General features: G+C 74.9%; 55 protein-coding genes, 2 tRNA genes and 2 pseudogenes (2 of these 59 only partly in view). 32 read left to right on the top strand and 27 right to left on the bottom strand.

Annotation, left to right across the window (positions count from 1 at the left end; genetic code table 11):
- Window positions 1–317 carry the 3' portion of a WhiB family transcriptional regulator gene (locus ACVMYR_RS11560; RefSeq protein ID WP_043965842.1) on the top strand. The gene continues 49 nt to the left of window position 1, outside the view, so the window shows 317 of its 366 coding nt (coding positions 50–366); its start codon lies off the left edge, out of view; the stop codon is at window positions 315–317.
- Between the two features lie 350 nt (window positions 318–667).
- Here the strand turns inward: ACVMYR_RS11560 and ACVMYR_RS11555 are convergent, their stop codons facing one another.
- The 3 genes from ACVMYR_RS11555 to ACVMYR_RS11545 all read right to left on the bottom strand — a co-directional run bounded on the left by ACVMYR_RS11555 (window position 668) and on the right by ACVMYR_RS11545 (window position 3,697).
- Window positions 668–1,999, bottom strand: coding sequence for an ABC1 kinase family protein (locus ACVMYR_RS11555; protein WP_457121801.1), 1,332 nt, complete (start codon window positions 1,997–1,999; stop codon window positions 668–670).
- A gap of 272 nt (window positions 2,000–2,271) precedes the next feature.
- On the bottom strand, window positions 2,272–3,324 hold the full coding sequence (locus ACVMYR_RS11550; protein WP_457121800.1) for a hypothetical protein: 1,053 nt from the start codon (window positions 3,322–3,324) through the stop codon (window positions 2,272–2,274).
- Between the two features lie 205 nt (window positions 3,325–3,529).
- Complete coding sequence (locus tag ACVMYR_RS11545) at window positions 3,530–3,697, bottom strand: DUF5679 domain-containing protein (protein ID WP_007464795.1); 168 nt, start codon at window positions 3,695–3,697, stop codon at window positions 3,530–3,532.
- A gap of 514 nt (window positions 3,698–4,211) precedes the next feature.
- Here ACVMYR_RS11545 and ACVMYR_RS11540 point away from each other — a divergent pair.
- Entirely contained in the window at window positions 4,212–4,742 is a 531-nt protein-coding gene (locus tag ACVMYR_RS11540; RefSeq protein WP_043965850.1) for a M48 metallopeptidase family protein, read from the top strand.
- A 257-nt stretch (window positions 4,743–4,999) separates the two neighbouring features.
- The gene (locus ACVMYR_RS11535; RefSeq protein WP_091276992.1) at window positions 5,000–5,608 is read left to right on the top strand and encodes a hypothetical protein; all 609 of its coding nucleotides are present in this window, start codon (window positions 5,000–5,002) and stop codon (window positions 5,606–5,608) included.
- Window positions 5,609–5,758: 150 nt separating this feature from the next.
- Here ACVMYR_RS11535 and ACVMYR_RS11530 read toward each other — a convergent pair whose 3' ends face one another.
- Complete coding sequence (locus ACVMYR_RS11530; RefSeq protein ID WP_052503872.1) at window positions 5,759–6,994, bottom strand: zinc-dependent metalloprotease; 1,236 nt, start codon at window positions 6,992–6,994, stop codon at window positions 5,759–5,761.
- 181 nt (window positions 6,995–7,175) lie between these two features.
- Between ACVMYR_RS11530 and ACVMYR_RS11525 the strand changes: the two genes are divergently transcribed.
- From ACVMYR_RS11525 to ACVMYR_RS11505, 5 genes are all read left to right on the top strand, one after another.
- On the top strand, window positions 7,176–8,189 hold the full coding sequence (locus tag ACVMYR_RS11525; RefSeq protein ID WP_176734128.1) for a YlbL family protein: 1,014 nt from the start codon (window positions 7,176–7,178) through the stop codon (window positions 8,187–8,189).
- A gap of 122 nt (window positions 8,190–8,311) precedes the next feature.
- Window positions 8,312–11,302 (top strand): UPF0182 family membrane protein, encoded by a 2,991-nt coding sequence (locus ACVMYR_RS11520; RefSeq protein WP_396789121.1) that lies wholly within the window; start codon window positions 8,312–8,314, stop codon window positions 11,300–11,302.
- Between the two features lie 72 nt (window positions 11,303–11,374).
- Window positions 11,375–11,448, top strand: a tRNA-Met gene (locus ACVMYR_RS11515).
- A gap of 215 nt (window positions 11,449–11,663) precedes the next feature.
- Window positions 11,664–11,737: transfer RNA gene (locus tag ACVMYR_RS11510), tRNA-Met, on the top strand.
- A gap of 209 nt (window positions 11,738–11,946) precedes the next feature.
- Window positions 11,947–12,198 (top strand): hypothetical protein, encoded by a 252-nt coding sequence (locus ACVMYR_RS11505; protein ID WP_043965858.1) that lies wholly within the window; start codon window positions 11,947–11,949, stop codon window positions 12,196–12,198.
- 43 nt (window positions 12,199–12,241) lie between these two features.
- On the opposite strand, the gene ACVMYR_RS11500 is transcribed toward ACVMYR_RS11505, so the two are convergent.
- Window positions 12,242–13,573, bottom strand: a complete 1,332-nt coding sequence (locus ACVMYR_RS11500; RefSeq protein ID WP_077938439.1) for an ABC transporter substrate-binding protein — start codon at window positions 13,571–13,573, stop codon at window positions 12,242–12,244.
- 129 nt (window positions 13,574–13,702) lie between these two features.
- Here ACVMYR_RS11500 and ACVMYR_RS11495 point away from each other — a divergent pair, with 129 nt between their 5' ends.
- Entirely contained in the window at window positions 13,703–14,536 is an 834-nt protein-coding gene (locus ACVMYR_RS11495; RefSeq protein ID WP_077938440.1) for a phosphoribosylaminoimidazolesuccinocarboxamide synthase, read from the top strand.
- Between the two features lie 48 nt (window positions 14,537–14,584).
- Here the strand turns inward: ACVMYR_RS11495 and glpK are convergent, their stop codons facing one another.
- Window positions 14,585–16,072, bottom strand: a complete 1,488-nt coding sequence (gene glpK, locus ACVMYR_RS11490) for a glycerol kinase GlpK (RefSeq protein ID WP_457121799.1) — start codon at window positions 16,070–16,072, stop codon at window positions 14,585–14,587.
- 65 nt (window positions 16,073–16,137) lie between these two features.
- The gene (locus tag ACVMYR_RS11485; RefSeq protein WP_077938442.1) at window positions 16,138–16,596 is read right to left on the bottom strand and encodes an ATP-binding protein; all 459 of its coding nucleotides are present in this window, start codon (window positions 16,594–16,596) and stop codon (window positions 16,138–16,140) included.
- 80 nt (window positions 16,597–16,676) lie between these two features.
- Here ACVMYR_RS11485 and macS point away from each other — a divergent pair, with 80 nt between their 5' ends.
- Both macS and ACVMYR_RS11475 read left to right on the top strand, forming a co-directional pair.
- On the top strand, window positions 16,677–17,828 hold the full coding sequence (macS, locus tag ACVMYR_RS11480) for a MacS family sensor histidine kinase (RefSeq protein WP_396789120.1): 1,152 nt from the start codon (window positions 16,677–16,679) through the stop codon (window positions 17,826–17,828).
- 95 nt (window positions 17,829–17,923) lie between these two features.
- Window positions 17,924–18,589, top strand: coding sequence for a response regulator (locus ACVMYR_RS11475; RefSeq protein ID WP_077938462.1), 666 nt, complete (start codon window positions 17,924–17,926; stop codon window positions 18,587–18,589).
- A 67-nt stretch (window positions 18,590–18,656) separates the two neighbouring features.
- On the opposite strand, the gene ACVMYR_RS11470 is transcribed toward ACVMYR_RS11475, so the two are convergent.
- From ACVMYR_RS11470 to ACVMYR_RS11460, 3 genes are all read right to left on the bottom strand, one after another.
- Window positions 18,657–19,229 carry a DUF5709 domain-containing protein gene (locus ACVMYR_RS11470; protein ID WP_043965868.1) on the bottom strand — a complete coding sequence of 191 codons (573 nt, stop codon included), beginning with the start codon at window positions 19,227–19,229 and terminating at the stop codon, window positions 18,657–18,659.
- Window positions 19,230–19,324: 95 nt separating this feature from the next.
- Window positions 19,325–20,104 (bottom strand): ATP-binding protein, encoded by a 780-nt coding sequence (locus ACVMYR_RS11465; protein ID WP_091276978.1) that lies wholly within the window; start codon window positions 20,102–20,104, stop codon window positions 19,325–19,327.
- Window positions 20,104–21,102: an SDR family oxidoreductase gene (locus tag ACVMYR_RS11460; protein WP_457121798.1), complete on the bottom strand. Its 999-nt coding sequence runs from the start codon at window positions 21,100–21,102 to the stop codon at window positions 20,104–20,106. Before ACVMYR_RS11460 ends, ACVMYR_RS11465 begins: the two co-directional genes overlap by 1 nt.
- Before the next feature lie 175 nt (window positions 21,103–21,277).
- Here ACVMYR_RS11460 and ACVMYR_RS11455 point away from each other — a divergent pair, with 175 nt between their 5' ends.
- A complete protein-coding gene (locus tag ACVMYR_RS11455; RefSeq protein WP_077938446.1) occupies window positions 21,278–22,480 on the top strand; it encodes a glycosyltransferase in 1,203 nt (400 codons plus the stop codon).
- A gap of 59 nt (window positions 22,481–22,539) precedes the next feature.
- Here ACVMYR_RS11455 and ACVMYR_RS11450 read toward each other — a convergent pair whose 3' ends face one another.
- The 4 genes from ACVMYR_RS11450 to aroA form a co-directional block, all read right to left on the bottom strand.
- Window positions 22,540–23,409 carry a hypothetical protein gene (locus ACVMYR_RS11450; RefSeq protein ID WP_255704626.1) on the bottom strand — a complete coding sequence of 290 codons (870 nt, stop codon included), beginning with the start codon at window positions 23,407–23,409 and terminating at the stop codon, window positions 22,540–22,542.
- Window positions 23,410–23,468: 59 nt separating this feature from the next.
- Window positions 23,469–24,287, bottom strand: coding sequence for a histidinol-phosphatase (hisN, locus tag ACVMYR_RS11445; RefSeq protein ID WP_457121797.1), 819 nt, complete (start codon window positions 24,285–24,287; stop codon window positions 23,469–23,471).
- A gap of 51 nt (window positions 24,288–24,338) precedes the next feature.
- Window positions 24,339–25,277: a ribosome small subunit-dependent GTPase A gene (gene rsgA, locus ACVMYR_RS11440; protein WP_396789169.1), complete on the bottom strand. Its 939-nt coding sequence runs from the start codon at window positions 25,275–25,277 to the stop codon at window positions 24,339–24,341.
- A 163-nt stretch (window positions 25,278–25,440) separates the two neighbouring features.
- Entirely contained in the window at window positions 25,441–26,742 is a 1,302-nt protein-coding gene (gene aroA / locus ACVMYR_RS11435) for a 3-phosphoshikimate 1-carboxyvinyltransferase (RefSeq protein WP_077938449.1), read from the bottom strand.
- Between the two features lie 149 nt (window positions 26,743–26,891).
- Here aroA and ACVMYR_RS11430 point away from each other — a divergent pair, with 149 nt between their 5' ends.
- From ACVMYR_RS11430 to rsrA, 5 genes are all read left to right on the top strand, one after another.
- Window positions 26,892–27,599 carry an SOS response-associated peptidase gene (locus tag ACVMYR_RS11430; RefSeq protein WP_077938450.1) on the top strand — a complete coding sequence of 236 codons (708 nt, stop codon included), beginning with the start codon at window positions 26,892–26,894 and terminating at the stop codon, window positions 27,597–27,599.
- A 199-nt stretch (window positions 27,600–27,798) separates the two neighbouring features.
- The gene (locus ACVMYR_RS11425) at window positions 27,799–28,191 is read left to right on the top strand and encodes a WhiB family transcriptional regulator (protein ID WP_077938451.1); all 393 of its coding nucleotides are present in this window, start codon (window positions 27,799–27,801) and stop codon (window positions 28,189–28,191) included.
- A gap of 156 nt (window positions 28,192–28,347) precedes the next feature.
- A complete protein-coding gene (locus ACVMYR_RS11420; RefSeq protein WP_077938452.1) occupies window positions 28,348–28,965 on the top strand; it encodes an alpha/beta hydrolase family protein in 618 nt (205 codons plus the stop codon).
- Between the two features lie 229 nt (window positions 28,966–29,194).
- Window positions 29,195–30,028 (top strand): sigma-70 family RNA polymerase sigma factor, encoded by an 834-nt coding sequence (locus tag ACVMYR_RS11415; protein ID WP_077938453.1) that lies wholly within the window; start codon window positions 29,195–29,197, stop codon window positions 30,026–30,028.
- 1 nt (window position 30,029) lies between these two features.
- The gene (gene rsrA / locus ACVMYR_RS11410; RefSeq protein ID WP_074472685.1) at window positions 30,030–30,317 is read left to right on the top strand and encodes a mycothiol system anti-sigma-R factor; all 288 of its coding nucleotides are present in this window, start codon (window positions 30,030–30,032) and stop codon (window positions 30,315–30,317) included.
- 117 nt (window positions 30,318–30,434) lie between these two features.
- On the opposite strand, the gene ACVMYR_RS11405 is transcribed toward rsrA, so the two are convergent.
- Window positions 30,435–30,509, bottom strand: coding sequence for a 50S ribosomal protein bL37 (locus ACVMYR_RS11405; protein ID WP_369752275.1), 75 nt, complete (start codon window positions 30,507–30,509; stop codon window positions 30,435–30,437).
- 286 nt (window positions 30,510–30,795) lie between these two features.
- On the opposite strand from ACVMYR_RS11405, the gene ACVMYR_RS11400 reads away from it, so the two are divergent.
- Both ACVMYR_RS11400 and ACVMYR_RS11395 read left to right on the top strand, forming a co-directional pair.
- The gene (locus ACVMYR_RS11400) at window positions 30,796–31,011 is read left to right on the top strand and encodes a biotin/lipoyl-binding carrier protein (protein WP_077938454.1); all 216 of its coding nucleotides are present in this window, start codon (window positions 30,796–30,798) and stop codon (window positions 31,009–31,011) included.
- The gene (locus ACVMYR_RS11395; protein WP_431894149.1) at window positions 31,008–31,520 is read left to right on the top strand and encodes a GNAT family N-acetyltransferase; all 513 of its coding nucleotides are present in this window, start codon (window positions 31,008–31,010) and stop codon (window positions 31,518–31,520) included. Before ACVMYR_RS11400 ends, ACVMYR_RS11395 begins: the two co-directional genes overlap by 4 nt.
- Window positions 31,521–31,697: 177 nt before the next feature.
- Here ACVMYR_RS11395 and ACVMYR_RS11390 read toward each other — a convergent pair whose 3' ends face one another.
- Window positions 31,698–32,261: a TetR/AcrR family transcriptional regulator gene (locus ACVMYR_RS11390; protein WP_077938456.1), complete on the bottom strand. Its 564-nt coding sequence runs from the start codon at window positions 32,259–32,261 to the stop codon at window positions 31,698–31,700.
- A gap of 112 nt (window positions 32,262–32,373) precedes the next feature.
- On the opposite strand from ACVMYR_RS11390, the gene ACVMYR_RS11385 reads away from it, so the two are divergent.
- Window positions 32,374–33,963: an MDR family MFS transporter gene (locus ACVMYR_RS11385; protein WP_457121796.1), complete on the top strand. Its 1,590-nt coding sequence runs from the start codon at window positions 32,374–32,376 to the stop codon at window positions 33,961–33,963.
- Between the two features lie 67 nt (window positions 33,964–34,030).
- Here the strand turns inward: ACVMYR_RS11385 and ACVMYR_RS11380 are convergent, their stop codons facing one another.
- Window positions 34,031–35,860, bottom strand: coding sequence for a tetratricopeptide repeat protein (locus ACVMYR_RS11380; RefSeq protein WP_396789114.1), 1,830 nt, complete (start codon window positions 35,858–35,860; stop codon window positions 34,031–34,033).
- Window positions 35,861–36,085: 225 nt separating this feature from the next.
- Between ACVMYR_RS11380 and ACVMYR_RS11375 the strand changes: the two genes are divergently transcribed.
- The 3 genes and pseudogenes from ACVMYR_RS11375 to ACVMYR_RS11365 form a co-directional block, all read left to right on the top strand.
- Window positions 36,086–37,117 (top strand): SIS domain-containing protein, encoded by a 1,032-nt coding sequence (locus ACVMYR_RS11375; RefSeq protein ID WP_396789168.1) that lies wholly within the window; start codon window positions 36,086–36,088, stop codon window positions 37,115–37,117.
- Between the two features lie 155 nt (window positions 37,118–37,272).
- A pseudogene (locus tag ACVMYR_RS11370) lies at window positions 37,273–38,559 on the top strand (histidine kinase N-terminal domain-containing protein); the annotation flags it as partial.
- Between the two features lie 240 nt (window positions 38,560–38,799).
- A pseudogene (locus ACVMYR_RS11365) lies at window positions 38,800–39,027 on the top strand (ATP-binding protein); the annotation flags it as partial.
- A gap of 235 nt (window positions 39,028–39,262) precedes the next feature.
- On the opposite strand, the gene ACVMYR_RS11360 reads toward ACVMYR_RS11365, so the two are convergent.
- The gene (locus ACVMYR_RS11360) at window positions 39,263–40,936 is read right to left on the bottom strand and encodes a glycosyltransferase family 39 protein (protein WP_457121795.1); all 1,674 of its coding nucleotides are present in this window, start codon (window positions 40,934–40,936) and stop codon (window positions 39,263–39,265) included.
- A 454-nt stretch (window positions 40,937–41,390) separates the two neighbouring features.
- On the opposite strand from ACVMYR_RS11360, the gene ACVMYR_RS11355 reads away from it, so the two are divergent.
- From ACVMYR_RS11355 to ACVMYR_RS11340, 4 genes are read left to right on the top strand one after another with little or no spacing between them, the layout of a single operon-like run.
- On the top strand, window positions 41,391–43,103 hold the full coding sequence (locus ACVMYR_RS11355) for a nitrite/sulfite reductase (protein ID WP_457121794.1): 1,713 nt from the start codon (window positions 41,391–41,393) through the stop codon (window positions 43,101–43,103).
- Window positions 43,100–43,258, top strand: coding sequence for a hypothetical protein (locus ACVMYR_RS11350; RefSeq protein ID WP_176734126.1), 159 nt, complete (start codon window positions 43,100–43,102; stop codon window positions 43,256–43,258). The genes ACVMYR_RS11355 and ACVMYR_RS11350 overlap by 4 nt, the downstream gene beginning before the upstream one ends.
- Window positions 43,255–44,019 (top strand): phosphoadenylyl-sulfate reductase, encoded by a 765-nt coding sequence (locus ACVMYR_RS11345; RefSeq protein WP_043965904.1) that lies wholly within the window; start codon window positions 43,255–43,257, stop codon window positions 44,017–44,019. The genes ACVMYR_RS11350 and ACVMYR_RS11345 overlap by 4 nt, the downstream gene beginning before the upstream one ends.
- A 2-nt stretch (window positions 44,020–44,021) precedes the next feature.
- Window positions 44,022–44,783 carry a sirohydrochlorin chelatase gene (locus tag ACVMYR_RS11340; protein ID WP_077938466.1) on the top strand — a complete coding sequence of 254 codons (762 nt, stop codon included), beginning with the start codon at window positions 44,022–44,024 and terminating at the stop codon, window positions 44,781–44,783.
- Between the two features lie 135 nt (window positions 44,784–44,918).
- Here the strand turns inward: ACVMYR_RS11340 and ACVMYR_RS11335 are convergent, their stop codons facing one another.
- Together ACVMYR_RS11335 and ACVMYR_RS11330 are read right to left on the bottom strand one after the other, a co-directional pair.
- Window positions 44,919–45,176, bottom strand: a complete 258-nt coding sequence (locus ACVMYR_RS11335; RefSeq protein ID WP_007072794.1) for a WhiB family transcriptional regulator — start codon at window positions 45,174–45,176, stop codon at window positions 44,919–44,921.
- A 449-nt stretch (window positions 45,177–45,625) separates the two neighbouring features.
- Window positions 45,626–46,576 carry a diacylglycerol/lipid kinase family protein gene (locus ACVMYR_RS11330; protein WP_091277190.1) on the bottom strand — a complete coding sequence of 317 codons (951 nt, stop codon included), beginning with the start codon at window positions 46,574–46,576 and terminating at the stop codon, window positions 45,626–45,628.
- Here ACVMYR_RS11330 and ACVMYR_RS11325 point away from each other — a divergent pair.
- Entirely contained in the window at window positions 46,575–47,009 is a 435-nt protein-coding gene (locus ACVMYR_RS11325) for a hypothetical protein (protein WP_255704619.1), read from the top strand. The genes ACVMYR_RS11330 and ACVMYR_RS11325 overlap by 2 nt on opposite strands.
- Before the next feature lie 63 nt (window positions 47,010–47,072).
- Here ACVMYR_RS11325 and ACVMYR_RS11320 read toward each other — a convergent pair whose 3' ends face one another.
- From ACVMYR_RS11320 to sodN, 3 genes are read right to left on the bottom strand one after another with little or no spacing between them, the layout of a single operon-like run.
- Window positions 47,073–47,477 (bottom strand): ATP-binding protein, encoded by a 405-nt coding sequence (locus ACVMYR_RS11320; RefSeq protein WP_043965908.1) that lies wholly within the window; start codon window positions 47,475–47,477, stop codon window positions 47,073–47,075.
- 32 nt (window positions 47,478–47,509) lie between these two features.
- A complete protein-coding gene (locus tag ACVMYR_RS11315; RefSeq protein WP_077938468.1) occupies window positions 47,510–48,043 on the bottom strand; it encodes a GNAT family N-acetyltransferase in 534 nt (177 codons plus the stop codon).
- Window positions 48,040–48,444, bottom strand: a complete 405-nt coding sequence (gene sodN, locus ACVMYR_RS11310) for a superoxide dismutase, Ni (RefSeq protein ID WP_043965912.1) — start codon at window positions 48,442–48,444, stop codon at window positions 48,040–48,042. Before sodN ends, ACVMYR_RS11315 begins: the two co-directional genes overlap by 4 nt.
- A 53-nt stretch (window positions 48,445–48,497) precedes the next feature.
- Here sodN and ACVMYR_RS11305 point away from each other — a divergent pair, with 53 nt between their 5' ends.
- From ACVMYR_RS11305 to ACVMYR_RS11295, 3 genes are all read left to right on the top strand, one after another.
- Window positions 48,498–48,887, top strand: coding sequence for a S24/S26 family peptidase (locus ACVMYR_RS11305; RefSeq protein WP_457121793.1), 390 nt, complete (start codon window positions 48,498–48,500; stop codon window positions 48,885–48,887).
- A gap of 142 nt (window positions 48,888–49,029) precedes the next feature.
- Window positions 49,030–50,208 carry an NADP-dependent malic enzyme gene (locus tag ACVMYR_RS11300; protein ID WP_396789110.1) on the top strand — a complete coding sequence of 393 codons (1,179 nt, stop codon included), beginning with the start codon at window positions 49,030–49,032 and terminating at the stop codon, window positions 50,206–50,208.
- Window positions 50,209–50,284: 76 nt separating this feature from the next.
- Window positions 50,285–51,247 (top strand): zinc-binding dehydrogenase, encoded by a 963-nt coding sequence (locus ACVMYR_RS11295; protein ID WP_387105781.1) that lies wholly within the window; start codon window positions 50,285–50,287, stop codon window positions 51,245–51,247.
- A gap of 71 nt (window positions 51,248–51,318) precedes the next feature.
- Here the strand turns inward: ACVMYR_RS11295 and ACVMYR_RS11290 are convergent, their stop codons facing one another.
- From ACVMYR_RS11290 to ACVMYR_RS11280, 3 genes are all read right to left on the bottom strand, one after another.
- Entirely contained in the window at window positions 51,319–52,290 is a 972-nt protein-coding gene (locus tag ACVMYR_RS11290) for an alpha/beta hydrolase family protein (protein ID WP_091276922.1), read from the bottom strand.
- A gap of 64 nt (window positions 52,291–52,354) precedes the next feature.
- The gene (locus ACVMYR_RS11285) at window positions 52,355–52,909 is read right to left on the bottom strand and encodes a nucleotidyltransferase domain-containing protein (RefSeq protein WP_457121792.1); all 555 of its coding nucleotides are present in this window, start codon (window positions 52,907–52,909) and stop codon (window positions 52,355–52,357) included.
- 40 nt (window positions 52,910–52,949) lie between these two features.
- Window positions 52,950–53,843 (bottom strand): alpha/beta hydrolase family protein, encoded by an 894-nt coding sequence (locus ACVMYR_RS11280; protein ID WP_457122042.1) that lies wholly within the window; start codon window positions 53,841–53,843, stop codon window positions 52,950–52,952.
- Window positions 53,844–54,030: 187 nt separating this feature from the next.
- On the opposite strand from ACVMYR_RS11280, the gene ACVMYR_RS11275 reads away from it, so the two are divergent.
- The gene (locus ACVMYR_RS11275; protein ID WP_199486103.1) at window positions 54,031–54,204 is read left to right on the top strand and encodes a hypothetical protein; all 174 of its coding nucleotides are present in this window, start codon (window positions 54,031–54,033) and stop codon (window positions 54,202–54,204) included.
- Window positions 54,205–54,262: 58 nt separating this feature from the next.
- Here the strand turns inward: ACVMYR_RS11275 and ACVMYR_RS11270 are convergent, their stop codons facing one another.
- A protein-coding gene (locus ACVMYR_RS11270) for an acetate kinase (RefSeq protein WP_457121791.1) crosses the window boundary here: on the bottom strand, window positions 54,263–54,743 show its 3' end. It continues 647 nt past the right edge of the window; the window shows 481 of its 1,128 coding nt (coding positions 648–1,128); its start codon lies off the right edge, out of view; it ends in the stop codon at window positions 54,263–54,265.

Here is a 54,743-nt window from a genome sequence, read left to right as displayed (position 1 = left end):
ACCTGCCCTGCCGGAAGTTCGACCCCGACCTGTGGTTCTCCGACCAGCCCGCCGAGCTGGAGTTGGCCAAGTCGCTCTGCGGGGACTGCCCGCTGCGCGTCGAGTGCCTCGCCGGCGCGGTCGAGCGGGCCGAGCCCTGGGGCGTCTGGGGCGGCGAGATCTTCGAGCGTGGCGCGGTCGTCCCGCGCAAGCGGCCCCGGGGCCGCCCGCGCAAGGAGGACGTCGCGCGGGACGCCGCACTGAAGGTCGAGGCCGAGGCGCGACTGGCGGCCAGTGGGCTGTCCGCGTCGCGTCACGCCGTCCGGTTGGCTGCCTGACACACCCGATCCGCACCACCCCCCGCCGGTGTCCACCGGCCCGAGCACATCAGAGAAGGTCGATACCCATGCTGCACATGCCCCACGGAGCCGTCGAGATGCAACTACTCCACGAAGCGTTGTCCCGGGCCCGAATGCCCCGGCCTCAGGCCGGTCGCACCACCACGAGCACTGAGGCAACCCGCACCATCCGAACCGCCCGTACCGTCGCGATGAGCAGCCGCAGCCAGTCGGCGCGCGACCTGGGCGTCTACTAACCGATCACCACACCCGCGCGGGGCGGGTCGGCCGCCGGCCGACCCGCCCCGCGTCGTCGTGCCGGCTCAGCCGACGGTCCTCACCGCTCCGGCTCAGCCGACCGGGGCGAAGCCCGGCAGCCAGCGCTCCAGGATCGACCGGTAGGGCGCCTTCGCCTCCAACTGGCACAGCACCCCGATCGAGCCGAGCGTCACCCGGTGAATCAGCAGGTACGACGGCGGCAGGTTCAGCTGCCGGCTGAGCTGGTACGCGGGCGAGCGCGGGCTGGCCAGCCGGGTCGCCTCGGCCCGCAGCCAGGCCCGGGTGAACCGGAACTCCTCCTCGGCCACCGGGTCCAGCATGGGCCGGATGAAGTCGAGCACGGCCTGGGCGTCGATCTGCTCCGTCCGGCTGACGAAGCCCTCCTCGCGCAGCCCGTCGACCACCGCGTCCGCCTCGCCGCGCAGGGCCAGCCCGGCCAGCCGGCCGATCGGCTCGGGCGTGCCCTCCGGCATGCGGGCCACCGCGCCGAAGTCGATGACGCCGAGCCGGCCGTCGGGCAGCAGCCGGAAGTTCCCCGGGTGCGGGTCGGCGTGCAGCAGCCCGGCGCGGGCCGGCGCGGACAGGTGCAGGATCGCCATGAGCCGCCCGGCCTCGTCGCGCTGCTCCTCGCTGCCCTCGCGGATGATCTCGGCGAGCGGCGTGCCCTCGATCCACTCGGTGACCAGCACCCGGGGGGTGGCGGTGAGCACCGCCGGGATGAAGATCTCGTCGTCGCCGGCGTACGCGGCGGCGAAGGCACGCTGGGACTCGGCCTCCAGCTCGTAGTCCAGTTCCTCGGTGATCCGCTCCCGCAGCTCGACCAGCAGCGGCTTGACGTCCAGACCCGGCTGGATCGCGCGGAACATGCCGCCCAGCCGGGAGAGCTGCTTGAGGTCGGCCAGCAGCGCGTCCCCGGCCCCCGGATACTGGATCTTGACCGCGACGTCCCGGGGCGTGCCGTCGTCCGGGTCCCGCCACACGGCCCGGTGCACCTGGCCGATGCTGGCCGCGGCGGCCGGGGTGTCGTCGAAGGAGACGAAGCGTTCCCGCCAGGCCGGGCCGAGCTGCTCGGCGAGCACCCGGTGCACGGTGGCCGCGGGCAGCGGCGGGGCGGCCTCCTGGAGCTTGGTGAGGGCCTGCCGGTACGGGGCGGCGATCTCCTCGGGCAGGGCCGCCTCGAAGACCGACAGCGCCTGGCCGAACTTCATCGCCCCGCCCTTGAGCTGGCCCAGCACGCTGAACAGCTGCTCGGCGGTGCGTTGCTGGATCTCGGCGGAGATCACGTCGGACGCCAGCCCGGTGACGCGCTTGCCCATGCCGAGGACGGTCCGGCCGGCGAAGCCGAGCGGCAGAGCGGCGAGCTTGGCGGTCCGGGACACGGCCCGGCGCGGGATGTCGGTCACCCGGCCATTGTTACCGACTCGGCGGCCCTGCGGCTGCTCCGCTGCCGGGCCGGGGCCGTCCGCCCCCGGATCGTGGCGGTCCGCCCCCGGATCGTGGTCGTGCGTGCCGCCACCGGGCAGGGCCCGCCGGGTGGATCAGCGGCGCGGCCCGGCAGGGCGGCCCGGCACGGCGGCCCGTCGCGTGGGGGCGGCGCGTGGGTCAGCGGCTCGACCCGGCGCGATGGCCCGGCGCGGTGGCCCGGCGCGTGGGCGGCCGGAACGGGGGGCGGGAGTCAGCGGCTCGGCCCGGCGCAACGGCAGGACGGGTGGGGCGGCCAGGTCCGCCGGCGTAGCCGGCCCGGTCCGGCGACCTGCACGGCGCAGCCGAGGGTATCCGGGGTGCCGCCGTCGAGGTGGGCCAGCGCCTCGGCGGCGGCGTACCCGGCTGCGGCGAGCAGGGTTGCCGTCCCGCCGGCCTGATCCGGGGCGTCGGTGGCGAGCTGCGCGGCGAGCGTCGGCCAGCCCGGGTCCCGGTCCGTGCGGTGCAGGTCGACGCAGCGCAGGCAGGGCCCGATCGGCGGACGGACCAGCGGCCCGACCGTGGGCACCCCCTCGCGGAGGCCGAGCAGCAGGTGCGGCTGACGACGCTGGGCGAAAGCGGCCGCGACGAGGGCCGCCGGCCGGTCGAGGCCGAGCTGGAGCACGAGATCGGGTCGACCGCCGCGCAGCGGGCGGGTGGCGGTGCCGGGGGCGACCCGGTCCACCGCGTCGCGTACGGCGGCGGCGAGCGGCCGGCCCAGGTCGGTGGCGGCGAGACCCGTGCCCACCAGGTCGGCCGGGCACACCGGCCCGGCCAGGTCCGGGCGTACGTGCCCGACCCCGGCCTGGGCGAGCGCGACGGCGACCGGTGCGCCGAGCCGCCCGGCGCCGGTGACCAGCACCCGCGCGGCGCGGCGCCGCCGCAGCACCTGGGCCGGTGTGCCGGGCAGCGCGGGCGCGGCGAACGCCAGCGCCCCGGCCTCCGCGCTGAGCCGCCTCCGCGCCGGCCCCGCGAGGTCGCGGGGCAGCAGCGTGTGCGCGGGTACGACCAGCCCGGCGGCGCACAGCGCGTCGACGAGCCCGCGTGCCTCGTCCCGTGGCACGTCGGCCCCGGCGGCGTGGGCGAGGACGAGGCGCTCGCTGCGGGTGCCGTCGAGCAGGTCGAGCACCCGGACGGCGCGGGGGTTGGCCACCTCGACGAGGACGGCCCGGCCCGGCTCCAGCCCGAGCTGGAGGGTGTGCCGGTCCCGCCAGAGGCGGGTCAGGCCGGGCAGCAGGGTGGGGCGGGGCAGCGGTTCGCGGTCCATGACGACGAATCGTGACCGAGTCCCTGCTTTCCGTCGATCGTTGTCCACAGGTGCGCACCCGCCTACGCAGGGTTATCCACAGCGAATGGCGGGTTATCCACAACTCGCCGGTAACTGTGTCGGGTGACCGACACGGGCGCGCACCGGCAACGCGACGGGGGAGGGCGACCGGTGGCCACCCTCCCCCGTGCCGGACCCGAACGGGTCAGACCTTCGCCTTGCCCAGGATGCGGTTCACTGTTGTGCCGCACACCGGACACTTGCCCTTGGCCATGTTCATCCCGGTCTTCGAGACCTCGACGTGCCCCTCGAAGTCCCGCTTCTCCTTGCACTTGACGCAGTAACCGTTGTAGGTCTGGGCCTGGTCGGCCACGGTCGTCCTCCTCGTCTCGTCCGCCGGTCAATCCGGTTCCGGCGGGTTGCCCGGCGGCGGGCCACAGGGGGCGCCGACGCCGGGACTTCTCCGCGGCCACGCTCGTGACCGCTGGTCCGCGGACCCTACCCAGGTGCGGGCGGTTCCATGTCAGCTGTGCTTCGACACTGTGAGCAAGTCGACGTCGAGAGTGTGCATGCCGAATTACGTCGGATAAGTCAGTTTCGCGGGGACACGCCGGGTGAACCCCCTCAGATCGCCCGAGAGGCGGCCCCCGGCGGGCGGCCGGCGGCGTGATCACATACCGTGGGGCGGAGGCGCGCGGCTTCCCGACGCGGCCACCACGAACCGTGACGGAGCCCCTCCGTGACGGTCCGCAAGGATTTTTTTCGGGACTCCTGGTCACCAACCATGACTTTCCGGGCGCGTGTCGTGGTGTTGACTCTTGCGGACCCCTGGTCAGTACCCATTAGCTTTCCTTCGTGACAGCAATCCAAGGCTGCGCGGCCCGCTGATGGCAGGGGCGCGGAAGCCGGTCGTCGAAGTACGGCGCAGCCAGCGCCGGCGACGCACGGTGTCCGCCTACCGCGACGGCGAACGGGTCGTGGTGCTGATCCCCGACCAGTTCTCCCGGGCCGAGGAGACCGAGTGGGTCGACCGGATGCTGGCCCGGCTGGCGGCCCGCGAGGGGCGCCTGGTCCGCACCGACGACGAGCTGTTCGGCCGCGCCACCCGGCTGCGCGGCCTCTACCTCGCCGAGTACGGCGACCAGGCCGTCCCGGTGAGCGTCCGCTGGGTGACCAACCAGAACGGCCGGTGGGGCTCCTGCACCCCCGCCGACCGCACCATCCGCATCTCGCACCGCATCCAGGACATGCCCGACTGGGTGATCGACTACGTCCTGCTGCACGAGCTGGCCCACCTCATCGTGCCCAGCCACAACGCCCGGTTCTGGGCGCTGGTCGGGCGCTACCCCAAGGCCGAGCGCGCCCGCGGTTACCTGGAGGGCGTGGCCGCCGCCTCCGGCACCCCCCTGACCGACTGACCCACCCACCCACCCACCCCACCTGCACCCCCGCCCGCGCCTGCCCCGCCACCCGCGCCCCCAGCCCGCGCCGATCTTGCAGTTGGGGCCCCGGCGAATGGTGTGAAACGGGCTTTCGGGGGGCCGAAAGTGCAAGATCGGCGCGGGAGTGGGGCTGGCGGGGCGGGCTGCGGGGCGGCGGGTGGGTGGGTGGGTGGCGCAGGGTGGGGTGGCGCGGGGTGGGTGGGTCTCCGGTGGGGCTCGTCTAGGGTCGGGGCGTGGCCCGACGTGTGGTGGTGGCGTTGCTCGGACCGGTGGCGTGGACGCCCCCGGGGATCGACCCGGCGGCCTGGCGGGCCGCGCTCGCCGAGGACGTGGTGGACCTGCTCGCCACCCTCCAGGAGGTCGAGACCGCGATCGCGGCCGTCCCGGCCGACCGTGCCCTGGCCGAGTCCGTCACCTGGCCGGGCATGGCCGTGTACGAGGTGCCCGCCGCCACCGGCACCGCCGTCCTCGCCGCGCTGGCCGGGGCCGGGTACGACGAGGCTGCCGTCGTCGCCGCCGACGCCCCGGACCTGCCCGGCCTGACCGTCGGCAAGCTGCTCCGCCCGCTGACCACGCGGCCGGTGGCCCTCGCCCCGGTCGAGGGCTCCGGCACCGGCCTGCTCGGCGTCGCGTCCCGGCTGCCCGTGCCCGCGTGGCTGCCCGAGGTCGACCTGGACGTCGCCCACCCGGCCGAGGTGCGCCGGGCCGCCCCGCGCCCCGGGGACGTGGCCGTCACCGCCGCCTGGCGGCGGATGCGCGGCCCAGCCGACCTGGCCGCCCTGGATCCCGCCGTGGAGGGCTGGGAAACCACCCGCGCCCTCCTCTCATCCCCCCACCCCTGACGCCCCACCCACCCCGCCCCAGCCCACCTCGCCCGCCCAGCCCGCGGTGATCAAGAGGTCTGCGTCATCGCGAAGATCGACTTTGACACTTCTCTCTTGATCACCGGGCCGAGGCGGGGCGGGGAGGGGCGAAGGGAAGGGTGGGGTGGGTTAGGGGCGGGGTGGGGAGTCGGGGGAATCCGGGGGTTCCGGGGTGCCGGGGGTGGGCGGGGGTTGCTCCTGGGGGCCGCCCGGGGCGGTGAAGTCGAAGGTGGCCAGCTCGTCGTCGAGGTCGAGCCGGGCCGTGGCGAACGCCACCGGGTCGGTGAAGTCGTCGTCGGAGGGGAGCAGGTCGGGGTGGCCCCAGACGGCGTCCCGGCCGGCGATGCCCCGGTGCTCGGTCAGCGCCGCCCACAGGGTCGCCGCCTCGCGCAGCCGGCGCGGGCGCAGCTCCAACCCGACCAGCGCCGCGAACGTCTGCTCGGCCGGCCCGCCGGCCGCCCGTCGACGGCGGAACGCCTCGCCGAGGCGTACGACGTTGGGCAGGCGCTCACCGGCGGCGTCGTCCACCACGTGGCAGACCCAGCCCTCCACCAGGGCGAGCGCGGTCTCCAGCCGGGCCAGCGACGCCTTCTGCGCCGGCGTGTCCTCCGGGGTGAAGATGCCCTCCAGGGCGATCGCCTGCATCGACTCCGGGTCGGTCGGGTCGACCCGGCCCATCGCCTCCTCGATCGCCTCCCGGTTGACCCGGATCCCCGAGGCGTACGTCTCGACGGCGGTGAGCACGTGCCCGCGCAGCCACGGCACGTGCTCGAAGAGCCGCTGGTGGGCCGCCTCGCGCAGGGCCACGTACAGCCGGACCTCGTCCTCGGGCAGCTCCAGGCCCTGGCCGTACACCCGGATGTTGGCCGGGATCAGCGCGGCCGTGCCGGCCGGGCCGAGCGGCAGGCCGATGTCGCCGGCGGAGAGCACCTCGGCGGCGAGCGAGCCGAGGGCCTGGCCGAGCTGCCCGCCGAAGAGCGCGCCGCCCAGCGTCGCCACCATCGACTGCATCGGGCCGAGCTGGGCGCGGGCCTCCGGCGGCACCAGGTCGCCCATCGCGCCGACCATCCGGCTGGCCACCGGGTCGCACAGCTTGCGCCAGACGTCGAGCGTCTTGTAGATCCACTCGTTGCGGTTCCAGGCCAGCGAGGTGCGGATGCCCGTCGGCCAGGCGGTGGCCGGCTCCAGCCAGAGGTCGGCCAGGCGCAGCGCCTCCTCGACGGCGTGCCGCTCGTAGGGTGAGGCCGCCGGGTCCCCGGTGGCGGCGAGCTGACTGGCGGCCACCTGCCGGGCCAGGTCCCAGTTGACCGGTCCGCCGCCCTGCGCCGAGAGCAGGTGCTGCAACTGCGACATGAACTGCTGCATCGCCGCGGGATCGTTGGGGTCTGGTGGTTGCCCACCCGGGAGCGCGAAACCGAACGGAATATCAGGCACGAGCTCTACGGTACGCGGGCTGCGCCCCAGGCAGCCGCCACCGGCGTTGCGCTGAGGGCGAAGTCCCCGTCACCCTCGGGCATCCCGCCGCGGCCTCGGTACGCTCACCGCCATGAGACGTCGCGGCGTGACCGTCCTCCTGGGTGCCCTGCTGACCGCCCTGCTCAGCTTCGGCGTGCTCAACGCGCCCATCCCGTACGTGGTGCTCGGCCCCGGCCCGACGGTCAACACGCTCGGCACCGTGGACGGCAAGGAGGTCATCCAGGTGACCGGGCGGGCGACGTCCACCTCCGCCGGCCAGCTGCGGCTGACCACGGTCGGCGTGCAGCCCACGGTGCGGCTGCGGTCCGCGCTGGCCGGCTGGTTTTCTGCCGACGAGGCGGTGGTGCCCCGCGAGCTGGTCTACCCGCCGGGGGAGACCCAGCAGGAGGTCGAGCAGCGCAACGAGGAGGACTTCCGCAACTCCCAGACCAGCGCCGAGACCGCCGCGCTGCGGGAGCTGGGATTCCCCGTCCAGGTGCTGGTCAAGACCGTGACGGCGGGCGGCCCGTCGGAGGGGGTGCTCTCCCCGGGCGACATTGTCACTTCGGTCGACGGCACGCCGGTCACCAGCGCGGGCAAGCTCACCGAGCTGATCCGCGCCAAGCCGGCCGGCACCGGCCTGACCGTCGGCTACACCCGCGCCGGTGCCGCCGCCACGGCCCGGATCACCAGCCGGGAGTCCGACGGCCGGCCGCGCATCGGGGTCGAGATCGACCAGCAGCAGCCGCACCCGTTCACCCTCTCCATCGACCTCGGCGACATCGGCGGGCCGAGCGCCGGCCTGATGTTCGCCCTCGGGATCGTGGACAAGCTGGAACCGGCCGACCTCACCGGCGGGACGATCATCGCGGGCACCGGCACCATCGACGACGAGGGCCGGGTGGGCCCGATCGGCGGGATCGCCCAGAAGCTGGTCGGCGCGAAGGACTCCGGGGCGAAGGTGTTCCTGGTGCCGGAGGCGAACTGCGCGGAGGCGGTGCGTAACCCGCAGCCCGACCTGCCGTTGCTCAGGGTGGGGTCGCTGGCCGACGCGCTCACCGCCCTGGAGACCCTCCGCGCCGGGGGCCAGCCCACCCGCTGCTGACCGATGCGCCCGCCCGACCCGCCGCCCGGCGTGACCGTGGGCCGACACTCTCAGGAACACCCCGTACTCTGGGTGCCTGGTCGGAGCCGATCACATCGAGCGTGCGGAGCCAAACAGTGGTCATGCGTAGCAGCCCCCTGCCGAGGATGAGCCGGCGCGGACGCGTCACCATCGGAGTCCTGGTCGGGGTGTTCGTTCTCTTCACCCTCCTCGGTTGGGGGGTGCAGGCGTGGACGGACTGGCTGTGGTTCGACGAGGTGCGATACACACAGGTCTTCACCGGCGTGCTGGCCACCCGGCTGCTGCTCTTCCTCGTCGTCGGCCTCGCGATGGCGCTGGTCGTCGGCGGCAACCTCTGGCTGGCGCACCGGCTGCGCCCCAAGCTGCGGCCCCACTCGCTGGAGCAGGCCACCCTGGAACGCTACCGGATGGTGCTCGGCCCCCGGCTCGGCCTCTGGATCAGCCTGGTCGCCCTGGTGGTCGGCCTCTTCGCCGGGCTGTCGGCGCAGAGCCGGTGGAACCAGTGGCTGCTGTTCCGCAACGGCGGCGACTTCGGCGTCAAGGACCCGGAGTTCGGCGTCGACGTCGGCTTCTACGTCTTCCAGCTGCCGTTCTGGCGCTACGTGCTGGGCGTCGGCTTCACGGCGGTGGTGCTGGCCCTGCTCGGCGCGCTGGCCGTGCACTACATCTTCGGCGGCGTGCGCCTGCAGGGCGTCGGGGACCGGATGACCAACGCCGCGCGGGCCCACCTGAGCACGCTCGTCGCGGTCTTCGTCCTGCTCAAGGCCGTGGCGTACGTGTTGGACCGGCGCAGCATGCTGCTGGAGTACAACGAGGGCGCGAAGCTCTACGGCGCCGGGTACGCCGACATCAACGCGCTGCTGCCGGCCAAGGAGATCCTCGCCTACATCTCGGTCGTGGTCGCCATCGCGATCATCGTGTTCTCCAACGCGGTGATGCGGAACCTGGTGTGGCCGGGCATCTCGCTGGCCCTGCTCGGCGTCTCCGCCGTCGCCATCGGCGGCATCTACCCGTGGGCCGTGCAGACCTTCGAGGTCAAGCCGAGCGCCAAGGACAAGGAAGCGCCGTACATCGAGCGCAGCATCGACGCCACCCGGGCCGCGTTCGGGCTGGCCGACACGAAGATCCAGCCGTACGCGGCGAGCAACCTGGTGCCACCGGCGAGCCTGGGCACCGACGCCTCTGTGGTGCCGAACGTCCGGCTGCTCGACCCGCAGCTCGTCTCCGAGACGTACACCCAGCTCCAGCAGGTCCGGGGCTTCTACGACTTCGGCCCGAAGCTGGACATCGACCGGTACGCGGTGGGCGGCAAGACCTCCGACTACGTGGTCGGCGTCCGGGAGGTCAACTACGGCGAGTTGACCGATCAGCAGAACACCTGGATCAACCGGCACACCGTCTACACCCACGGCTACGGGCTGGTGGCCGCGCCGGCCAACCAGGTGGTGTGCGGCGGCCAGCCGTACTTCGTCTCGGGCTTCCTCGGCGAGAAGACCCAGGAGGCGTGCTCGGCGCAGACCGAGCAGATCCCGGCCACCCAGCCGCGCATCTACTACGGCGAGCGGATGGAGCCCGAGGACTACGCGATCGTCGGGCAGGCCAACCCGGAGCGCAACGCCGAGTTCGACCGGCCGACCCAGACCGGCGGCGAGCAGTACTACACGTACACGGGCGAGGGCGGCGTCGAGATCGGCTCGTTCAGCCGCCGGCTGCTCTACGCGATCAAGGAGCAGGAGTCCAACTTCCTGCTCTCCGAGGCCGTCAACGAGAACTCGAAGCTGCTGTACGTGCGTAACCCCCGGGACCGGGTGGAGAAGGTCGCGCCGTTCCTCACCCTCGACGGCGACCCGTACCCGGCGGTGGTCGGCGGTCGGGTGCAGTGGATCGTCGACGGCTACACCACGGCCGCGACCTACCCGTACGCCGAGCGGGTCAACCTCCAGTCGGAGACCACCGACGAGCTGACCGGCCGGGGCACGTTCCAGCTCGCCCGGGAGAACGTCAACTACATCCGCAACTCGGTCAAGGCCACGGTCGACGCGTACGACGGCACGGTCCGGCTGTACGAGTTCGACCAGACCGACCCGGTGCTCAAGGCGTGGAACAAGGCGTTCGGCGGGGACCTGGTGCTGCCGAACGACAAGATCCCGGCCGAGCTGCGGGAGCACTTCCGGTACCCGGCCGACCTGTTCAAGGTGCAGCGCAACCTGCTGACCAAGTTCCACGTCACCGACCCGGGCGACTTCTACTCGGCGCAGGACTTCTGGCAGGTGCCGAACGTGCCGGACAACCCCGACGGCGGGCAGAAGCAGCCGCCGTACTACCTGTGGACGCAGTTCCCGGGGCAGGCCGCGCCGCGCTTCCAGCTCACCTCCGCCGTCACCCCGAACGGCCGGCAGAACCTCGCCGCGTTGATCTCCGGCTCGTACGTCGACGGCAAGCCGCAGCTGGAGGTGCTGGAGCTGCCCGACCAGACCCGGATCTCCGGGCCGGTGCAGGTGCACCAGCAGATGACCAACAACGCCAACATCCGGCAGCAGCTGAACCTGCTCTCCTCCAACCAGGCCCAGGTGCAGTACGGCAACCTGCTGTCGCTGCCGTTCGGCGACGGGATGCTGTACGTCGAGCCGGTCTACGTCAAGAGCAACCAGCAGGACGCGTATCCACTGTTGCAGAAGGTGCTGCTCTCCTACGGCGACGGCGGCTCGTACGTGGTGCTGGCCAACAACCTGACCGACGGCATCAAGCAGCTCGTCGAGCAGGGCAAGCAGGCCGCCGAGGGCGGGACCCCGCCGCCGACCGGCGGCACCCCGCCCCCGGGCGACGGCAGCAACGCCCCGCCGCTGACCGGCGAGCTGGCCGAGGCGGCGGCCAAGGTGCAGTCGGCCATCGCCGAGGTCAAGGCCGCGCAGACGTCCGGCGACTTCGAGCGGTACGGCCGGGCGCTCAAGGCCCTGGACGAGGCGATGACGGCGTTCCAGCAGGCCCAGCAGGCGGCCAGCCCGGCCGCCCCGGCCGCGCCCTCGGCGTCGCCGTCCGCCTCACCCAGTGGCGGCTCCGCTCCGTCGCCGTCGGCGCCGGCAGGGGGATGACCAGCGGTTACGCCCCGCCCCGTGGGCCGTTTTGCGGCCCGCGGGGGCGGTGGGTTAGGGTTAACGAGCCGACGCGGGGTGGAGCAGCTCGGTAGCTCGCTGGGCTCATAACCCAGAGGTCGCAGGTTCAAATCCTGTCCCCGCTACTCGTTCGGAAGGGCCCCGGAGTTCGCTCCGGGGCCTTTCGCGTGACAGCCTTCCACGTGCTGGCCCTTCGCGCGCTGGTCCGCACGCGCTGGTCCGCACGCGCTGGCCCTTCGCGCGCTGGCTTCTCGCATGCTGGCTTCTCGGATGGGGGCGGGCGGCTTTCGGGGGGCCCGCTGATCTCCGCTGCGGGGATGGGCTAAGCTATAAAAGCCGACGCGGGGTGGAGCAGCTCGGTAGCTCGCTGGGCTCATAACCCAGAGGTCGCAGGTTCAAATCCTGTCCCCGCTACTCGTTCGGAAGGGCCCCGGAGTTCGCTCCGGGGCCCTTCGCCTATTCCTGCGCGCGAGGCTCCGTGTCTCCTCCTCGCGCGAGGCCCTGTCCAGCTCTCGGCCGCGAAGCTGGGGCGATGCCGTCCGTCGTGCCGTCGGGCGATGCCGTCGGGCGCATCCCCGGCCGTCCCGCGTGCCCCACTTGCGTTCCTCGGCGAGGATGGGGGCATGTCTTCGTGGAACAAGTGGTGGGGCCGGCTCAGCACGGTCCTCGGTGCGGTCGTGCTGTCGGTCTTCGTCCCGGTCGCGGCCTGGGCGTCCACCGGCACGGGGGAGCTCGTGGTGGAGGCCGCCAAGCGGCGGTCCCGGGGCGGCGGCGTCGGCTTCCTCGGGCTGCTGTGCTGCCTGGTCGTCGTCGGCGGGATCGTCCTGCTGGTGCTGCTGCTCATGCGCAACCGGCGAAACCGCCCGCCGCGCTGACCCGTCCTGTCGGCGACGCCGGGCGACGGAACGACGCGGGTGGTCAGGAGGCCAGGGCGGCCTCGGCCTGGGCGACGAACCGGGTGGTGGCCGCGCGGATCCCGGCCCGGCCGGAGCGGACGCCCTCGGCCGTCTCGACGAGCAGGGTCCGGACCCGGGCGTGCCCCTTCGGCGGCGGGCCGGGGGCCGGGCCGAGCTGGGCGGCCACGGCCTCCGCGAGGGCGGCGGCGGCCTGCTGCCCCGGGTCGGCCAGGCTCTCCCGCACGTATCGGCGGATGGCGAGGTTGGGGCTCACCCCGCGTTCGTGGCCGAGGGCCAGGCCGGCCTCCATGTTGTTGGTGAGGAACTGGATGACGTCGGCCACCAGTGCGGGGTGCCGGGTGCCCCGGAAGCCCGCCCAGTACATCGAGGCGCGCGGCCACTGCGCCGCCGGTGGCCCGGGGAACGCGGCCAGGGCCAGCTCGTCCCTGGTCTGCCGCCGGAACTCGGGGAACTGGTGGGCCCAGGCGAACGACGCGGCCGTGTGGCCGGTCACCACCAGTTGCCGGGTCGGCTCTCCGCCGTCGGCCTGGTCCACCAGGGCGGCGCTCGGGGTGGCCTGCCGGGCCCGCGCGTTCTGCCACAGCTCGAACCAGTCGACCAGCTCGTTCGCGCCGAAGCCGAGCTGCCGGCCCTGGTACAACTCGGCGCCCCGGGACCGCAGCCACAGCCAGAGCGCCCGGTGGTCGCCGGACGGGTCCATCGTGCCGGCCACCCGGCCGTCGGCGGCCCGGGTGACCCGCGCCGCCCAGTCGACGTACGCGGGCCAGGACATGCCGGTGCGGGGCTCGGCGACCCCGAGCCGGCGCAGCAGGCTGCGGTTGTAGACGAGGGCGGCGGTCGTCTGGGCGGCGGCGACCGCCACGGTGCGCCCGTCCACCTCGCCGTAGCGCGCCAGGTCCGGCGGGAGCCCGCGCAGGTCGAGCCGCTGGTCGGCGACGTATCCGCCGAGGTCGAGCAGGATCTCCCGCCGGGCGTACTCGGCGAGGACGGTGTCGTCGAGCTGGATCAGGTCTGGCACGTTGCCGCCGGCGGCCTGGGTGGCCAGCCGGTCGTAGTAGCCGGGCAGGCCCTGCCAGGTGACCCGGAAGCTGACCAGGTTGTTGCGGGAGGAGTAGAGCCGCAGCGCCTTCTCGGTCAGCTCGGCCCGGGCGGCGGTGCCGTACCAGAAGACCGACAGCTCGACCGGCCCGTCCTCGACCGGGCGGTCCTCCTCCCGGCTGCCGCAGCCCGCGAGGCCGGTCGCCGCGAACGGCGCCCCGAGCAGCGCACCGAGCAGCCGCCGCCGGCCCGGGTCCGGGCCGGTGCGGTTCGGTGGGGTACGGGCGTCGGGCACGGGCGCTCCTGATCTTTCCAACGTGGGGTCGGACCATTTACACAGCCGGCGCGGGCGGGTGTCAACGGCCGTGCGGCCCGACGGGTGGCCGTCCCGGGGCGTCTGCCGGCCCGTGGTGTACTAGGGCGCGTGGAACTTCTGCACTCGGGCAAGGTCCGGGACGTCTACGCCGACGGCGACGACCTGATCCTGGTCGCCTCCGACCGGATCTCGATCTACGACGTGGTGCTGCCGACCCCGGTGCCGGACAAGGGCCGCCTGCTCACCGCGCTGTCCCTGTGGTGGTTCGAGCAGCTCGCCGACCTGGTGCCGAACCACGTCGTCTCCGCCACGGACGTGCCGGCGGAGTTCGCCGGCCGGGCGATCCGCTGCCGGCGGCTGGAGATGGTCCCGGTCGAGTGCGTCGCGCGGGGCTACCTCACCGGCGGCGGCCTCGCCGAGTACGAGCGCACCGGCGCGGTCTCCGGCGTGCGGCTGCCCCGGGGCCTGGTCGAGGCGTCGATCCTGCCCGAGCCGATCTTCACCCCGTCGACGAAGGCCCCCAAGGGCGAGCACGACGAGCCGATCTCCTACCAGCAGGTGGTGGACAAGGTCGGCGCGGAGACCGCCGCGCGGCTGCGGCAGATCACCCTCGACATCTACTGCCGGGGCGCGGAGCTGGCCGCCGACCGGGGCATCCTGGTCGCCGACACCAAGATCGAGCTGGGCTGGGCGGCGGACGGCACCCTCGTCCTCGGCGACGAGGTGCTCACCTCCGACTCGTCGCGGTTCTGGCCGGCCGAGTCGTACCAGCCGGGCCGGGCCCAGTTCTCCTACGACAAGCAGTACGTCCGCGACTGGGCGACCGGCGGCGGCTGGGACAAGCGGCCACCGGCCCCCGAGGTGCCCGCCGAGGTGATCGAGGCGACCCGGGCCCGCTACGTCGAGGTCTACGAGAAGCTCACCGGCAGCACCTGGTCCTGACACCCGCCGGTCCGGCGGCGGGCCGGTGCCGGGCCGACCGGTGCCGGGTCAGTCCACCCAGTCGAGGGTGCGCTGCACGGCCTTGCGCCACTGGCGCAGCTCCCGGTCCCGCTCGTCCGGGTCCATCGCGGCGGTCCACTGCGCGTCGGAGCGCCACTGGGCGCGCAGGGTGGCCAGGTCCGGCCAGAAGCCCACGGCGAGGCCCGCCGCGTACGCGGCGCCGAGGCAGGTCGTCTCCGTGATCCGGGAGCGGACCACCGGCACGTCCAGCACGTCGGCGAGGAACTGCATGAGCAGGCCGTTGGCGGTCATCCCGCCGTCGACCCGCAGCCGGCGCAGCGCCACGTCGGAGTCGGCGTTCATCGCGTCGACCACCTCGCGGGTCTGCCAGGCCGACGCCTCCAGCGCCGCCCGGGCCAGGTGCCCCTTGGTGATGTAGCCGGTCAGCCCGGCGACCACCCCGCGCGCGTCGCTGCGCCAGTGCGGGGCGAACAGCCCGGAGAACGCCGGCACCACGTAGCAGCCGCCGTTGTCGTCGACCGTGCGGGCCAGCTCCTCCACCTCGGCGGCGGTGGAGATCAGGCCGAGGTTGTCCCGCAGCCACTGCACCAGCGAGCCGGTGACCGCGATCGCGCCCTCCAGCGCGTAGGCGGCGGGCTGCCCCTCGATCCGGTACGCGAGGGTGGTCAGCAGCCCGTGCGAGGAGATCACCGGGCTCGCGCCGGTGTTGAGCAGCAGGAAGCTGCCGGTGCCGTACGTGCACTTGGCCTCGCCCGGCTGGAAGCAGGTCTGCCCGAACAGGGCGGCCTGCTGGTCGCCGAGGGCGCTGGCCACCGGCACCCCGGCGAGCGGCCCGTCGGTGGCGGTGCCGTAGACCTCGGCCGAGCTGCGGATCTCGGGGAGCATCGCGGCCGGCACGCCGAGCGCGTCGAGCAGCTCCGGATCCCAGTCGAGGGTGTCCAGGCCCATCAGCATGGTGCGGCTCGCGTTCGTCACGTCGGTGACGTGTCGGCCGGTCAGCTTCCAGATCAGCCAGCTGTCCATGGTGCCGAACAGCACCTCGCCCCGCTCGGCCCGCGCGCGCAGCCCGTCGACGTTGTCCAGCAGCCAGCGCAGCTTCGGGCCCGCGAAGTAGGTGGCCAGCCGCAGCCCGGTGCGCTCGCACAGCCGCTGCTCGCCGTACGCCTCGTCGAGCGCGCGCAGCTGCGGCCCGGTGCGGGTGTCCTGCCAGACGATGGCGTTGGCGACCGGCCGGCCCGTGGCGCGGTCCCAGACGACGGTGGTCTCCCGCTGGTTGGTGATGCCGACGGCGGCGAGCCGTTCCGGGCCGGTGCCGGCCGCGTCGAGCGCCTCGCGGACGACGAGCCGCACGTTGTCCCAGATCTCCTCGGCGTCGTGCTCGACCCAGCCCGGCCGGGGGAAGTGCTGCCGGTGCTCGCGCTGGGCCACGGAGACGATCTCCCCGGCCCGGTCGAAGACGAGGCACCGGGACGAGGTGGTGCCCTGGTCGATGGCGGCGACGTACTCTCCGGTCACCGCAGCACCGTACCCGCCCCACCGCCGGTCCGCCGCCCACCGCCGCCCGGCCGGGGCCCGGCGGGTCAGTCCGGGGCGCGCTCGCCGGCGCCGAGGGCCGGGGCGAGGGGCATGCCGATGCGGACCGTGGTGCCGGCCGGGCCGGTCTCGACGTCCATCGCGTCGCTCAGCTCCCGGGCCAGCCAGAGGCCCCAGCCGCCCGCGGTGTCGGGCGCGGGGCGGCTCCGGTCGTCGAGCCGCCGGGAGCTGATCCCCCGGCCGTGGTCGGCGACCTCGCAGACCAGCCGCCCCGGCTGGCGCCACAGCCGCAGCCACCCCCGCCCGCCGCCGTGCCGCACCGCGTTGGTGAGCAGCTCGTTGACGGCCAGCACGAAGTCGTCCAGCCGTTGCCCGCGCAGCCCGACGGCGCGGGCGCAGGAGGTGACCGAGTGCCGGAGCTCGGTCACCTGGGCCTGGTCGAAGGCTTCGGCGATCAGGAGGGTGGTGTCGATGGGCACAACCGTACGCCGTGTCGGTCGGGGCAGCCATGATCGTCCGCCCTTCCCGGGGCAGGTGGCGGCGGGTCGCGTCCCGCCCGAAGGACGATCACGGCTGGGGAGGGGGCGTGTGGCATCGTGTCGGGGTGCCGTCGACGCCCGGTGGATTCGAGGTCCCGCTCTGGCGGGCCGTCGCGGTGTTCCGGTTCGCCGCCCTGGCGTACGTCGGCCTGATCGTCGCGCGCGACGCCCGCGGGTACGCCCACCCGGTGGTCGCCGGCGTCGTCCTGCTCGTGATGCTCGGCTGGACGGTGACCACCGCCCTCGGCTACGCCCGTCCCGCCCGACGGGGCTGGCCGCTGCTGGTCGCCGACCTCGCCGTCGTGGTCGGGGTGCTGCAGGTCAGCCCCTGGGCGGTCGGCCGGGCGGCCCTCGCGACCGGCGCGCCCAGCCTCGCCGTGGTGTGGCTGGCCGGGCCGGTGCTCGCCTGGGCCGTCTCCGGCGGCCGGCGGCGCGGCACCGTGGCCGCGCTGGCGGTGTGCGCGGCCGACCTGGCGGCCCGGGAGCGGATCGGCCAGTCCGCCCTCACCGGCTCGATCCTGCTGCTGATGGCCGGGGCGGTGGTCGGGCACGTCGCCCGGCTGGCGGTGACCGCCGAGCAGCGGCTGCACCGGGCGGTGGAGCTGGAGGCCGCGACCCGGGAGCGGGAACGGCTGGCCCGGGACATCCACGACTCGGTGCTCCAGGTGCTCGCGCTGGTGCAGCGGCGCGGCGCCCACCTGGACGGGGAGGCCGGCGAGCTGGCCCGGCTGGCGGGGGAGCAGGAGGCCGCCCTGCGCGCCCTGATCGCCGGGGCGGCGCCCCCCGGCGACGCCGACCCGGTGGGGCAGGACACCCTCGACCTGCGTGCCCTGCTCGGCCGGTACGCCTCGGCTACGGTCTCGCTGTCGGCACCGGCCACCGGCGTCCCGCTGCCCGCGCTGGTGGCCCGGGAACTGGCCGACGCGACCGGGGCGACGCTGGACAACGTGCGCCGGCACGCGGGTGGCCGGGCCTGGGTGCTCATCGAGGACGAGGGGGAGACGGTGACGGTCTCGGTACGCGACGAGGGCCCGGGCATCCCGGCGGGCCGGCTCGACGAGGCCGTCCGGCAGGGCCGGCTCGGGGTGGCGCAGTCGATCCGGGGCCGCGTCGCCGACCTGGGCGGCACGGTCACCATCACCTCCACACCGGGAGCGGGCACCGAGGTCGAGCTGACCGTGCCGAGGACGCCCCGGTGAGCGCCGCCGACGCCCCGCCCCCGCCGACCGGCCCACGGTCGCCGGCCACCGGCCCGGACGCGCCCGCCGCGAACGCCCCGGCCGGCGTGCGGGTGATGGTGGTGGACGACCACCCGATGTGGCGGGAGGGGGTGGCCCGCGACCTCACCGAGGCCGGGCACCTCGTGGTCGCCACCAGCGGGGAGGGCCGCCAGGCCGTGCGGGTCGCCCCCGCCGCCCGGCCCGACCTGGTGGTGCTCGACCTGCAACTGCCGGACATCTCCGGGGTGGAGGTCATCCGGGGGCTGCGCGCGGCGCTGCCCGAGGTGCGGGTGCTGATGCTCTCGGCCAGCGGCGAACAGCAGAGCGTCCTGGACGCGGTGAAGGCCGGCGCGACCGGCTACCTGGTGAAGTCGGCGGCCCCGGCCGAGTTCCTGGACGCGGTGCGCCGCACCGCCGCCGGCGAGCCGGTCTTCACCCCCGGCCTGGCCGGCCTGGTGCTCGGGGAGTTCCGCCGGCTCGCGGCGGGCGCGGGCGGTCCCGCCGCGAGCCGGGGCACCGCCGCGGTGGACCGCCACGCCGACGCGCCCCGGCTCACCGACCGCGAGACCGAGGTGCTGCGCCTGGTCGCCAAGGGGATGTCGTACAAGCAGATCGCCGAGCGGCTCGGGCTGTCCCACCGGACGGTGCAGAACCACGTGCAGAACACGCTCGGCAAGCTCCAGCTGCACAACCGGGTCGAGCTGACCCGCTACGCGATCGAGCGGGGCCTCGACGACTGAGGCGTCGGGGCCGGGCGCGACCGACCCGCAGGCCGGCGCAACCGGCCAGCCGGGCGCGGCGGGCCGGTCAGTGCGCGCCGGGCGGCCGGGTCTCGTGGATCGCCAGCTCCTCGGCGCTCGCCCCGCCGCCGGCTGATCCCGCGTCGTACGCGACGTTGTCGGTCTCCAGGTCGCTGTGCGCCCCCTCGTCCGGTTCCACCAGCCGGCCGACCTCGGCGTCGGCGACGCTGCCGAGCTGGCCGTGGTCGTAGATGGAGACGGGGGAGTGCGGGTCCGAGGTGGGGCCCGGGTCGATCACGTCGGCGTCGAGCTGCGCCTGGGCGGCGGCCTCCTCGCTGTCCGCCTCGGCCGCGATGTCCGGGTCGACCGGTCCGGCCAACGGGTCGTCGGCGGGGCGCTCGAAGCTCTCCCGCTGGAGCTTGTAGTCCAGCGACTCGCCGTCGAGCTGCTCCTCGGCGGTGGTGCCGTACCGGTCCACCGCCACGGGCGTGCGGTCGCCGGGCAGCTGGGCCGGCGCCGGGCCGTCCGCCTCGCGACCGGTCTCGACGTCGTCGTTGGCCGTCGAGTCGTCGTCGGCGGTGTCGGGCAGGCCGTCGGCCTCCGGGTCGGAGACGGGGGTCGGGTACTCGTCGTCGCGCATGGCTGATCACTACCCACTGCCCACCGCCCGTAACCGATCCGCCCGCCGGTGTCCGGGCCGGCACGTGGGGACCGCTGGGGCGGCGGTGACAGGAGTCAGCCCGGGTTGCGCGCGAGGTCCAACACGGCCCAGACGAGCTTGCCGTCGGGCAGAAGGGTGCTGCCCCAGCGGCGGGCCACCGTGTCGATCAGCAGCAGGCCCCGACCGCCGGCCAGGTGCGGCGGGGTCACCCCGGTGTAGCGCGGCTGCCGCCGCGACTGGTCGCGTACGCCGAGGTGCAGCGTGCCGTCGCCGGGGGCGAGCCGTAGGGTCATCGGGGTGCGCGCGTGCGCCACCACGTTGTTGACCATCTCGGTCACCGCGATGCAGCCCGCCTCGGCCAGAGCGCCGATCCCCCACCGGGCGCAGCCGTCGGTGACCAGCGCCCGGGCCTGCCGGGCCGCGCCGACGACCGGTGGCAGCGCGGTGGTGGTCGCCGCTGCCATCGGGGACCGGGTCAGCGCCGCCGTCGCCTCCGCCAGGGTCGCGCAGACCAGCAGCCCGGGGCCCGCCGCCGCCCCCGTCGGGTCGACGACCAGCAGCCCCGCCGCCGGCCAGTCGGCGATCTCGCGGCGCACCTCGGCGAACAGCCCCCGGGCAGGGGCGGCCAGCCGCAGCCGGGTCAGGTCGACCACCACCGGGCCGGGGCGGTCGCAGAGCCGCACGAGCAGCGCGTCCCGGACGGCGGCGGTGCCGGCGGCGTCGAGCACCCCCGTCAACCGGAGCACTCCGGACGACTCGTCCGTCTCCACCACGCAGCGCAGGTCGGTCGGCATGATCGTCCCATTGTGCGCCGTGGCGACGAACCGCGCATCCTGCCGGTCGGGGGAGTTCATCAGCGCGCCGTCCGGGTCCGCCGGGCCCGGGCCGCCAGCGTGCCGACCGCCGTGCCGGCCGCGGCGAGCCCGAAGGCGGTCGTCATCCGGACCAGTTGCCGCCGCCGGCCGTGCCACCCGCCGTCCCGCCGTGCGGCCGCGTCGGCGGCGAAGACGTTGCCGGCGCTGTCCGGCCGGCCGGCGGGCCCGAACTGGGTGCGGTGGACATACCAGCCGAGGACCCGTTCGGCCAGCGCGGGGGCCAGCCGCCACTGCGCGCCGAGCAGCCGGGCGGCGCCCCCGGCGTACGCCTCGCGGCGCGGCCGGCGCAGCACCCGGACGATGGTCTCGGCCACCAGCTCCGGCGGGTACACCGGTGGGGGCGGCACCAGCTCCCGCCCGGTGTGGTTGGCGGCGTGCCGGAAGAACGGGGTGTCGATGCTCGCCGGCAGCACCGTGCACACGGAGACGTTCCCCCGCCCGGTGAGCCGCAGCTCCTGCCGCACCGTGTCGGCCAGCCCCCGGATGCCGTGCTTGGTGGCGTTGTACGCCGACTGGTAGGGCATCGCCACCTCGGCCAGCACGGAGGCGTTGTTGACCAGGACCCCGCCGCCGGCCGCCGCGAGGTACGGCAGGGCGGCCCGCATGCCGTGCACGGTGCCGAGCAGGTTCACCTCCAGCACCCGGCGGAACTCCCGCACCGGTATCTCGTCGAACAGCCCGACCGCGCTCACCGCCGCGTTGTTGATCCAGGCGTCGATCCGGCCGAACTCCTCCGCCGCGCGGGCGGCGAGGATCTCCACGGCGACCGGGTCCGTGACGTCCGTGGGCACGACGAGCGCCTGGCCGCCCAGCTCCCGGCACCGCGCCGCCACCCGCTCCAGGGCGTCCTCGCTGCGGGCCGCCAGCGCCACGGCCGCGCCCCGCCGGGCGAGGGCGTACGCGGTGGCGGTGCCGATGCCGCTGGAGGCGCCGGTGAGCACGACGACGGCGTCGTCGAGGGTGCGGGTCAAGGCCATTCCACGCCCGTACCCCGGTGGGCCCCGCTCATGCCGGCGGCCCGGACCGGATCGGCGACCGGCGACCGGCGGCCCCGGCGGGGGACTTGCCAGGTTTCGGCTCCGAGCGGCGCGGTTAATGGGACCCTCTGACCGGGAGGACCCACCAGCTCAACCAACCGCATGGAGGTGACCCATGCGCGTCGGCCTAGTGTGCGCGCACTCCGGCCCGTCGCGGCCCGCCGACGGCCCGGTGGTCGGCACGCGCGAGCACATCGCGCGGGTCGCCGCCGAGCTGGCCGGGCGCGGCCACGACGTGCACGTGTACGAGCGCCGGGACGATCCCGCGCTGCCCGCCACGGCGGAGGTCGACGGCTACCGGGTGGAGCGGGTGCCGGTCGGCCCGGCCGCGCCGATGCCCACCGCCGAGCTGGTCGGGCACGTGTCGGAGTTCGGCCGGTGGCTGGCCGACCGGTGGGCCGGCGGGTGGTCCCCGGAGGTGGTGCACGGGCACTACTGGGTCGGCGGCCTGGCCGCCGCGCACGCGGTGCGCGAGACCGACATCCCCGTCGTGCAGACCTTCCACTCGCTCGGCGTGGAGCAGCTGCGCCACCTCGGCCCCGGCTACGACGGCCCCGGCACCCGCATCCCGCTGGAGCGGGCCCTGACCCGGGCGGTGGACATCGCGGTCGCCCAGTGCAACGACGAGGTCGACGAGCTGACCCGGATGGGGCTGCAACGCAGCTCGGTGGCGATGGTCCCCACCGGGGTGGACACCGACCAGTTCCACCCGGACGGCGAGGCGGCCCCGCGCGACCAGCGCTCGCGCATCCTCTCCGTGGGCGGCCTGACGCCCGGGCACGGCCACGACGACCTGATCCGGGCGATGCGGCTGGTCGGCGACGCCGAGCTGGTGATCGCCGGCGGCCCGCCGGCCGACCAGCTCGCCGGCCACGCCGAGGCGCGCCGGCTGCGCGAGCTGGCCGAGCGCACGGGGGTGGCCGAGCAGGTGACGCTGGTCGGCGCGGTGCCGCACGACCAGATGGCCACCTGGTACCGCTCGGCCGACGTGGTGGCCTGCACCCCGCACTACTCCTCCGCAGGCCGGGTCTCGCTGGAGGCGATGGCCTGCGGCGTGCCGGTCGTCGGGTACGCGATGGGCGGCATCGCCGACGCCGTCGTCGACGAGGTCACCGGGAAGCTGGTGCCGCCGGGCGACGTGCGGGCCCTCGGGATGACCCTGCGCCGACTGCTCGCCGACAACGCGGGCCGGTTCGCGTACGGGCACGCCGCCGTGGACCGGGTCCGGTGCAGCTACACGTGGGAACGCACGGCCGGCGCGCTGGAGCGGCTCTACGAGCGGGTGGTGCTGCGGCGCAGGCCGGTCGAGGCGGCGTAGCCCGAACCGGCCCGGCACGCCCGGACCGGCCCGGCGTGGAGGCTGCCGGGGCGGGCCGGTCAGCGGCGGGGGCGGGCCGGTGCGCCGGCGGGGAGCATCCCCCGGGCGTGTTCCCGGGCCGCCACCTCGTGGTGGTGCTGCGGCTCGGCGTAGCGCGTCAGCCCGATCACCGCGGCCAGCGTGGCCAGGAAGCCGAGGGCGGCCAGCCACTCCCGGCCGGGCCAGATCTTGTCGTTGAGCAGGAGCAGCCCGACGATCGCGGCGGGCACCGCCCCGGCCGCGTCCATCGCGGCCACCGCCGCCGTGGTCGAGCCGCGCTGCATGGCCAGGCCGAGCAGGAGCTGACCGACCAGCGAGTGGGCCACCAGCAGGTAGAGCAGCGGGTCCCGGACGAACCCCTCCACGCTCGTCACGGCGGCCAGCGGGCGGGCGGCCACCGCCGCGGCGGAGAAGGCCAGCCCGGCCAGCGAGCCGAGCGCCACCGACCCGGGCGAGCCGTGCAGCCGTACCGCGAAGAAGCCGACCACGGCGATCACCGCGAGCGCCGCCGCCAGCGCGACCAGGCCGGCGGGCCCGAGCGGCCGGGACTGCGCCGGCTGCGCCGACAGCACCAGGCCGGTGACCCCGACGACGAGCAGCACCAGCAGCGCGACCTCGGCGGTGGGCAGCCGCCACTTGAGCACCAGCACGCCGAGGATCGCGGTCACCCCGAGCCCCGCCGCCACACTGGCCTGGACCAGGAACAGCGGCAGGTCCCGGCGGGCCAGGAAAGCCAGCACGAAGCCGCCGACCTGGCAGGCGAGGCCCACGAGGTACGTGCGGTGGCCGGCCAGCCGCAGCAGCAGCCCCGGATCGAAGGTGTGGTGCACGGTGGTCCGCGCCGCGGCCACGGACTGGAGCAGGTTGGCGAAGCCGTACGCGACGATCATCGCCGCCAGGAAGCACCAACCGGAGGACACCACCTGGCGAGGATAGAGGCTGGCGGCGCTCAGCGCTCGGCCGGCCGACCCAGCCTCGCCAGGATGTCGGCGTGCAGCGGCCCGTTGCTGGCCACGGCGCTGTTCTCCACCGAGGCGTCGCCGCCCGGGGCGGGCCGCCCGGCCAGGTCGGTGAACGTCCCGCCCGCCTCGGTCACGATCGGCACCAGCGCGGCGATGTCCCACAGGGACAGTTCCGGCTCGACCATCACGTCCAGGGCACCCTCGGCGAGCAGCATGTAGCCGTAGAAGTCGCCGTAGGCCCGGCTGCGCCAGGTGTCCCGCATGAGCTGGAGCACCGGCTCCAGCAGGCCGGCTGACTCCCACCCCGACAGCGACGAGTAGCAGAAGCTGGCGTCGGCGAGGCGGGTCACCGCCGACACCCGGATCGGCGTGCCGTGCGCGGCGTCCGGGCCGGCGTACGCGCCCGCGCCGAGCGCGCCCCACCAGCGGCGGCCCAGCGCCGGCGCGGAGACCAGCCCGAGCACCGGCCGGTCGCCCTCCAGCAGGGCGATCAGGGTGGCCCAGACGGGCACCCCCCGGACGAAGTTCTTGGTGCCGTCGATCGGGTCGACCACCCAGCGCCGCCCGCCCGGGGTGGCCGGGGGCTGCCCGCCGTACTCCTCGCCGAGCAGGCCGTCGCCGGGGCGGTGCGCCGCCAGCAGCGCCCGGATCTCCCGCTCCACGGCGGTGTCGGCGTCGGAGACCGGGGTCAGGTCCGGCTTCGCCTCCACCCGCAGGTCGAGGGCCCGGAACCGGGCCGTGGAGATGGCGTCCGCGGCGTCGGCGAGCAGGTGGGCGAGGGCGAGGTCGTCGGCGTACCCGGTCATGCCGCAAACGGTAGCGGCGGCCCGGTCACGCTCCTGCCGGCGGGTCGCCGGTCACGACCCCTCCAGCGGGTCGCCCGGGTTGCGCTGGTCGGGCTCGCGGCTGTCGCCCTCCCCGGACCGGGAGGCCAGCAGCCGGCGGTACGAGGCGAGCCGGCGCTCGTCGGCCTTGCCGGCGGCCACCCACGCGTCCAGCGCGCAGTCGGCCTCCTCGGCGGTGTGCTGGCAGTTCGCCGGGCAGTCGACCGTGCCCTCCACCAGGTCGGGGAAGCCGTGCAGCAGGCTGTCGGCCGAGACGTGCGCCAGCCCGAAGCTGCGCACCCCCGGGGTGTCGACGATCCAGCCCGGGTCGGCGACGATGCCGGGGCGGGGCGGCAGCCGCAGCGCCACCGCGCTGGTCGAGGTGTGCCGGCCCCGGCCGATCGCGCTGACCACCCCGACCGCCCGGTCGGCGTCCGGGACGAGGCGGTTGACCAGCGTCGACTTGCCCACCCCGGAGTGGCCCACCAGGACCGACACCCGGCCGGCGAGCAGGTCGCGCAGCGCGTCGAGGTCGGCGTCGGGCCGCAACAGCACGTACGGCAGCTCCAGCTCGGCGTAGTAGCCGAGCACCTGCTCCGGGCCGGCCAGGTCGGCCTTGGTGAGGCAGAGCAGCGGCTCGATGTCGGCGTCGTACGCGGCGACCAGGCAGCGGTCGATGAACCCGGTGCGCGGCGGCGGGTCGGCCAGCGCGCTGACGATGACGAGCTGGTCGGCGTTGGCCACCACGACCCGCTCCAGCCGCCCCTCGGCGGTGTTCTCGTCGTCGTCGGCGGTGCGCCGCAGCACCGAGGTGCGCTCGGCGATCCGGACGATGCGGGCCAGCGCGCCGTCCGCCCCGGAGGTGTCCCCGACCAGGCCCACCCGGTCGCCCACCACCACCGACTTGCGGCCCAGCTCCCGGGCCCGCATGGCGGTCACCAGCGGGGCGTCGGGGCCGACGTCGGGCAGCACGCACGTGTAGCGGCCCCGGTCCACGGCGATGACGAAGCCGTCGACGGCGTCGGCGTGCCGGGGTCTCGTGCGGGTGCGCGGGCGCGACGACCTGCCGGGCCGGACCCGTACGTCGTCCTCGTCGTACTCCCGCCGTTTCGTCGCCAGGACGCCCTCCGCCGTGTCAGCTCTCTCCGGTCACCATCGCCGACCATAGCCCGGGGAACTCCGGCATGGTCTTCGAGGTGCACGACACGTCGTCGAGCTCGATGCCGGGGACCGCCAGGCCGGTCACCGCGGCGGCGTGCGCCATCCGGTGGTCGTGGTACGTCCGGAACTGCCCGCCGTGCAGCGGCCGGGGCCGGATCTCCAGCCCGTCGGCCGACTCGGTGAGGTCGGCGCCGAGACCGGTGAACTCGCGGGCGAGCGCGGCGATCCGGTCGGTCTCGTGCCCCCGGATGTGTGCCACGCCGGTGAACCGGGACGGCGAGTCGGCGAGCACGGCGAGCGCGGTCAGCGCCGGGGTCAGCTCGCTGACGTCGGAGAGGTCGGCCTCGATGCCGTGCACCACGCCGGTGCCGCGCACGGTCAGCCCGTCGGTGGTGAGGACCACCTCGCCGCCCATCCGGTGCAGCAGCGTGCGGAGCTGCTCGACGGGCTGGGCGCTGCCGCGCGGCCAGCCCCGCAACGTCACCTCGCCGCCGGTGACCAGCGCCGCGGCGAAGAACGGCACCGCGCCCGACAGGTCGGGCTCGATCTCCCAGCCCCGCCCGGTCAGCGGCCCCGGCTCGACGACCCAGACGTCGGGGGTGCCGTCATCGACGGCCGCCCCGGCGGCCCGCAGCATCTGCACGGTCATCCGCAGGTGCGGCGCGGACGGCACCGGCGGGCCGACGTGCCGGACCACCACGCCCCGGTCGAAGCGCGGCGCGGCCAGCAGCAGGCCGGAGACGAGCTGGCTGGAGGCGGAGGCGTCGATGACCACCTCGCCGCCGGCCACGCTCCCGGTGCCGAAGACGGTCAGCGGGAGGCTGCCGGTGGCCGGGGACTCGACCCGCACCCCGAGGGAGCGCAGCGCGTCGATCAGCGGGCCCAGCGGGCGGGTGCGGGCCTGCGGGTCGCCGTCGAAGGTGATCCGCCCCTCGGCGAGCCCGGCGACCGGGGGCACGAACCGCATGATGGTGCCGGCGAGGCCGACGTCGACGTGCGCCGGGCCGGCCAGCGGGTGGGGCCGGACCAGCCAGCGGTCGTCGTCGGTGATCGACATGTGCGCGCCGAGGGCCCGCAGGCCGCCGGCCATCAGCTCGGTGTCGCGGGCGCGCAGCGGCCCGGCGATGGTGGAGGGGCCGCCGGCCAGGGCGCTGAGCACCAGCGCGCGGGCGGTCATCGACTTGGAGCCGGGCAGCCGCAGCGTGGCAACCACCGGGTCGGACGCGGTCGGAGCGGTCCACGGCCGTAGCGGCCGGGTCGCGGTCGTGTTCCCCACGGTCACATTCTGCCGTGCCCCGGCCGCCGCCCGACCGGCCGCCGGGCGCGCTCCCGGTGGGCGGGACGGCCGTCCCGGGGCCGGGCCCGCGACCGGGACGGCCGTCGGCGGGACAGCCGAACGCGGCCCGGGGCGTTAGCGTGTGCCCCATGTGCGGGAGGTACGCCACGACCCGGAGCGCGGTCGACCTGAGTGCCGTGTTCGAGTCGTCCGACGAGACGCAGGGCCGGGCCCGGTCGAGCCACAACGTCGCCCCCACGACGACCGTGCCGTTGGTGCGGCTCACGCCGGAGGGCCACCGCGCCCTGTCCGCCGGCCGCTGGGGGTTCCTGCCGCCCTGGTCGAAGTCGCCCGCCGCCGGGGCCCGCATGATCAACGCGCGGGCGGAGACGGTGGCCACCAGCCGGGCGTACGCGCCCGCGTTCGCCCGTCGGCGCTGCCTCGTGCCCGCCGACGGCTGGTACGAGTGGGTCCGGCTGCCCGAGGGCGGTCGGCAGCCCTACTTCATGACCCCGGCCGACTCGTCGGTGCTCGCCCTGGCGGGCATCTGGTCGGTCTGGGAGGGGCCCGCCGGGCCCGTGCTCACCTTCAGCGTGCTGACCACCGCCGCGGTGGGCGAGCTGGCCCGGGTGCACGAGCGGATGCCCCTGCTGCTGCCCCGGGGCCGGTGGGCGTCCTGGCTGGGCCCGACCGACGAGCCAACGGACCTGCTGACCCCGCCCGATCCCGGGTGGCTGGCGGGGCTGGAGATCCGGCCGGTCGGTTCGGCGGTCGGCAACGTCCGCAACGACGGGCCGGAGTTGATCACGCGGGTGCCCGCCCCGGCCGCCCCGGCCGCCGAGGTGACGCTTTTCTGACAGTTGCCGGGGGCATTGTCGCGTGCTGATTTGCCAGAGTTGCGGGCGAATCGTCGGCCAAGCTTTTAGTCATCTTTACGGAAGACTCTTGTCCCGGTGTCTGAAAGTGCGATACAACACAGCGCCGGTAGTGGGTGACGATTCGTACGGTGCGAACGGCACTCATCGATCTTTCCGGTCCCACGGGGGAGGTGGGTGGATGACACGGGCGCGTATGCCCCGCCCGCATGAGGTGGCTGCCGCACGACGAGATCCGCGACTGTTGCGGGCGTTGCGTGAACGGCGGCACGACGAAGCCTGGCGCACCAGAGGCACCTGCCAGAGCGTGGATCCGGAGACGTTCTTTCCGGCGCCCAACGAGCCGGCCGACGCGGCCGTCGCGCTCTGCCGCAGCTGTGACGTGCAGGGATCGTGCCTGGCCTGGGCGCTGGAGGTCGGTGACTGCCACGGCGTGTGGGGCGGCACCACACCCCGCGAGCGCCGGGCCATGCTGGTCGCCTGGCGCAGCGAGGTCGACCCAGACCCGGACGCGGCCGACGAGGCCGGCCCGCCGGTGCGGGACCGGCTGCTCACCCTGGTCCCGCTGAGCTGACCGCCCCGGCCGTCCCGCCCACCGGCAAGGGCGGGACGGCCGGCGGCGGTCCGACCAGGGCGGTCCGACCAGGGCGGGGCGGCCGTGGTGCCTGCCTCCGGGCGGCGTCGGTGCGGTGCGCCGTCGGCTCGCGGCGGTGACCCGCAGAATGGGCCCGTGCGAGACGCGGACGAGATCGTCACCCCGCGCGGACCGGCCCGGGTCGACACCGACCTGCCCGCCGGCCCGCCGAAGGCGCTGCTGGTGCTCGGGCACGGCGCGGGCGGTGACGTCGACGCGCCGGACCTGGGCGCGCTACGGGACGCGGCGGCCCCCGCCGGGCTCGTCGTGTGCCGGGTGACCCAGCCCTACCGGGTCGCCGGCCGGCGCGCGCCGGCCCCCGCCGGGCACCTCGACGAGGCGTGGACGGCGGTCCTGGCCGAGCTGCGCCGACGGCACCCCGCCGTGCCCACGCTCGTGGTCGGTGGCCGGTCCAGCGGCGCCCGGGTGGCCTGCCGCACCGCGACCGCCGTCGGCGCGGACGCGGTGGTGGCCCTGGCGTTCCCGCTGCATCCGCCGGGTCGGCCGGAGCGCTCCCGGGCGGCGGAACTGGCCACCGGGCTGCCGACGCTGGTGGTCAACGGCGACCGGGACCCCTTCGGCGTGCCCGAGCCCGGCCCGGGGGTGCGGGTGGTGGTCCGGCCCGGCGAGCGGCACGACCTGGCCGGCGATCCGGCCGGGACGGCCGCGGTGGTCGTCGACTGGTTGCGCGCGCGGGGCTGGGCGTCGCCCTGAGGCGCCCCGGGCCGTGACCCGGGGCCGTACGCCTCGTTGTCTCCGATGGTGTCGGAGGCCCGGTCCGGGCGGCCGGCACCGTCCCTCCCAGGCCCTTCCTGGTCCCAGCGCCGACACCCGCCGGAGTCGGGGCCGGGACCAGGAACGGGGCCGGCGGGCCGGAATGCCGGGGCCCGCGCCCCGCGTTACCCCCCACGGAAGAGACTTCTGCTTCAGGGGGGTGTGACCGGTGCCGACCGAGACGCGGAGCCGGGAACGGGACGAACGGGAGGCGCAGCAGCTCAGGAAGCTGCTGGGCGGACCGGAATGGCCCGTGGTGGCGGGGCCGGTCGGGCCACGGTGGCCCGCCGTGGTGAGGACCAGCACACCGGCCGAAAGTGAATCTGCGGGCAGTGTCAGGCGCGTATCCTCGGCGGGAAAGCATCCGACGCGAGGGGATGTGCGGTTGACCACCGAGAAGACGGACGAGCGCAGGGCCCGCTTCGAGCGGGACGCGATGCCATTCGTCGACCAGCTCTACGCTGCCGGGCTGCGGATGACCCGCAACCCGGCGGATGCCGAGGACCTGGTCCAGGAGACGTACCTGAAGGCGTACGCGGCCTTCCACCAGTTCGAGCAGGGCACGAACCTGAAGGCCTGGCTGTACCGGATCCTGACCAACACCTACATCAACTCCTACCGCAAGCGGCAGCGCCAGCCCATCCAGGCGCCGACCGAGGAGATCACCGACTGGCAGCTCGCCGAGGCCGAGTCGCACACCTCCAGCGGGCTGCGTTCGGCCGAGACCGAGGCGCTGGACCGGCTGCCGGACAGCGACGTCAAGGAGGCCCTCCAGCAGTTGCCGGAGGAGTTCCGGCTGGCGGTCTACCTCACCGACGTCGAGGGCTTCTCCTACAAGGAGGTGGCCGACATCATGGGCACGCCCATCGGCACGGTGATGTCGCGGTTGCACCGGGGTCGTCGTAATCTGCGCAAGCTGCTCGAGGGCTACGCCGCCGAGCGCGGTTTCAGCGCTGCGCGGTCCCCGAAGGGCTCGACCGCCGCCGCCGGCCGGGAGGTGTGACGTGAGCTGTGGGAAGCCGCACGAGACGGACTGCCGTGAGGTGCTCGCCGAGGTCTACTTCTACCTCGACCTGGAATGCGCCGAGGAGCGCCGCACGCTGATCCGGCGGCACCTCGACGAGTGCGGGCCGTGCCTGCGCGAATACGGCCTGGAGCAGGAGGTGAAGGCGCTGGTGGCCCGCTGCTGCGGCAACGAGACCGCGCCCGAGCAGCTGCGGGAGCGGCTGCGGGTCCGCCTCACCGAGCTGGTGGTCTTCGAGACGAGCGAGTCCCGCGAGCTGGCCGACTGACGGCCGGTGCACCTGGACGTGCCGGTGGCCCGGGTCGGAATCCGACCCGGGCCACCGGCGTCTCCGGCCATGGCCGGCGAAGAGCACTGAGCGGTCGGCGGTCGCCCGCCGCGCGACTCAGGAGTTGGGGCGCTTGCCGTGGTTCGCGCTGCTCTTCTTCCGGGCCTTCTTCTTGCGGGCCTTCTTCGCCATGCTGACCTCCTCGGGTGCTGGTCGGTGTCCGCCGGCGGCGAGCGCGGCGGTGGTCGCGTACCGGTCGCCCGGTCACCCGGGGCCGACCCGCTGATGCTAGTGCGGCCCGCGGCGGCCGTGGTCCGCCGGGGCACCGGTGGCGGGCCGGTTCTCCGTCGACCGGGCCCGGTTGCGGTGGCCCGCGCGACGGGTACCGCATGTCGGGGGCCGCCGACGCGCCCCGCGACGGTCCGGCACGTGATTGGATACCGATCGCAGACACTGGCGGAAGAGGGAGGACCCGGAGATGGCCGACGAGATCCGCGCCGAGATGGTGGCGAACGTGTGGAAGGTCGTCGCGTCGGCCGGGGACACCGTGTCCGAGGGGGACACGCTGGTGATCCTGGAGTCGATGAAGATGGAGATCCCCGTCGTCGCCGAGTCCGACGGCGTCGTCCAGCAGCTCGCCGTCAACGAGGGTGACGTGGTGCAGGACGGTGACCTGATCGCGGTGATCGGTTGACCGGCCTGCGGGTCAGGCGGGCCACCCCGGCCGACTTCCCGGCGGTGGCCCGGCTGACCGTGGCCGCGTACGAGGCGGACGGTCAGCTCAAGGGCGAGCACGGCTACGGTGTCGTCCTCGCCGACGTGGCGACCCGGGCGGAGAGCGGCGAGGTGCTGGTCGCCGTCGACGGGGCCACCGGCGAGCTGCTCGGTTCGGTCACGTTCGTGCTGCCGGGCACCCCGTACGCCGAGCTCTCCGGCCCCGGCGAGGCCGAGTTCCGGATGCTGGCCGTGGACCCGGCGGCCCAGGGCCGGGGGGTCGGCGCGGCGCTGGTCGAGGCGTGCCTGTTCCGCGCGGCCGCGCTGGGCTGCTCGGCGGTGGTGATCTGCGTGCGCGGCGGGCTCGCCGAGGCCGCCCACCGGCTCTACGAGCGGCTGGGCTTCGTCCGCACGCCGGAGCGGGACTGGTCTCCGCTGCCCGGGGTGGACCTGCTCGGCCTGCGGCGGGAGCTGCCCGGCCCGAGCTGACCTGACCCTGCGCCCGGTCGGCCCGCCGCACCGGCCCTACGGATCCCGCCGCACCGGCCCTAGGGCTCCCGCCGCACCGGCCCTACGGATCCCGCCGCACCGGCCCTAGGGCTCCCGCCGCACCGGCCCTACGGACTCCGCCGGCTGCGGCGCGGGGTCCGGCCGGACGGTGTCGGCTCAGCCGTCGGCGATGCGGGCGAGCAGCTCGTCGGCCACGTCCAGGGCGATCTTCCGCCGCTCCTCGTCGGTGACGCGCGGGGCGCGGATGGCGAACCAGCTGCTGTGCACGGCGAACAGCGACAGAGCGGCGCGCAGCTGGGCGGCGGGCGACTCGTCGCCCCGGGCCAGCGCGTCGGCCAGTCGGAACATCCGGTCGCGCATCTGCTGGCCGGCGGCCAGGCTCTTGAGCGCGGTCTGGTTCTGCTCGAAGAAGCGCATCACCGAGGGCTGTTCGGTGGCGAACATGCTGTCGGCGTAGCGGGCGATCAGCTCCCGCCGCGTCGCCAGCGTGGAGGGCTGCTCGTCGGCCCAGGCGATCAGCGCGTCCATCCGGTCCAGCCGCTCCTCGACGAAGCTGCTGACGATCTCGTCCTTGCTCTTGAAGTGGTAGTAGAGGGCGGCCTTCGTCACGTTCAGCCGCTCGGCGATCTCGCGCAGCGATGTCTTCTCGTAGCCCTGCTCGGTGAAGAGTTCGAGGGCCACGGCCTTGATGCGCTCCCGCGTGCCTGTGCTCTCTCTCACCCGAACCACCCAACTCGCTTGACGACCAGTTGCCTCCCAACTTACCGTGCGGCTAGTAAGGTAACTAGCCGGCCGGCAAGTAAGTCGGTCACATCCCGGGGGGAGCTTACCGATGAGTCAGGAAGTCGAGGGCGCGGAGCGACGACCCAACGTCCGGGTCGTCCTCTTCGGCCTCATGATCGCGATGATGCTCGCGATGCTCGACAACATGATCGTCAGCACCGCGCTGCCGCGCATCGTCGGCGAGTTCGGCGGGGTGGACCACTTCACCTGGGTCGTCACCGCGTACGTGCTGGGCACCACCGTCTCCACCCCCATCTGGGGCAAGCTCGGCGACCTCTACGGCCGCAAGGCGGTCTTCCTGACCTCCGTGGGCATCTTCCTGGTCGGCTCCGCGCTGTGCGGGATGGCCGGCTCCGGCGTGTTCGGGGGCGCCGACAGCGGCATGATCGAGCTGATCGCCTTCCGGGCCGTCCAGGGCCTCGGCGCGGGCGGGCTGATGGTCGGCGTGATGGCGATCATCGGCGACCTGGTCCCGCCCCGGGAGCGGGGCCGCTACCAGGGCATGATGGCCGGCATCATGGCCATCGCCATGGTCGCCGGGCCGCTGGTCGGCGGCTTCATCACCGACAACCTCTCGTGGCGCTGGGCGTTCTACGTCAACCTGCCGCTCGGCGGCGTCGCGCTGCTGGTGCTCGCCACCACCATGCACCTGCCGAAGTACCGCACCGAGCACCGGATCGACTGGCTCGGCGCGGGGCTGCTCTCGGTCGGCATCACCGCGATCGTGCTGATCACCACCTGGGGCGGCAGCTCCTACGACTGGGCCTCGCCGCAGATCCTCGGCCTGTCCGCCCTGGCCCTGGTGAGCCTGGTCGTGTTCGGCTTCGTGGAGCGGCGCGCGGCGGAACCGATCCTGCCGCTGGGGCTGTTCGCCAACCGCAACTTCGCGCTGATCTCGATGATCGGCTTCCTGCTCGGCTTCGCCATGTTCGGGGCGATGAACTTCCTGCCGCTCTACCAGCAGACCGTGCAGGGGGCGTCGGCCACCAACAGCGGCCTGCTGCTGCTCCCGCTGATGTTCGGCATGCTGGTGGTCTCGCTGGTGGTCGGCCGGGCGATCACGAAGACCGGCCGGTACCGGATCTTCCCGATCGTCGGCGGCGTGGTGATGACCCTCGGCCTGGCCCTGCTGACCCGGCTCGACGTGGGCACCGGCAAGGCGGAGTCCTCGCTCTACATTATCGTCCTCGGCGTCGGCATGGGCTTCCTCATGCAGACCTCGATGCTGATCGCGCAGAACAGCGTCGAGCAGAAGGACCTCGGCGCGGCCAGCGGCGCGGCCACCTTCTTCCGCTCCATCGGCGGCTCGTTCGGCATCTCGCTGTTCGGCGCGATCTTCGCCAACCGGCTCGCCGACTCGCCCGCCGGGTCCGCGTTCAGCGGCGGGGGCGGCGAGGGCGGCCAGATCGACCTCGACAAGCTCAAGGAGCTGCCGGCGCAGGCCCGGGAGCTGGTGCTCAGCGGTCTCGCCGACGCCATCTCGCACGTCTTCTGGTGGGCGGTGCTGTTCACCGTGCTGGTGCCGGTGCTGGCCTGGTTCATCCGGGAGATCCCGCTGCGCTCGACGAACGACGCCCCGCCGGCCGCCACGCCGGAGGAGCAGGCCGAGACGGCCCTGGGCAAGGCCGCGGCGGTCTGACCCGGCCACGGCCGTCCGCCCCGACCGGGGCGGGCGGCCCGGGTCGGCAGCGCCGCCGGGGTCGGCCTCAGCCCCGGCGGCGGGTGAGGCGGTCCCAGAGGCGGCGCAGCCGGCCCGGTCGGGACCGGCCCGCCGCCGGGCCCGAGATCAGCTCGCCGGCCAGCGCGGCCGTGGCCGGGTCGAGGGCCGGGGTGGCCAGCGCCAGGTACGCCAGCGAGACCGCGATCGGCACGCTCCGGTCCCGGGCCACCGCCGCCGCGTCGGCGAGCCGGTCGGCCACCACGCCGGCCACGTCCTCGCGGACCGAGGGGTCCACCCAGGCGGCGGTGACCAGGGCGAACAGGGCGGCCTCGGTGATCCAGTCCTCCACTCCCCAGACCAGCTCGACCAGCGTCCGGCGACGGGTGGAGGACGCCCACGGCTCGTCCGTGCGGTGGTGCAGCAGGCCCAGGCACGCCCACACCTGCACGCAGCGCACCCAGAGCGACGGGTCCTGCCCGGCCAGCACCCGGCCCAGCCCGGTCGGCGGGGCCGCGGGCGGGTGCACCAGCAGCCCGAGCAGGTCGGGCAGCCCCAGCGTGGCCAGGCCGACCGCCGCGTCGTACGCCGCCGGAGGGTGCGGCCACGCCGGGTGGGCGAGCTGCCGGATGCGGTCCGCCGCCTCGGCCGAGGGCGCCGGCACCGCCGGGGCGGCGACGGTGCCGTCCCAGCGCCACAGCGGCCGGTCGGTGGCCCGGCGGGGCTCGCGCGGATCCGGCTCGGCCACCTCCGCCACCTCGACCCGCAGGTCGGGCGCGGCCGCAGCCACGGTGCGCAGGGCGCTCGGCGGCTCCAGCGTCTCCAGCCGTACGGTCGCGCCGAGGGCGTCCTGCTCGGCGGCCAGGGCGTGGCGCAGCACGGCGACGGCCGCCCCGGCGGCCGGGGTGACCTGACCCAGCCACGGCCGGCTGCGGCAGCACTCGGCGAGATCGCCGTGCTCGTGCGAGTCGTCGGGATGGTCGCGGACGAAGTCGGCCAGCGCCACCAGGTGCGCCACGTCGCCGTCGCGCTGGAAGCGCAGCCGGTGCGCGGTGTGCACGGCGCAGTCGAAGGCGGGGTTCCGGGCGAGGGCGCGGTCGGTCCACTCCAGGGCCTCGTCGAGCCGGCCGGTGTCGGCCAGCGTGCCGGCGATGTCGGCGTAGACGGCGAGGTCGTCCGGGTCGTGGTCGACGGCCCTGCCGAGCGCGGCGAGGGCCTCCCGGGTGCGGCCGGCGCTGCGGTACGCGTACCCGAGCCAGACCTCGCCGAGCTTCGACGGGCGCGCCCGTACGCCGCGGCTCGCCCAGCGGACCGCCAGGGTGACCTCGCCGAGGCGCCGGGCCAGCGCGGACGCCGCGCCCAGCAGCAGGGCGTGCTCGGGATGGACGGTGACCGCGTTGCGGGCCAGGGTGAGGTACGGCGTCAGGGGCGCCCGGTCGGCGCGCGGCACCGGGTCGGGCGTGGCGGCGCACACCTGCATCAGCACCTGGGCGATGCCCTCCGGGTCGAGCCGCTCGGGCAGCTCCGGGGCCGTCACCCAGGGCACCCCGGCCCAGTCGGCGCTGCGGTCGTGCCCGGTGGCGGCGGCCAGCAGCTCCAGCCCCTCGGCGGGCCGCCCCGCCGCGGCGAGCAGGTGCGCCCGGGCCACCACCGTGCCGACGAAGGCGCGCTGGTGCAGGGGGAACAGGTCGAGGCCGCCGCCGCTGACGGCGGCCAGCCGGGCCAGCGTCTCGTGCGCCTCGGGCAGGGTGGGCGACCGGGTCAGCGCGCCGGCGACGTGCCCGGCGGCGTGCGCCAGGTCACCCTCGTCCAGCGCGAGCCGGGCCAGGGCCAGCTCCTCCTCCGCCGACAGCGGGGGATCGTCCCTTCCCTCGGACACGTGGGCCTCTCGGTGGTAGGTGCGGGTGGCCGGGCGACGGATGCGTCCCCCGTCGCAGTGTCGCCGGGCCGGGCAAGCGTAGGTGATGTTGGCTCGGCTTGGTGATCCACTGCGCAATGCTGCTCGCAAGATTGTTCACGTACGCCGAAACATGCAAGACTGAGCAGGAAACGCGCGGCAATCGCGCAGGGAAAGGGGCACTCCGTGACGCGTGCAGGGGCCGGCATGGCCGCCGACATCTCCGAGCAGCCGGCCGGCTACGAGCGGCTGCTCTCCGCCGAGCACGCCGGGGCGATCGCCGAGGTGGCCGCCGTCGTCGCGCAGCGCCGCCCCCGGCACGTGGTCTTCACCGCCCGGGGCACCTCCGACCACGCCGCCCTCTACGGGGCGTACCTGACCGAGATCCGGCTCGGCCTGCCCGCCGGGCTCGCCTCGCCCAGCGCGGTCACCCTCTTCGGCGCGCGCCCCGACCTGTCCGACGCGCTGGTCGTCGGCGTCAGCCAGAGCGGCGGTTCACCCGACCTGGCCGAGGTGCTGCGCACCGCCCGCGCGTCCGGCGCGCTCACCCTCGCCGTGACCAACAACCCCGACTCGCCGCTGGCCGGGATCGCCGAGCTGAGCGTCGACATCGCCGCCGGACACGAGCGGGCCGTGGCGGCCACCAAGACGTACACGGCGGAGCTGCTCGCCCTGCTGCTGCTCGTGGAGGGCGTCCGGGCCGGCGACGGGGCGCTGCCCGCCGCCGAGCGCGCCGCCCTGGCAGCCCTGCCCGAGCTGGCCGCCCGCACCCTCGACGACCCCACCCCGGCCCAGCTCGCGCCCCGCTACCGGTTCGCCGCCCAGCTCGTCACCACCGGCCGGGGATACGCGTACCCGACCGCCCGGGAGGCGGCGCTCAAGCTGATGGAGACCTCGTACCTGCCGGCGCTCGCCTTCTCCGGCGCGGACCTGCTGCACGGCCCGCTCGCGATGACCGACCCGGACGTGCCGGTGCTGGCCGTCGTCGGCTCCGGCCCCGGCGGCCGGTCCATGGGCGAGGTGCTGCCCCGCCTCGGCGAGCGCCGCGCCGACGTGGTCGTGGTCGGCTCGGCCGACGTGCACGGGGCCACCCGGATGGCCGTCCCCGAGGTCGACGAACGGTACGCCCCGCTGCTGGACATCCTGCCGTTGCAGCGCCTCGCCCTGGCGCTGGCCCTCGCCCGGGGCGAGGACCCCGACGCGCCGCGCGGCCTGAAGAAGGTCACCGCGACGATGTGAGCGCCCCGGGCCGGCCGGCGGACGTGGGCGGGCCCGCGGAGATGAGCCGGCCGGGCCGGCGGAGATGAGCCGGCCGGGCCGGCGCGCGGGTCGACCGGTGTGAGCCCGGCCGGCCAGCGGGACGGGGCCCGCCTGGGCGTGGCACGCTGTGCATCGTGTCCACGTTGCGCGACCTCGCCGAGGAGCACACCCAGCTCCGCCCCGCCGACATCGACCACCTGCACCGGATCGCCGGAGACTGGCAGCTGCTGTCCGACCTGTCCTTCGCCGACCTGCTGCTGTGGGTGCCGGTGGACCGCGACGGCACCTTCCTCTGCGTGGCCCAGGTCCGCCCGACGACCGCGCCCACCGCGTACCAGGACGACCAGGTGGGGCGGATCGTCGGCGGGCCCGAGGTGGCCCACCTGGAGGTCGCGTATGGCCAGGGCCGGATCTGGCGGGAGGGCGACCCGGTCTGGTACGGCGACGTGCCCGCCCGGCACGAGGCGATCCCGGTCCGGTTGCGCACCGCCGACGGGGAGGCCGGCGAGGTGATCGCGGTCGTCGGCCGGGACACCAACCTCTCCACCGCCCGCACGCCCAGCCAGCTCGAACTGAACTACCTGACGACCGCCGACGACCTCGCCCAGATGATCGCCGACGGCACGTTCCCGCCGCCCCGGCACCCCGGGGAGACGACGTCCGCGCCCCGGGTCGGCGACGGCCTCGTCCGGCTCGACGCCGGCGGCAAGGTCACCTACGCCAGCCCCAACGCGCAGTCCGCGTACCGGCGGCTCGGCTTCGCCGCACACCTGGTGGGGGAGGACCTGGCCAAGCTGCACCGCCGGCTGGCCGGCGACCCCCTGGAGGGCACCGAAGCGGCCAACGGCATCCTCGCCGCGCTGCGCGGTGAGGGCCCGCCCCGGCGGGAGATCGACGCCCGGGGCGCGACCATGCTCACCCGGGCCCTGCCGCTGATGCCCGCCGGGGTGCCGATCGGCGCGCTGGTCCTGGTCCGCGACATCACCGAGGTACGTCGCCGCGACCGCGCCCTGATCACCAAGGACGCCACCATCCGGGAGATCCACCACCGGGTGAAGAACAACCTGCAGACCGTCGCCGCGCTGTTGCGCCTCCAGGCCCGCCGGGTGGCCATGCCGGAGGCCCGGGTCGCCCTGGAGGAGTCCGTACGCCGCGTCGCCTCCATCGCCCTGGTGCACGAGACGCTCTCCATGTCCAGCGACGAGGCGGTCGAGTTCGACGGCATCGTCGACCGGGTGGCCAGCGCGGCGACCGAGGTCGCCGCGACCGAGCAGACCGTCGGCATGCGCCGCCGGGGCAGCTTCGGCGTGCTGCCGGCCGAGATCGCCACCTCGCTGGTCATGGTCCTCAACGAGTTGCTGCTCAACGCCGTCGAGCACGGCTTCCCGCCGGCCGCTGAGTCCCCGACCGGGCCTCCGGCTGTACCCACGGCCGGATCCTCGGCCGGATCCTCGGCCGGGGCGGAGGCCAGCGGCGGTGCCGGGGCCGCTGGGGTGGGCGTCGGTTCCGGGTCCGCCGGGCTTGCCGGCGCTTCCGGGGCGGCCGGGGTTTCCGGGTCGGCTGGCGGTTCCGGGTCGGGCGGGGGTTCCGGGTTGGCCGAGGGGTCCGGGTCGGGCGGGGTCCTTCCGCAGGTCGCCGCCGGGGTCGAGTCGACGGTGCCACCCGAGGTGGTCGTGTCGGCACACCGGTTCCGCAAGCAGCTGCACGTCACCGTCGCCGACAACGGGCGTGGCCTGCCGGCCGGGTTCGACGCCGAGCGCGGCAGCCGGCTCGGGCTCCAGATCGTCCGGGCGCTGGTGACCGGCGAGCTGCGCGGCACCATCGAGCTGCGCAACGGCGCGGAGGGCGGCACCGAGGCGGTACTGGTGGTCCCCCTCGTCCGCTCCTGACGCCCAGGTGCCCCGCGCCGCCCTGCTCCGCGCCGCGCCGCCTCGCGCCGTCCTGCCCCGCGCCGCCCCGCCCGTCGGGCCGGGGCCGCTTGATCGACTCCATGTCGGCGACATGGCGGCATCCCACCGCCCCGGATACCGCCATGTCGCCGACATGACGCGGGCGATCCCGGGGCGGCCGGACGGCCGAGGGACGGCCGAGGGGTCGGGCAGCCGGGCAGCCGGGCAGGCCGGCTCAGCGGGTGAGTAGTGCCACGGTCAGGCCGGGGCGCTGCCAGACCCGGTCGACGGCGAAGCCGTCGTCCCGTAGCGCCGCCCCCTTCGCGCCGGGTACCGCGGCGACCGGGTCCGTTCGCCGGCCGGCGACCACCAGCCAGACCCGCCGCGCCCCGGCCAGGCAGGCGGCCGGGTCCGGGCACTCGTCGGCCCAGTAGTCGCCGCGCGCGTCGCGGCCCCGTACGGCCAGCGCGTCCCGGGGCTGCCGGTCGCCGAGGTGGTAGCCGATGCCGAGGTCGGTGAAGAGCCAGCCGTCCCGGGGCGAGAAGACGATCACGTCACCGGGCCGGCGGCCCGCGTCGATTACCCGGGCGGCCCCCCGGTAGTCGACCAGCGCGCCCCGTGGCCACTCGTGGCTGTGCCGCAGCGCCGCCTGGTCGGGCAGGCCGAGCAGGCCGGCGAGGAGCACCACGGCCAGCGCCGCCGGCAGTGCCGCCGTGGCCAGCGCCGCCCCGGCCAGCAGGCAGGCGAACGGCACGACGAAGAACAGGTAGCGCGGCACCCACAGCGGTACGGCCAGCCCGGCCAGGAAGACCAGGGCCACCGGCAGGACGAGGCAGGCGGCGGGAAGCAGCCCGGCCCGGCCCGACCGGGCGGCACCCAGGGCGGCCAGACCCAGCAGCAGCCCGCCCACCGTGCCGCTCTGGGTCAGCGCGCCGGGCAGGGCGACAAGGTCGGCGGGGCGGGCCTGGTCCACCCAGTCGAGCTGCCGTCCCCGCTGCCCCGCCGCCAGTAGCACCAGGGGGGTCAGCACGACCACCGCCGGCAGGAGCGCGAGCAGCCAGCCCCACACCGGTCGACGCGACCGGCGGCCGGCGTCCGGGCGAAGGCCGGCCCGGTCGGCGGCACCATGGGCGGCCAGGTGGGCGGTACCCGGGACGGCCCGGTCGGCGCTGCCCGAGGCGGTCCGGTCGGCGTTGCCCGGTGCGTCCCGGTCGGCGGCACCGTGGGTGGCCCGGTCGGCGGTGCCCGGAATGGCCCGGTCGGCGGTGCCGTGGGTGGCCCGGTCGGCGGTGCCCGGGACAGCGCCCGAGGCGGTCCGGCCGGCGGCCAGCACGGCTGCCGCGTGGGCGGCGAGCAGGGTGAGGGCGACCAGGTGGGCCAGGCCGAGGGCGGCCACGGCCGCGGCGTACCCGGCCCAGCGCCGCCAGCCGGGCCGCTCCAGCGCTCGGACCAGCAGCAGCGTCGCCAACACCGCGAAGAGGGCGACGAAGGCGTACGGGCGGGCCTCCTGGGCGTACCGGGAGGTGCCGGGCAGGGCCGCGAACAGCAGGCCACCGGTCAGGCCAGCGTGTCGCCCGAGCAGCCGTGCGCCGAGCGCGGCGGCGAGCCCGGCCGTTCCCGCCATGGCCAGCGCCGACGGCAGCCGCAGCGCGGCGGGGGAGTCCCCGCAGAGCGTCACCCAGCCGTGCATGAACAGGTAGTACGGCCAGGTGGCCGCGTCGATGGTGCCGGCCATCCGGGCCAGGTCGCCCAGCGGCCGGGTGGCGGCGCTCCAGGTGGCCAACTCGTCGCGCCACGGCTGGGCCGAGCCGATCTCCGCGCCGGTGACCGCCAGCGTCGCCAGGGTCGGCCACAGCCAGACCGCGCCGAGCCACCCCGGCAAATGCCGCCTTACAGGCAATCCGCCCACGATGCCGAGCCTTCCACACCCGAACGGCCCACGCCCCCACCCCGGCCCCCAACCCGGTGATCAAGAGGAAAGCGTCACCGTCGAGATCAACTCTGACGCTTTCCTCTTGCTCACCGGGGCGAGGGGTGCTTGGCCTGTTCGGGGGCGGTGTCGGCGCGGTGGCGCATCGGTGGCCCGTGATGTGGGATCACACTCACGGTCGGTGGTAGGTCCACCGCCGGTGTGCGAGCATGGTCGCATGCTTGCCGCTGTCGTCCGTCGCTTCGTGGCCCGTCGCCACGTCGACTACGGCCGCGTGCGCAGCGCCATCTGTCCGGCCCACTGACGACGCCCGACCCATCCGTCTCGGGCGCGTAGTCGCGCCGGCCGTCCGACACCGCTGTCCACGGCCCCGTCCCACGGGCCGGCCGCGCGCCCGCGTCCAGAGGCACAGCAGACAACGGAGGACGCCGCGATGGCGGTCAGCAGCACCCCCGCCCGACCCGAGGCACCCACGGCACCCGTCGCGCGGGCGCCCCGCCGTCCCCGTGGGGAGGGCCAGTGGGCGCTCGGCCACCGCGAGCCGCTCAACGCCAACGAGCGGATCAAGAAGGACGACGATCCGCTGAACGTCCGGGCCCGGATCGAGAACATCTACGCCCACGGGGGCTTCGCCTCGATCGACCCGCAGGACCTGCGCGGCCGGTTCCGCTGGTGGGGCCTCTACACCCAGCGCAAGGCCGGCATCGACGGCGGGCGCACCGCTGTGCTGGAGCCGCACGAGCTGGAAGACGAGTTCTTCATGCTCCGCGTCCGGGTCGACGGCGGCCAGCTCACCCTGGACCAGCTCCGGGTGGTCGCGGACATCTCCCGGGAGTTCGCCCGGGACACCGCCGACATCACCGACCGGCAGAACATCCAGTACCACTGGATCCGGGTCGAGGACATGCCGGAGATCTGGCGTCGGCTGGAGTCGGTGGGCCTGCAGACCACCGAGGCGTGCGGCGACTGCCCGCGCATCGTGCTCGGCAGCCCGGTCGCCGGGGTGGCCGAGGCCGAGCTGCTCGACCCGACCCCGGCGCTGGAGGAGATCGTCCGGCGGTACGTCGGCGACAAGCGCTTCTCCAACCTGCCCCGCAAGTTCAAGACGTCGATCTCCTGGCTGGTGGACACCCCGTACGAGGCGAACGACATCGCCTTCCTGGGCGTCGACCACCCGGAGCACGGCCCCGGCTTCGACGTCTGGGTCGGCGGCGGCCTGTCCACCAACCCGATGCTGGCCAAGCGGCTCGGCGTCTGGGTGCCGCTGACCGAGGTGCCGGACGTCTGGGCCGGCGTGGTCGGCATCTTCCGCGACTACGGCTACCGCCGGCTGCGCAACCGGGCCCGGCTGAAGTTCCTCGTCGCCGACTGGGGCGTGGAGAAGTTCCGCGAGGTGCTGGAGAAGGAATACCTGGGCCGCACGCTGCTCGACGGGCCGGCCCCGGAGCTGCCCGCCAAGCCGGTCGACCACATCGGGGTGCACCGCCAGCGCGACGGGCGCGCCTACGTCGGGGCCGCCCCGGTGGTGGGCCGGGTCTCCGGCACGCAGCTCGCCCGGCTTGCCGACGTGGTCGAGGCGCACGGCAGCGGCCGGGTGCGGCTCACCCCGTACCAGAAGCTCCTGGTCCTGGACGTGCCCCCGGAGCAGGCCAACTCGCTGGTGGCCGAGCTGAGCACGATCGGCCTTGAGGCCCGGCCGTCGGCCTGGCGGCGCGGCACGATGGCCTGCACCGGCATCGAGTTCTGCAAGCTGGCCATCGTCGAGACGAAGGCGCGCGGCGAGGAGCTGGTGGCCCGGCTGGAGGAGCGCCTGCGCGACTTCGACGCGGACATCTCCATCCACCTCAACGGCTGCCCGAACGCCTGCGCCCGCACCCAGGTCGCCGACATCGGCCTCAAGGGGCAGCTCGTGGTCGGCCCGGACGGCCGCCAGGTCGAGGGCTTCCAGGTGCACCTGGGCGGCGGCCTGGGCATGGCGCAGGGCCAGACCGCCGGTTTCGGCCGCAAGCTGCGCGGCCTGAAGACCACCGCCGACGAGCTTCCGGAGTACGTGGAACGGCTCGCCCGCCGCTACATGGCGAGCCGGACCGAGGGCGAGTCCTTCGCCAACTGGGTGATCAGGGTAGACGAGGAGGAACTCCGATGAGTGAGACTCGTTCCGCGCCGCTGTACTGCCCCTACTGCGGCGAGGAGGACCTGCGGCCGAGCGAGGCCGGGCACGGCGCGTGGGAGTGCCACGCCTGCGCCCGGGTGTTCACGGTGAAGTTCACCGGCCTGCTGACCGAGGCGGTGACCCGGTGACCGCCCTGGTGTCGGCCGCGACCCTGGGGCTGGTCGGCCCCGGCGGCCCGACTCCCGCCGATCCCGCCCGGCGCAGCCCGCAGGAGCTGCGGGAGCTGGCCGAGCGGGCCGGCCGGGAGCTGGAGGGCGCTCCGGCGCTGGAGATCGCCCGCTGGGCGGCCGAGACGTTCGGCGACCGGTTCTGCGTGACCAGCTCGATGGCGGACGCCGTGCTGGCCCACCTGGTCTCCCGGGTCGCGCCCGGGGTCGACGTGGTCTTCCTCGACACCGGCCTGCACTTCCCGGAGACGCTGCGGGTGCGCGACGAGGTGGCCCGCCGGCTGCCCGTCAACGTCCGGTCGATCCGGCCCCGGCTCACCGTCGGCCAGCAGGACGGCGAGTACGGCCCCCGGCTGTTCAACCGTTCGCCGGACGACTGCTGCCAGCTGCGCAAGGTCGAGCCGCTGGAGCGGGCGCTGGCCGGGTACGACGCCTGGGCCGCCGGGCTGCGCCGCGACGAGTCGCCGACCCGGGCCAACACGCCGGTGGTGACGTTCGACGCCCGCCGGGGCAGGGTGAAGGTGAACCCGATCGCCGCCTGGAAGCAGGCCGACGTGGACGCCTACATCGCCCGGCACGACATCCCGGTGAACGAGCTGTTCAAGCGCGGCTACGGCTCGATCGGCTGCTGGCCCTGCACCCGCCGCACGAAGGCGGGGGAGGACCCCCGGGCCGGTCGTTGGGCGATGTTCGAGAAGACCGAGTGCGGGCTGCACCTCTGACCGTGTCCGGGCCCCGGGTGCGGTCGGTCGCGGCCGGCGACCCGGTGGTCCTGGTGGCGCACGGCAGCCGGGACCCCCGGGCGGCCGAGGCGACCCGGGCGCTGGCCCGGGCGGTCGCGGCCGTCCGCCCCGGCGTGGCCGTGTCGGCGAGTTGGCTGGACCACACGGACCCGGGGCCGACGGAGGTGCTGCGGTCGCTGGCGGCGGCCGGGCATCCCCGGGCGGTGCTGGTGCCGCTGCTGCTCACCGCCGCGTACCACCGGCGGGTGGACGTCCCGGCGGCGGTCGCGGCGGCCCGGGAGTCGGGCCCGCCGATCGACGTGCGCGTCTCCGACGTGCTCGGCCCGGCCGACGGCGTGGTCGACGGGGCGCTGCTGGCGGGGCTGCGGCGGCGGCTGGCGGAGGCGGAACCCGGCCGGTTCGACGCGCTGGTGCTCGCCGCCGCGGGCACCCGGGATCCCCGGGCGCGGGGCTCGGTGGGCCGGGTCGCGGCGGCGCTCGGCGCGGAACTCGGGGTGCCCTGCCGCGTGTCGTACGCCTCGGCGGCCCCGCCGGACGCGGGCGCGGCGGTGTCCCGGCTGCGCGCGGCGGGCGCGCGGCGGGTGGCCGTGTCGGCGTACTTCCTGGCCCCGGGGCTCTTCCACGACGCGGTGCTGGCGGGGGCGCGGGCGGCCGGCGCGGTGACCGTCTCCGGGCCGCTCACCGACGCCCCGGAGCTGGCCGATCTGGTGCTGCGTCGGGCGGACGCCGCGCCCGTCGAGTGATCCGGGCGGCCCGACGCGCGGGCCGGGCGGCTGCGGCACCGGCGAGGGCGCAGCGGGGCACGAGGGCTCCGCACAGCAGAACGCCCCGACAGGGGTTGCCCTGTCGGGGCGTGGAGCTGTGGTGCGTGCAGTAGGTCAGGCGGAGTGAGCGCGCAGCACCCGGAGGCCACCGCGGCGCTTGACGGCGCGCCGCTCCTCCTCGCTCATCCCGCCCCAGACGCCGGCGTCCTGACCGGACTCAAGTGCCCACTGGAGGCACTGGTCGGTCACGGAGCAGCGCCGGCAGACGGCCTTGGCCTGCTCGACCTGCAGGAGAGCCGGACCGGACGTCCCGATCGGGAAGAACAGCTCCGGGTCCTCGTCGCGGCAGACAGCATGGTGACGCCAGTCCATGGCGGCAACACTCCTCATTCTGGATGGGTGGCAGATATTGCGTTGGTGCTTTTCCTTTATGCATCCGCACGCCGATGGTCACGGTTCGCATCCATCAATTCGGCGCTGCGTGAGCAGGCTCTGGTAGCCACTGGGACCTGCTCGAACACCTCAACACAATGAGCATGTCCAAGCAATGTCCCGGTAACTCAAGTTCGCTTGTGAATACTTTCACGAACTCACGCGATGTCAAGGGTGACGCTCGGAAAAACTCCGAGCGGTGAGCAAGCTCACGACCCCTTTGTCCGGTTTGCAGGGAGTCCTGGTTACCCGGCGTACCACAGTCGAGGATCAATATAGTACAGTCTGCGTGACATTGCTGACATTTCCGGCACCTCACCCTCGGTGTGGCGGCCACCGCATCGACAGCGGTGGGGGGACCGCGCTCGACCAAGGGCTGTACCCGAGACCTAGCAGATTACTCTCAGTGCGGCCGGAACGGATGCGAATCTGACTTTTTTCCGCTCGCCGAGATAGTCCCCGTCGAGCTGGAAAGCCTGAGGACGGCTCGCGACCAGGGTGAACTCGGCCAGGTCGTGCAGCTGCAGCACCTGACGCCCTCGCGGATTGGGCGTGTGGGAGAAGAACTGGGTCACTGTGCGTGCTGTGCTCGCCACGCGGAGCTGCCGCATGGCCAGCACGTCGAGCCCGAGGTCGAAGGACGCCGCCGGATTCGGGTTGATCTCCCGCTCGCCCAGGTACGTCCAGGGCGCGGTGTTCTGGATGATGACCGTGGCCAGATCACCCTCGGTTACCTCGCCGGGTCGCTCCAGTGAGATCGTCGGATGGCGGCGGTCCGAGCCGAGGAAGTACTGGTTGACCGTCGAGCGCAGATAGAGCGCCGGCGTGGAGACCCGGCCGCGCCGGCGGGCCTGCTCCACCCGGTGGATCACCGCCGCGTCGAGGCCGAAGCCCGCGCAGAAGGTGAAGTAGCGGTCGTCGGCCCGGCCCAGACCGATCGTGCGGGACCGCCCGAGCCGCAGCCCCTCCAGGATCATGCTGGTGCCCTCCGGCCACTCCCGGGGCAGGCCGAGCGCGCGGGCGAACACGTTCGTGGAGCCCCCGGGGACGGTGGCCAGCGCCGGCAGCCGCTCGGCGGGGCTGCCTCCGGTGCGGATCGTCGGCGGCTCGGCCGCCATCAGGCCGTTGACCACCTCGTTGACCGTGCCGTCGCCGCCGAGCGTCACCACCAGGTCGACGCCCTCCTCGGCCGCCTCCCGGGCGAGGTCCATGGCGTGACCCCGCCGGCGGGTGTACCGCACCGACAGGTCGACTTCGCTGCGCAGCGCCCGGACCAGGACGTCCCGGCTGCGTTCGCTGGTGGTGGTGGCCTTCGGATTGACCACCAGGACGGCCCGCATGGGCGGCACTGTACCGCGCCCCACCACCGGTATCGTGGCGCGCGTGACCATCGACTCGGACCAGGACCCGACCACGCTGCGCTGGGCGGTCCGGCTGCTTCGGGCGGAGGCGGTCGCCCTCGGCCTGGTCGCCGCCTGGCTCGTCTGGGCCGACCTCACCGCCACCACCACCGACCTGCCGTCGGCGCTGCTGGTGACCGCGTTCGCCCTCGGCGGCGCGGCCGCCCTCTGGGCGCTCGGCGGGGCGCTCGGCCGCCGCCGCGCCGGGGCCCGCGCCCCGGCGATCGTCCTGCAACTGATGCTGCTGCCGATCGGCTGGTACATGATCCAGGGCGGGCTCGGCTGGCTCGGCGTGCCGCTGATGGCGCTCGGCCTCGGCGTCAGCGCGCTGCTCGTCAGCCCGCCGACCACCCGGGCCCTCGGCCTCGCCTGAGCCGGGCGGGCGCGGGCCCGCCGGGCGGCCCGTGGCGGGCGAGAAGAGCCGGCGCGGCGGGGGTCAGTAGCCGGCGCGGCGGGTCAGCAGGGAGATGGTGGCCCGGCCGTTGGCCGCGCTCGCCGAGGCGGCCGTGGTGAGGGCCGTCAGCACCTTCCAGGCGAACGACGACTCGGAGGGCAGCGTCGCCCCGCGCACGGTCGGCACGGTCACCTCGACGGTCAGGGCGTCCTCGGTCACCTGGAACCGGCACTCCAGCTCGGCGTCGCGGGTGGCGATCGCGAGGAGCATGGCGCACGCCTCGTCCACGGCGATCCGCAGGTCCTCGATCTCGTCGAGGGCGAACTGGAGACGGGCGGCGAGGCCGGCCGTGGCGGTGCGGAGCACGCCGAGGTAACCGCCGTCGGCGGGCACCGTGAGGTGCACGATGTCGTCGTCGGTGGCTGGCTGGCCGGTCAGTTGAGTCACGCCTCATCCCCCCGGTGGGGGACTCTACCCCGTCAGGCGGACGGACGCGTGGGCGCGGCGCTCGCCGGTGGCGTCGCGCCGGCCGCGAGCGCGGTCAGGGCCGCCCCCGTCAGCCGGTACGGCACCCACTCCGCCATGGGGGACGCGCCGATCGAGGCGTAGAACCGGGCCGCCGGGTTCCAGTCGATCATCGACCAGTCGAGCCGTCGGTAGCCCCGCTCGACGCAGATCGCGGCCAGGGTGGCCAGCAGCCGCCGGCCCGCACCGGTGCCCCGCGCCTCGGGGCGGACGTAGAGGTCCTCCAGGTAGATGCCGTGCACGCCGGCCCAGGTGGAGAAGTTGAGGAACCACAACGCGAAGCCGAGCGGCCGGTCGGCCCCGTCGACGGCCACGTGCCCGAAGAGCGCGGGCGCCGGGCCGAACAGGGCCTCGGTGAGCTGCCCGGCGGTCAGGTGACACTCGTCGGCGGCCCGCTCGTACGCGGCCAGCTCGTGCACCATGGCGACGACGGCCGGCACGTCCTCGGGACGCGCCGGCCGTACCGTCGGTGTGGACCCGGGGGTCACGCCTGCTTGGTCTCCCAGAAGATCTTCGAGATCTCCTCGATCTTCGCCAGCAGCTCCTCGGCCTTGGCCGGGTCGGCGCTGCCCTTGGCGCCGCTGGCGCCCGCGAGCTTGGTGGCCTCGTTGAACAGGGTGTGCAGGTTGGGGTACTTCTCGAAGTGCGCCGGCTTGAAGTAGTCCGTCCACAGCACCCACAGGTGGTGCTTGACCAGCTCGGCGCGCTGCTCCTTGATGATCAGCGCCCGGGTGCGGAACTCGGGGTCGGTGTTCGCCTGGTACTTCTCGGCGATCGCCTTGATCGACTCGGCCTCGATCCGGGCCTGGGCCGGGTCGTAGACGCCGCACGGCAGGTCGCAGTGGGCGCTGACGGTGACGCTCGGCATGAGGATGCGCGGAAGTCGCATCGGGATCCTCCATGGGAAGTTTGCGATGATCCAGGACGACATTACTCCTGGAGATGCTCCCCAGCGGTGCGGAGGTGAAACAGGTGCCCGCCGACACTCCCGCCGCCGACCGGCTGCGGTGGCCGCTCACGGCCGTACTGGTGACCGGCCCGTCGATGGCACCCACCCTGCGCCACGGCGACGCCGTGCTGGTGCGGCGCGGGGGCCGCCCGATCCGCCCGGGCGACGTCGTGGTCGCGGTCTTCCGCAGCCGCCCGGAGCTGCTCGTGGTCAAGCGCGCGGTCCGCCCCGCCGACGGCGGCTGGTGGGTACGCGGCGACAACGACCTCGTCACCGACGACTCCCGGGCGTACGGCGTGGCCGACGTGCACGGTCGCGTCGTGGCCCGCTACTGGCCCCGGCCGGGCCTGCTGTTCCGCCCCGCCGGCTACCAGCGAGTATGACCCTACTCACATCCGACTTGTGCTCCCGACACTATGCTCGGCAGGTATCCGGGTGACCCCCGCACCGTGCCACCGCCGCTGGCCGCCTCACCTCGCGCTGGCGCCGGTCGCCTCGTCTACCCGACAGATTCCTGGAGTCACCATGTCTTCGTCCACCGTGGACCCCGCTGATCCCGTCTTCCAACTGCACGTCGGCGGCAAGCTGGCCGTCGCCTCCACCGTCCCGCTGAGCAGCCGCGAGGACCTCTCCCTCGCGTACACACCAGGGGTGGCCCGGGTGTGCGAGGCGATCGCCGCCGACCCGGCGCTGGCCGACGACTACACCTGGGCGGGGCACACCGTCGCCGTCGTCACCGACGGCTCGGCCGTGCTCGGGCTGGGCAACATCGGCCCGCGCGCGGCGCTGCCGGTGATGGAGGGCAAGGCGGTGCTGTTCAAGCAGTTCGCCGACGTCGACGCGGTGCCGGTCTGCCTCGACACCCAGGACGTGGACGAGATCGTCGCCGTGGTGAAGGCCCTCGCCCCCTCGTTCGGCGGGATCAACCTGGAGGACATCAGCGCCCCGCGCTGCTTCGAGGTGGAGCGCCGGCTCGACGAGGCGCTGGACATCCCCGTCTTCCACGACGACCAGCACGGCACTGCCATCGTCGTGCTCGCCGCGCTGCGCAACGCGGCCACGCTGCTCAACCGCAAGCTCGGCGACCTGCGGGTGGCGGTCAGCGGCGCGGGCGCGGCCGGGGTGGCGGTCACCCGGATGCTCATCGCCGGCGGCGTCGACCCGGCCCGGGTCGTCGTCTGCGACTCGAAGGGCATCATCGGCCGGCACCGCGCCGACCTCACCGGCACCAAGGCGGACCTCGCGGCCGACACCAACGCCGAGGGGCGGTCGGGCGACATCGCGGAGGCGCTGCGCGGCGCCGACGTGCTGGTCGGCGTCTCCGGCGGCGAGATCTGCGAGGCGGCGGTGGCCGGGATGGCCCCCGGCGGGATCGTCTTCGCCCTGGCCAACCCGACGCCCGAGGTGCATCCCGAGGTGGCCGCCCGGCACGTCGCCGTCGTGGCCACCGGCCGCAGCGACTACCCCAACCAGATCAACAACGTGCTGGCCTTCCCCGGGGTGTTCCGGGGCGCGCTGGACGCCCGGGCGACCCGGATCACCGACGGGATGAAGGTGGCCGCCGCCGACGCGATCGCCGGGGTGGTGGCCGACACGCTCACCGCCGACGCGATCGTGCCGTCCCCGCTGGACCCGCGCGTCGCCCCCGCGGTGGCCGAGGCCGTCGCCGAGGCCGCCCGCCGCGACGGCGTCGCCCGCGCCTGACGTGCAAGGAGGGGCACCCTGTTAACGCTTTCGGTATAGCGGGGGCCCCTTCTTAACACCCCCACTCCTTGTTACGGTGCGGATCATGCGTGCCGCCTTCGCCTCGAGCTTCGACGCCGACAACCCGCTCGCCGCGCTGACCGTCGGCGAGCAGCCCGAGCCGACCCACCCCGAGGACGACTGGGTGACCGTGCAGGTGCGGGCCAGCTCGATCAACCACCACGACCTGTGGTCGCTGCGCGGCGTCGGGCTCGGTGCCGACCGGCTGCCGATGATCCTCGGCTGCGACGCCGTCGGCACGGCCCCGGACGGCACCGAGGTGGTGGTCTTCCCGCTGGTCGTCGACCCGGGTGACCCGCGCGGCATGTCCATCCTCTCCGAGCACTTCCCCGGCACCTTCGCCGAGCGGGTGGCCGTACCCCGGATGAACCTGCTGCCCCTGCCGGCGGGCCTGTCGGCGACGGACGCCGCCTGCCTGCCGACGGCCTGGCTCACCGCGTGGCGGATGCTGACCACCAAGGGCCGGGTCGACGAGGCCGACGCCGTGCTGGTCCAGGGCGCGGGCGGCGGCGTCGCGACGGCCGCCGTCGCACTCGCCGTCGCGCTCGGCAAGCGGGTGTACGCGACCAGCCGCGACGCCGGCAAGCGGGAACGGATCGCGCAGCTGGGGGCGACCGCGCTGGAGCCCGGCGCCCGGCTGCCCGAGCGGGTCGATGTGGTGATCGAGACGGTCGGCGAGGCGACGTTCGACCACTCCCTGAAGTCGGCCGCGCCGATGGCCCGGATCGTGGTCTCCGGTGCGACGGCCGGGCACGAGCCGAAGGTCAACCTGCGGCGGGTCTTCGCCATGCAGCTGGAGATCCTCGGCACCTCGATGGGCACGCCGGGGGAGCTGACCGAGCTGCTGACGTTCTGCGCCGAGCACGAGGTGCGCCCGGTGGTGGACAGCGTGGTGCCGTTCAGCCGGATCGAGGAGGCGTTCGCCCGGCTGCACTCGGGCGAGGCGTTCGGCAAGATCGTCATCGACCACACGGCGTGAGCGGGCGCCTGCCGGGAGCTTGTTAGGAGGGGGCCCTTCCTATACCGAATGCGTTAACAGGGGGCCCTTCCTTACAGGCGGTCGTCGAGGGTGGCCACGCCGCCCCGGGTGGCCTCGTCCGGCAGCCGGCGCTTCGCCGCCGCGTCCCCGTACAGGGTCCAGCGCAGGAACTCGACGCAGGTGTCCGAGACCACCCGCAGGGCCGCGCCGTCGGTGAGCAGGGCCCGCCCGTGGTCGCCCTTCGGCAGGCTGAGCATCGCCTTCGGCCAGGGCACCCTGTCGTACGCGGCCCTGCCCGAGGCGTAGTCGACCACCTCGTCGGCCTCGCCGTGCACGAACAACTGCGGGGCGGCGGCCCCCGCGAACGCGGTGCCCACGCCGAGGCCGGTGCCGGCGAAGACCACCCCGGCGTCCAGCCGGTCGTCCCGGCCGGCGGTGAACAGGCCGATCGTGGTCACCCCACCGGCCGAGTGCCCCGCCGCCGCCACCCGGTCGGTGGCGAGCCGGCCGCGCAGCGGGTCGCCCGCCTTCGCGTCCAGGGCGAGCACCCGGGTCAGCGCGTACGACACGTCGGCCGGCTGGTTCAGCACGTCCAGCACGTTGGTGTCGGTGCCCCGGGCGGTGTGCGGGAAGGCCGGCGCGGCCACCACGAACCCGGCCGCCGCCCAGCGGGTGAGCAGCAGCTCGTAGTCCTCGGGCCGCCCGTTGAGGCCGTGGCTGAACATCACCACCGGGAAGCGCCCCGTCGCGGCCGTCGCGGACTGCTGCGGCGTCCCGCCCGCCGCGCCCCGGGCCGGATACCAGATCGTCACCGGCAGCGGGCGGTCGCCGTCGCGGTTGAGCTTGAGCTGACGTACGCCGACGGCGAAGCTCTCGCTCGGCGCGCTGCCGGCGGGCACGCGCGGGGCCGGGGTGGTCGCCTTCGGTGCCTGCGTCGGGGCGGCCTCGCGCCAGGCGGGCTCCGCGTCACCCGAGCAGCCCGCCAGGCCGGCGGCGAGCAGGGCGGTGGCCAGCAGGGCGGCGGTACGACGGCGGCGGCACATGAAACCGATTGTGCCTCGCCGGACGGGGGTGCCGACCCGCATCGCCCCGCAGGTCAGGGCGCGCTCACTCCGGGCGACGGTGGCGGGCCCGGAGCCGGGCGAGGTCGGCGGCGTCCTTCGGGCGGCGTGGCCGGTCCGGCATCCAGACGGGGAACATCTCCTTGAACTGGATCTGCGCGGCAATGGAGACGACCGGCGCGGTCAGGTCGCCGACGCGGCCGGGCGGCGCGTCGAGCATCCCCGCCGGCAGCGGTGTGCCGGCCCACGGCCCGGCGCCCACCACCACCTGCCCCGCCGCGTCCCGGCTCAGGTAGGCGACGCTCAGCTCCACGTCGTCCCGGACGAGTTCGAGCTGCACGTCGACCGGCAGCCGGGGGTCGACCCGCCAGCCCCGTCCGCCCAGCGCCTCGGCGAGCCGGTCGGCGTCGTCGCGCCAGCAGTACCAGTCGACGTCGACGTGCGGCCGGGTCACCTCGCCGAGGGTGAAGTCCATCGCCCACCCGCCCCGTAGCCACAGCGCGACGCCGGCCGTGCGGGCCGCCGCGACCGTCTCCGCGATCGCCGCGAGCTGCCGCGCTGCCAGCCCGTCCCGCCCACCCCGCTCGCCGTCCCCGCCCACGCCGCGACGGTAGCGCCCGATGCGTGCCCCGGCGAGAGGGTTAGGAAGGGGCCCTTCCTCTACAGAAAGCGTTAACAGGGGGCCCTTCCTTGCAACTCCAGTGGGTGGGGAGGGTGGCGTCCGTGGGGAGGCGGCGCAGGGCGGCCCGGTCGCCGTACAACGCCCAGCGCAGGAAGTCCGTGGTGGTGGCGAGCACCTGGGCGAAGCCGGGGCGGCCCGGGGTCAGGTAGCTGCCGTGATCGCCCCCGGTGACGGTGAGGAACCCGGCCGGGCCGGGCGTGCGGGCGTACGCGGCCCGGCCGACGGTAACCCCGACGACCGGGTCGGCGTCGCCGTGCACGAACAGCACCGGCGCGGTCGGCCCGGCGAACGCCCCGGCCAGGCCGCCCCCGGCGAGCACGATGCCCGCCCGCAGCCGGGGCGGGTGCCCGGAGGTGAGCATCCCGGCGGTGGTGAAGCCGCCCGCCGAGTGGCCGGCGGCGGCGAACCGGGCGACGTCCAGGTGCCCGGCGAGCGGGTCGCCCCGGCGGGTGTCGAGGCGCACCAGGTGCCGGATCAGCCGCCACCCGTCGGCCGGCTGGTGGCGTACGTCGGCGCGGGTGAACCGGGCCGCCCCGCGCCGGGTGTGCGGATACGCGGGCGCGGCGACCACGAAGCCGGCGGCGGCCCACCGGCTGGTCAGCGGGGCGTGCAGGGCGGGCAGGCTGTCCAGCCCGTGGCTGAAGATGACGACGGGGAACCGGCCGGGGGCCACCGCGCCCCGGGCGGCCGGATACCAGACGGTCACCGGCAGCGGGCGCGCGCCGCCCGGGTCGAGGGTGAAGTTGTGCACCCCGACCGGGTACGTCGTCGCCGGGGCGGGGCCGGCCGACGGGGCGCCGCGGGACCCCGGGGCGGCGGTGGCCGTGCCGCAGCCGGCCAGCAGCGCCGTCATCGTCGCGGCGACCAGCCGGCGTACCCACACGCCCTCACGGTAGGCGGCCGGCGGCGCCCGGCGGCCCCGCCGTCCGGACCGGTGGGCGACGCCACCCGGTCGGGGTGGCTCCGCCGATCCGGCGGTCCTGCGGCGTGCCGCCGGGTAGGGCGGGCGCGGGGTGGACCGTCTTGGCTAGGGTCTGGCCATGTCTGACAAGTACGTGGACCCGAGCGGCAACACAGAGCAGTTCCGGGCGTTCGCCCACGCGCCGGAGGGCGCCGCCCCGGCCGCCCCGGCGTCCCGGGTTCCGCTGGTCGCCGGAATCGCGGTGGCCGTGGTGCTGCTGGTCGCCGTCGTCGCCTGGCTCGCGCTGGGCTGAAGCCCGGCGGAGACGGGCTGGGCTGCAGCCTGGCGGAGGCTGGGCCGTGCTGACCGCCTCAGCCCGTGGCCTCGGCCACCGCGCGGGCCTCGCGCGCGATCTCGCGTTCCTCGTCGGTGCCGACGACGCAGACGGCGACCTCCGCGCCCGCCGGGGAGATCACCCGGTCGCCGGTGCCGTCGTTGTGCGCCGGGTCGACGGCGATGCCGAGCCGCTCCAGGCCGGCCAGCGCGGCGGCCCGCACCGGCGCCGCGTGCTCGCCCACCCCGGCCGTGAAGGTGACCGCGTCCACCCGGCCGAGCAGCGCGTAGTACGCCCCGACGTAGCCGGTGATCCGGCGGGTGTAGACGTCGAACGCGAGCGCGGCGGCCGGGTCACCGGCGGCGCGGCGGGCCAGCACCTCGCGCATGTCGTTGACCCCGGCGAGGCCGAGCAGGCCGCTGCGGTGGTTGAGCAGGTCGTCGATCTCGTCGACGCCCATCCCGGCCTCGCGGCGCAGGTGGAAGACGATCGTCGGGTCGAGGTCGCCGCTGCGGGTG

It is taken from the genome of Micromonospora sp. PTRAS2 (genome assembly GCF_054052245.1).
Note: the sequence above shows the minus strand (reverse complement) of the source record. Positions and strands in the feature narration are given on the sequence as shown.

Excerpts from the sequence above, each read along its gene's own strand:
- ACVMYR_RS11375 (WP_396789168.1), top strand. The coding sequence starts at position 36,086 with ATGGCCGCCGACATCTCCGAGCAGCCGGCCGGCTACGAGCGGCTGCTC.
- ACVMYR_RS11385 (WP_457121796.1), top strand. The coding sequence starts at position 32,374 with ATGAGTCAGGAAGTCGAGGGCGCGGAGCGACGACCCAACGTCCGGGTC.
- ACVMYR_RS11550 (WP_457121800.1), bottom strand. The coding sequence starts at position 3,324 with ATGGACCGCGAACCGCTGCCCCGCCCCACCCTGCTGCCCGGCCTGACC.
- hisN (WP_457121797.1), bottom strand. The coding sequence starts at position 24,287 with ATGACCGGGTACGCCGACGACCTCGCCCTCGCCCACCTGCTCGCCGAC.
- ACVMYR_RS11520 (WP_396789121.1), top strand. The coding sequence starts at position 8,312 with ATGCGTAGCAGCCCCCTGCCGAGGATGAGCCGGCGCGGACGCGTCACC.
- ACVMYR_RS11460 (WP_457121798.1), bottom strand. The coding sequence starts at position 21,102 with ATGGCCTTGACCCGCACCCTCGACGACGCCGTCGTCGTGCTCACCGGC.
- ACVMYR_RS11455 (WP_077938446.1), top strand. The coding sequence starts at position 21,278 with ATGCGCGTCGGCCTAGTGTGCGCGCACTCCGGCCCGTCGCGGCCCGCC.
- ACVMYR_RS11355 (WP_457121794.1), top strand. The coding sequence starts at position 41,391 with ATGGCGGTCAGCAGCACCCCCGCCCGACCCGAGGCACCCACGGCACCC.
- ACVMYR_RS11465 (WP_091276978.1), bottom strand. The coding sequence starts at position 20,104 with ATGAACTCCCCCGACCGGCAGGATGCGCGGTTCGTCGCCACGGCGCAC.
- ACVMYR_RS11280 (WP_457122042.1), bottom strand. The coding sequence starts at position 53,843 with ATGACGGCGCTGCTGGCCGGCTGCGGCACGGCCACCGCCGCCCCGGGG.
- ACVMYR_RS11470 (WP_043965868.1), bottom strand. The coding sequence starts at position 19,229 with ATGCGCGACGACGAGTACCCGACCCCCGTCTCCGACCCGGAGGCCGAC.
- ACVMYR_RS11430 (WP_077938450.1), top strand. The coding sequence starts at position 26,892 with ATGTGCGGGAGGTACGCCACGACCCGGAGCGCGGTCGACCTGAGTGCC.
- ACVMYR_RS11290 (WP_091276922.1), bottom strand. The coding sequence starts at position 52,290 with ATGTGCCGCCGCCGTCGTACCGCCGCCCTGCTGGCCACCGCCCTGCTC.
- ACVMYR_RS11350 (WP_176734126.1), top strand. The coding sequence starts at position 43,100 with ATGAGTGAGACTCGTTCCGCGCCGCTGTACTGCCCCTACTGCGGCGAG.
- sodN (WP_043965912.1), bottom strand. The coding sequence starts at position 48,444 with ATGCGACTTCCGCGCATCCTCATGCCGAGCGTCACCGTCAGCGCCCAC.
- ACVMYR_RS11275 (WP_199486103.1), top strand. The coding sequence starts at position 54,031 with ATGTCTGACAAGTACGTGGACCCGAGCGGCAACACAGAGCAGTTCCGG.
- ACVMYR_RS11450 (WP_255704626.1), bottom strand. The coding sequence starts at position 23,409 with ATGATCGTCGCGTACGGCTTCGCCAACCTGCTCCAGTCCGTGGCCGCG.
- ACVMYR_RS11540 (WP_043965850.1), top strand. The coding sequence starts at position 4,212 with ATGGCAGGGGCGCGGAAGCCGGTCGTCGAAGTACGGCGCAGCCAGCGC.
- ACVMYR_RS11400 (WP_077938454.1), top strand. The coding sequence starts at position 30,796 with ATGGCCGACGAGATCCGCGCCGAGATGGTGGCGAACGTGTGGAAGGTC.
- ACVMYR_RS11325 (WP_255704619.1), top strand. The coding sequence starts at position 46,575 with ATGGGCGGCACTGTACCGCGCCCCACCACCGGTATCGTGGCGCGCGTG.
- ACVMYR_RS11425 (WP_077938451.1), top strand. The coding sequence starts at position 27,799 with ATGACACGGGCGCGTATGCCCCGCCCGCATGAGGTGGCTGCCGCACGA.
- ACVMYR_RS11305 (WP_457121793.1), top strand. The coding sequence starts at position 48,498 with ATGCTCCCCAGCGGTGCGGAGGTGAAACAGGTGCCCGCCGACACTCCC.
- ACVMYR_RS11300 (WP_396789110.1), top strand. The coding sequence starts at position 49,030 with ATGTCTTCGTCCACCGTGGACCCCGCTGATCCCGTCTTCCAACTGCAC.
- ACVMYR_RS11525 (WP_176734128.1), top strand. The coding sequence starts at position 7,176 with ATGAGACGTCGCGGCGTGACCGTCCTCCTGGGTGCCCTGCTGACCGCC.
- ACVMYR_RS11530 (WP_052503872.1), bottom strand. The coding sequence starts at position 6,994 with ATGCAGCAGTTCATGTCGCAGTTGCAGCACCTGCTCTCGGCGCAGGGC.
- ACVMYR_RS11335 (WP_007072794.1), bottom strand. The coding sequence starts at position 45,176 with ATGGACTGGCGTCACCATGCTGTCTGCCGCGACGAGGACCCGGAGCTG.
- ACVMYR_RS11505 (WP_043965858.1), top strand. The coding sequence starts at position 11,947 with ATGTCTTCGTGGAACAAGTGGTGGGGCCGGCTCAGCACGGTCCTCGGT.
- ACVMYR_RS11475 (WP_077938462.1), top strand. The coding sequence starts at position 17,924 with ATGGTGGTGGACGACCACCCGATGTGGCGGGAGGGGGTGGCCCGCGAC.
- ACVMYR_RS11330 (WP_091277190.1), bottom strand. The coding sequence starts at position 46,576 with ATGCGGGCCGTCCTGGTGGTCAATCCGAAGGCCACCACCACCAGCGAA.